This window comes from Mycobacterium tilburgii, assembly GCF_902168065.1.
Taxonomy (GTDB): Bacteria; Actinomycetota; Actinomycetes; order Mycobacteriales; family Mycobacteriaceae; genus Mycobacterium; species Mycobacterium tilburgii.
In genome coordinates, this window is sequence record NZ_LR655703.1 from 1 (window position 1) to 57,671 (window position 57,671).

Here is a 57,671-nt window from a genome sequence, read left to right on the forward strand (position 1 = left end):
CCCCACCAACAACCAGCCCGCCCCCAGCACTGCCGCGACGGCCCATAACGTGCTGAGGGTCAACAGCGCCCTATCCGCCGCCACCCGGGGTGGCGCCCAGGGTGCTCTGCAGGTCCGGCTTCATCGCGTTGAGCTGCGCGCCCCAGTATTCCCAGCTGTGGGTTCCGTAGTCGGGGAAGTTGAAGACGGCGTTGTGTCCGCCCGCGGCGGTGTAGGCCTCTTGGAATTTCTTGTTGACGCCGATCATGAAGTTGCTCTCGAGGAACGTGGCCGGCAGGTTGGCACCGCCTAGTTCGTTCGGGGTTCCGTTACCGCAGTAGACCCACAGCCGGGTGTTGTTGGCGACGAGTTGACCGACGTTGACCAAGGGGTCATTGCGGACCCAGGCGGGGTCGTTGTCGGGCCCCCACATGTCTTCCTTCTTATAGCCACCGGCGTCGCCCATGGCCAGACCGATCCAGCCCTGCCCGGTCGAGGGGCTGAGGTAGCCGGACAGCGAACCGGCGTAGATGAATTGGGTCGGGTGGTAGATAGCCAGGTTCATCGCGGATGCTCCGGCCATCGAGATCCCGACCGCCCCGCTGCCGTTCGCCTTGACACCGCGCTGCGACGAGAGGTATCCGGGCAGCTCGCTGGTAAGGAAGGTCTCCCACTTGTAGGTGGAACAGCCGGTCTTCCCGCACGCCGGGCGGTACCAGTCGGTGTAAAAGCTGGACTGGCCGCCGACCGGCATGACTACCGACAAGCCCGACTTGTAGTACCACTCGAACGCGGGGGTGTTGATGTCCCAGCCGTTGTAGTCGTCTTGGGCTCGCAACCCGTCAAGCAGGTAGACCGCGGGTGAGCGCTCGCCGCCACTCTGGAATTGGACCTTGATGTCGCGGCCCATACCTGCAGATGGCACCTGCAGGTATTCGACGGGGAGCCCAGGTCGCGAGAATGCACTCGCGGTGGCTGTCTCGCCGGCAAGACTGATCAGACCCGGCAGGGCCGCTGCCGCTGCCGTGCCGACCAAAAGCCGGCGCCCCCAGGCCCGGATCTTCTCGCTCACGTCTATCATACCTGCGCCCCTTGTCGGTTGTATGTCGTGCCGTGGTGCCCTCGACAGAATTTACCGTGTGAATAGCTCAAATGTCGATTAGGACGCGTTGTCATCTCGGTTTTGTATCGCTCGGTGTCGAATTTAAACGTTGCGCGATAACCGATACAGAAAGCCCGCGCATGCGTCATCGCCCGCCGGAAGAGCAAAATCGCTGGTAGAAGCGGTGGGTCAGCCGGATTCCCGGGCGCTAACAGACGACAACATGAGTCGTTCAGCGCGTTCGGCAACGATCGTTTGTCGTCCGATTTCGACACGCCCTGCGGCACCATCAAGCGGCCGCACGGTTAGCCGCACCGACAACCGATGTGGCGACGGAACACCGGAGTGAGCCGAAATCGCCCCGATTGACGTTCTTGATAATTATGTCGGGTTGGTGGCCGCCGTGCCCCTGCTCGGCCACGGTCCCCCCGGATCCGACATCGGTGCAGCCGAACCCGCCACGACCGCGTAGGCTCTCACGGAGCAAGCCGATGGAGACCGAACAAAAACCCGGTCCGTTCCGCCCCTAGAGAATCACCGCACCAGCGGGTTATCGCTGCGCGATGGTGCCGTGGGGCCGCCGCAGGTCGGGACGATTGAAACGATTGAGGTGTGAGAACTTTGGAGACGATTCTAGGGCTATACAGTGACGCCGACCACCTTCGGGTGGGTCCTCGCTGAAGGACGCGACGCGCATGACACCATCCTGAACCATCAGGAAACGGCGTTGCGCGCCGAACGCGGCTTATCCACCGTACAGTACCGCAGACCAGGTAGCTCAAGAGGTATTGCGGGTGGATGCGCGTGCCAGTGCGAGCGAGCACCGCTTGCGTGTCATCCGTGTGACGTGGAATGACGCGGCCGCCGCCCAAGCGGTACTGCTGCTGGAGGCGCTGACCGACGCCGGTTTCGACAACGTCGTGCCGGTCCGGTTGCTCGATGCGGTCGAAACGCTGGCCCTGGCCATCGCTCCCGTCGTCGGCTATGACCAGACGGCGGTCTGCCTTCTCGAACATGAGCACGCAACCGTCGTGATGGTCGACAAAAATGACGACGAAACCCGCACCGTCGTCAAGCACGTCAGCGGCGGCTTCGACGGGCTGCGATCGTGGCTGACCAAAATGTTCGACCGCAGCGGTTGGCGCCCGCAGGCCGTAGTGGTGGTGGGCGCGGACAGCGATATCGACGGCTTTTCGTGGCAGATTGAAAAGGCTTTACCGGTACCGGTTTTCGCGCAGAAGATGGCACAAGTGACCGTCGCCCGCGGCGCGGCACTAGCGGCGGCCCGCAGCGCCGAGTTCACCGACGAGCAGCTGATTGCGCGGCACGGCTGACCCGCACCCGCGGCACCTCCTCCGACCGGGTCGCCGGTCCTATGCCGGCGCCGCGGCCGCCTTGGCCGCTGGCGCGGTCACCTTCGTCTCGTCGCTCGCCATGGCGGTCGGCATCCAGTTCTCGCCGACCGCGGAGCAGGCACCGGGCAAGCACCAGGCGCACCGGTCGACGCCCCGAGTGGTCGAAAGCCGGGCGGCCCGCCGTCGCGCCCCGCTGGCGGTCGAGCCGCCGCGCCGACCCGCCGCCAGGGAACCGGTGTCGAGGCAGGATGCACCGGAGGGGAAGCAAGGTACCCTCGCCGAATAGCAACCGGAGGCTAATGAGGCCGCAACCGTATCTGACGAGGGTTCTCGAGCACATTCCCGGCGACAACGGCGAGCCCCACGCCGGAGCCGCAGCAGCCTTAAAGCGGCTGACCCCGGCCCGGGGTCCTACCGTCGGGCCGAATTAGGCAGGCCGGATCGCGGTGCAGTAGTAGGTCTCGGCATTGAAGAATTCTCCGGGTATTTCGGGAATGCCGCTCGCCACGAACAGCTCGTTGAGCGTCTTGCGCTCGGTCCGCCAGCCATGCTGGTTCAGATATGTTGCAACGTCGTTGCGCTCGACGTCGTAGCGAAGATCGGCGAGTTCGACCTCGAACCCATGCGCTCGCCAGCGGTCGGCGGCGAGCGCAATCGCGTCCGGCGCTTGAACACCGTCTTCGACCGGCCGGTTGCCGAAGATCTCGGCAGCCACTCGGCTGCCCGGCGTGCTGAGCTCGGTGATATTGTCCAGCAAGCGATCCTGCGCATCCGCGGGCAGGAATGCGAGCAGGCCTTCGGCGATCCAGGCGCTGGGCGCGGACGCGTCGAAACCGGCCGCCCGCAACGCTGCCGGCCAATCCTGTCGCAGGTCGATCGCCACCTCGCACAGATCGGCCGTCGGCCGGGCACCCAGATCGGCGAGCGTGGCGCTCTTGAACTGAATGACTTCGGGTTGGTCGATCTCGTACACCGTGGTGCCGGCCTGCCACTGCAACCGGTAGGCCCGCGCATCCAGACCGGACGCCAGGATGACGGCCTGCCGGATTCCCGCATCCATCGCGTCCCGGAAGAACGCATCGAAGTAACGCGTCCGGGCACCCATCAGATCGGCCATTCGCTGCAGACCCCAGACATCGTCGGGTCCGTCGATGTCGGCGGCGTTGATGTCTCCGTTAGCCCAGCTAGCGAGGAATTCGATTCCCACCGCTCGCACCAGGGGCTCCGCGAAGGGGTCGTCGATCAGCGGCGGGTCAGCCTTCGTGGCGACCGCCCGCCCGGCAGCCACCATCGTGGCGGTCGCTCCGACACTGGTCGCCAGATCCCACGAATCATTGTCTGTACGAGGCATTTCGACTTCTCCCGACGAGTCAATCTAGTTGATACTTAGCTGGGGTAATGAATCCTTTACGAGGATACACTCGTCGGCGGGTACCGTCGGGCGGCTATTTGTCCTTGCAATGGACCGCTTCGAAACTCAACGTCACCCCGTCGGAGACCCGGACCGAACCCATCAGCAGTGAGTACGGCTTGATGCCGTAGTCGGACTGCAGAATGACGGATTCCGCGGATATTTGCCAGGACTCGCCGAGATCCTGTGTGTGCAAATCGATTACGTGCTCACGCTGCTTCCCGCGAATGTGCAAGTCCCCGATCAGGCGGTACCCGCACTTGGTCTTTTCGATACGGTTGGTGGCATATCGGATCCGGGGGAAGCGGCCCGCGTCAAGCGAACTCAACGCGTTCGACCGGACCAGCGCTTTCTCTGGTCCCGAAAGCCCCTTGACGCCGCCTTGGCTGCCGATCACCTTGAGTGAGTCCGTCTCGACCACGAGTTCGGCGGCGACGGGGTCGGCGCCGAACCACTTGACGGTTGCCTGCCAGCGCAGCATTGCGATCGTGAGGCAATGACTCATCCGGGCGGCCCGGCCCGTGACGCCGGTGCGCAGCAGGAGTTCACCGTCGGCAGCGTCGAGAGTCCACAACCGCGTCACAGACGAACTGTATTCGCCGGCCCGCCGCGCCGAACACGGATGTCAGTGCGCGACGGGGTATTTGCCGGCCCCGTTGGTGTGGTAGTCGACCTGCCAGTGCTTGATGCCGTTGAGCCAGCCGGACCGTAGCCGCTCGGGTTTGCCCGCCAATTCCAGATCTGGCATGGCGTCGGCGATGACGTTGAACATCAGGTCGATCGTCATGCGCGCTAGGTTCGCGTCGATCCAGTAGTGCGCACCCGTACCGCCAAAGCCCACGTGGGGGTTGGGGTTGCGCAGAATGTTGAAGGTGAACGGATCGTCGAAGACGGCCTCATCAAAATTGGCCGAGCGGTAGACCATCACCACCCGTTGCGCCTTACTTGATCTGCATCCCGGACAGCTCGTAGTCCTCGAGCGCGGTGCGCTGGAACGACGTCACCCGGATGGCCCACCGGTCGATCTCGTCGTCCCCGGTGGTGGCCGGACGCTCACGTTTGTAGAGCTCCCACTGATCCGTGAAATCGGTGAAGGCCATCATGCCCTGAGTGATCGAGTTGCGGGTCGTCTCGTTACCGGCCACGGCCAGCAAAATCACGAAGAAACCGAATTCGCCGTCGGAGAGCTTGTGGCCGTCGACGTCTGCCTGGATCAGCTTGGTGACGATGTCGTCGCCGGGGTTTTTCGTTGGGTCGGCGGCCATTTGCATCGCATAGGTGATCAGCTCGACCGAGGCGCCCATCGCATCGTTGCGGGCGAACTCAGGATCCCGGTCTCGCACCATCTGGTTGGACTAGTGGAACAGCTTCATCTGCTCCTCTTGTGGCACACCCAACAGTCCGGCGATGGCTTGCAGCGGCAATTCGCAGGACACCTGCTCGACGAAATCGCCGAACCTTTCGGCCGCCACGGCAGCAACGATCTGCCGGGCGCGCTCGTTGAGGTCCTCGCGCAACCGTTCCGCGGCGCGGGGGTGAAGCCACGGGAGATGATCTTGCGGAGGTGGGTGTGTTGCGGAGCGTCCATGTTGAGCAGCACGAATTTGCCCGTCTCCCGCTGTTCGCGTACGGTGCCCTCGCGGTAACGGGGCAGGGCGGTGTTCACCAGGCTTGGAGAATACGTCGCTGCGCAGCGAGACCTCTTTGACGTCCTTGTGCTTGGAGATCACCCAGTAGCCGTCGTCGTCGAATCCTCCGCAGCCGCGGAGTTGTTCGTTTCACCAGATCGGCGCGGTGCGGCGCAACGCGGCCCGTTCTTCCACCGATAATCGCGCGGCGTGGATGTCGGGGTCGGCGAAATCGAAGCCGGGGGCAAATTTGGGACCAGCTTGGTGGTGGTCTGATCGGTTGACACGGCCCACTTCTCGATACGAAGTATTCTAGCCGTATGTCTTGTGCCAATTAAACCATCGCGACACCACGGTTAAGAAGGATTGAACACAACTTCGATCGGCCGAATTGCAACACGTTCAGCAGCGCTGGCCACCGCACCACACGGCCCGTCGCCGACGGGGCTTTGTGGCCTGGACCACAATAGTTATGCTGTTGATCTAGGTCACCGGCACATCGACGGACCAGGTGACATTTACGCGAAAGGACGCATGATTCGCGAACTACTTGCCGTCACCGCCGTGACGGTCGGGGCCGTGGCAGTGGCACCGAGCGCGGTGGCCGGCTAGGCGACGTGCCCGGGATGAACTACCAGGAGTCGTTGGGCGCACCCTGCGACAACTACGAGCGGCTTCATTTTCGGGCGCGGACTCAGTGGGCAGGCGGAGGCCTGCCATTTTCCGCCGCCCAACCAGTTCCCGCCGGCGACCACCGGGTACTGGGTGATCTCCTATCCGCTGTATGGAGTGCAGAAGGCCGGCGCCAAGTGCCCCGGCCCGCAGCAGAGCGCGGCGCAGTCGGAGGCCGGGGGCTACCCATGCTGTGCCTGGGAGCTCAAGGGTGGCAAGTAGGGATGGTTCATCGTCGCAGGGTTCTTCCCGCCCCGTAACGGTCCGTAATGGTCATCGCCGAACGTCCGCCGGCGCACAGCCCGATTCCTCGGTGGCTGCGCTTCGTGCTGGCCTCCGATCGGGCCGGCTCGGCCTGGTACGTCGGCCTCGGTTTCTTCATTTGCTCCCGCGCTGGCGTTGCTGTCGCCATGGCAAACGTGATCACCGCCATGCTCTGGGCGGTGATCACGTTTGCCGGATTGTGGCTGGGGCTGCTGGGCATCGCGATGGCCGTCGGTCTGGCTCGCGTTGCGCTCGGGCACCGAGATCCCCGAAGACTATTGGCGGAGCCTGGAACCTACTGACGGTCTAGAGTCGGAGCAAAGTCAGGCAACGATTAGGAGACTCCGATGGCGGTCAACCCCAAAGACGCGATCGACGCGGCGAAGGACATCGCGACCAACGCCGTCGAGAAAGCGGCGGACATTGTCGAAAACGTCGGGGACATCATTCGCGGCGATGTTGCGGGCGGCGCCAGCAGCATCATCCAACACTCCATCGACATCGCAACCCACGCGGTGGACAAGACCAAAGAAGTCTTCACCGGGGGCGGCAAGTACGAAGTCGACGACGAGTAGCCGCCGTTAGACGATGGCGGCCTCGTTGAGTTCGTCGAGTCGGTTGGTCGCTTCCAGGTAATCCTGCACCCAGCGCTCGATCACGGTCGAGGTCTTCTCGACTTTCTGGAACTGACCGACCACCTGCCCGACGGGGTTGAAGGCGACGTCGACGGACTCGTTCGGGTACCTGTTGGTGGCCCGCACCGCCATGCCGGACACCATGTACTGCAACGGCATTCCGAGCGGCTTCGGATTGCCCGGCTGCTCCCAGGCCTCGGTCTAGTCATTGCGCAGCATCCGGGCCGGCTTGCCCGTGAACGAACGGCTGCGGACGGTACCGCGGCTGCCCGCCATCACCGCACCGGTATCGGGTTGCTGATCTACCGTCGCCGGACCCACCCGTTGGTGCGGCGGGCCACCACCCGAAACGACAAGCTGATGTACGCGGTGCTGGCCTGCGCCCTGGTGGCGGGCATGTGCTGCACCCTGGCCGGTTCCACACACTTCGGCGAGTTGTACGATTCCGGCGGAAGGTGTCGGTCTGGTTCCGTTCGATCTGGATCCTCGACCCGCGCGGCGACCTAATGGCACACGCGGCGTTCTATTACCCGAATCCACGTCTTCATTGCTCTGGCATTGTTCGCGCTGTGGCCGTTCACCCGGCTGGTACCACGCGTTCAGCGCGCCGATCGTGTACCTGTTGCGGCCCTACATCGTGTATCGCAGCCGCGATGCCGCCGACCCCCACCAGTTTGGTCGGTTCGCGGCACCGCGGCTGGTAGTTCGGCGATCCGTCAGGGTCGGTGCCAGGTCAACTGGGCTTAGCGGTGCTGCCCGTCAACGAGCACGTGGCGCGAGACCATGAATGATGGCAACGGCCTTCCTTGCGCGCTCGCAAAATTTCGGTAGCGTAGCCCATGCGTCAAATCACTTGACTAGTACGCTGACTGGTCATCAGCCACGGTCCGGATGGATTTCATAGTGCCCAGCCGCGGCCTGATCGGCTTCCGCACCGACTTCCTCACCCTGACCCGGGGCACCAGCATCGCCAACGCCGTGTTCGACGGCTACCGGCCGTGGGCGGGGGAGATCCGGGCCCGCCACACCGGCTCGCTGGTGTCGGACCGCAGCGGCACCATCGCGCCGTTCGACATGATCCAGTGCGCCGACCGCGGCCAGTTCTTCGTCCAACCGGGCCAGGACACCTACGAAGGCACGGTCGTGGGGATCAACCCGCGCCCGGACGATCTGGACATCAACGTCACCCGCGACCAACATGCGGTCCTCGACCGCCGACGTGATCGAGAGACCCTGGCCAAGCCGCTCCAACTCGACCTGCAAGGGGCCATGGAGTTCTGTGCGGCCGACGAATGCGTCGAGGTGAACCCGGAGATCGTGCGGGTCCGCAAGGTCGAGCTGGACGCCACGTCGCGGGCCCGCAGCAAGGCGAGAGCCAAGGCCCGGGGCTAGCTCCTTGTTACCCATCGCCCGCAGGATCTACCGAGCCGCCGGGCAGGCGGTCGATACCCTGATGGTCGTGCTGCACCGGGTGCGCCACATCTTTCTGGTGGCCAGCGTGCTGCTCACCGTGGCCGGGCTGACCTTGGCGGCCTGCACCGTCAGTCCGCCGCCGGCGCCGCAGAGCACCGACACCCCGCACAACACGCCGCCCCCGCCGCAGCGGGTCACCCAGATCATCATGGGCATCGACTCGATCGGAGCCGGGTTCAACCCGCATCTGCTGTCCGACCTGTCCCCGGTGAACGCCGCGATCAGCGCGCTGGTGCTGCCCAGTGCCTTCCGGCCGGTGCCCGACCCCACCTCACCGACCGGTTCGCGGTGGGAGATGGACCCGACGCTCCTGGTCTCCGCCGAGGTGACCAACCAGAATCCGTTCACGGTGACCTACCAGATCCGGCCCGAGGCGCAGTGGACCGACAACGCGCCGATCGGCGCCGACGACTTCTGGTACCTGTGGCATCAGATGGTCACCCAGCCCGGGGTGGTGGACCCGGCCGGCTACGACCTGATCACCGGCGTGCAATCACTCGAGGGTGGCAAGCAGGCCGTCGTCACCTTCGCACAGCACTATCCGGCGTGGAAGGAACTGTTCAATAACCTGCTGCCGGCGCACATCGTCAAGGATGTGCCGGGCGGGTTCGCCGCCGGTCTGGTCCGGTCGCTGACGGTCACCGGCGGGCAATTCCGGGTGGAGAACATCGACCCGCAGCGCGACGAGATCCTGATCGCGCGCAACGACCGCTACTGGGGGCCGCCTGCCAAACCCTCCCTGATCCTGTTCCGCCGGGCCGGCGCGCCGGCCGCGCTGGCCGACTCGGTGCGCAACGGCGACACCCAGGTGGCGCAGGTGCACGGCGGGTCGGCGGCCTTCGCGCAGCTGTCGGCGATCCCGGAGGTCCGCACCGCCCGGATCATGACCCCGCGGGTCATGCAGCTCACCCTGCGCGCCAACCAGCCCAAGCTGAGCGATGCCGGGGTGCGTAAGGGGATCTTGGGGCTCCTCGACGTCGACCTGCTCGCGGCCGTGGGTGCGGGCGGTGACAACACGATCTCGCTGGATCAGGCCCAGATCCGGTCGCCCAGCGACCCCGGCTACGAACCGACCGCGCCGCCGGCGATGAGCAAACAGGCCGCGCTGGCGTTGTTCTCGGCGGCCGGCTACCAGATCGAGACCAGCGCGTCGGCGTCACCGACCCCCGAGCCCACCACCCCCAACGGCGAACCGCCGGAAGTGACCCGCGGCCGAATCAGCAAGGACGGCAAGCAGTTGACACTGACCATCGGGGTGGCGTCGAACGACCCCACCTCGGTCGCGGTCGCCAACACCGCCGCCGACCAGTTGCGCAACGTGGGCATCGCCGCGTCGGTGTCCGCGCTGGACCCGGTCACGCTGTACCGCGACGCGCTGATCAACAACCAGGTCGACGCGATCGTCGGCTGGCATCAGGCCGGCGGCAACCTGGCGACGTCGCTGGCGTCCCGATACGGCTGTCCTGCCCTGGAGGCGACCACCGTCCCGACCACCTCGTCGACTACAGCGTCGACCACCTCGTCGACTACAGCGTCGACCACCTCGTCGACTACAGCGTCGACCGCCTCGTCGACAGCGCCGAGCAGCACACCCGCCGGCTCGACCGTGCCGTCCCCGCCCGCCGGCACATCGGGCACGCCCACCTCCACGCCGACGGCGCCCAGTCGGCCGCCCGACCCCGGCGCGCTGGTGCAGGCGCCGTCGAACCTCACTGGGATCTGCGACCGCAGCCTGCAGTCCAACATCGATGCCGCTCTCAACGGCACCAAGAGCATCGGCGAGGTGATCACCGCGGTGGAGCCGCGGTTGTGGAACATGGCGACTGTGCTGCCGATTCTGCAGGACGCCACCATCGTCGGCGCGGGTCCCAGCGTGCAGAACGTCAGCCTCTCCGGTGCGGTGCCGGTCGGCATCGTCGGTGATGCCGGGCAGTGGGTGGAGACCGGGCCGTAGCGCCTGCCGTCAGGAGCCGGCGGGCGATTGCTGGGGCCGGCGGGGCGGAATGATGGTGTCTACGATCATCGCCAGCTCGCGCCGGTTCGGCGGTTCGCCGGTCAGCAGGAAGTGCTGGTTGATCAGCGCCGGCCCGATGCGCGGGGTTAGCGGAGTCAGGGTGGCTGGATCGATGTCACCGGCCTTGACGGCGGCCTGCAGGATCGAATCGATGAGCTTGAGCCGCGGCCCCACCACCGCGTCGGCGAAGATTGCGCGCATCTCGGGTTCGTGCAGCAACTGGTGAATGATGCCCAGCCCGGGAAACGCCGTCTTGCCGGCCAGCACGTCGCGGTGCGCGGTGAACACCGTGAGCAGGGCCTCGTGCGGCGACCGGCCGGACCGCGGTTCGGGTACCGACGGCAACGCGAAAACCAGCGCGGCGTGCACCAGGTCGTGTTTGCTGCACCAGCGCCGGTACAATGCCGCCTTGCCGGTCTGGGCGCGCGCCGCAATTCCCTCCATCGTCAGCCCGCCGTAGCCGACCTCGGTCAACTCGGCCAGCGTGGCCTCGTAGAGCGCGCGTTCGAGGACCTCGCCCCGGCGACGGCTCCGAACGGCGCTCGACGCTGTCTGAGTGGCTTTCGACATTTTTCGATAGTAGCCGTCGGCGTTCCTACTTGGTGCGGCATTCGGCCCACCCGGCGACCGAGAGCTGCCGGGTGGGGTGCCGATAGAGTGCGTCCGTGCCCGAGACTCGGCGGCTGTTGTTCGTGCACGCGCACCCCGACGACGAAACACTCAGCAACGGCGCCACCATCGCCTATTACACCGCGCGCGGGGCGCAGGTCAGTGTCGTAACCTGCACGCTCGGCGAAGAGGGGGAGGTGATCGGCGACCGCTGGGCCGGGCTCGCGGTCGACCAGGCCGATCAACTCGGCGGCTACCGGATCGGCGAACTGACCGCGGCCCTCCAGGCACTCGGCGTCGACGCACCGCTGTATCTGGGCGGGGCGGGGCGCTGGCGCGACTCGGGCATGGCCGGCACCGAGGCGCGGCGGCCGTCAGGCGGTCGCGGGCGGTTCGTCGACGCCGACGAACACGAGGCCGTCGGCGCGCTGGTCGCGATCATCCGCGAGCAGCGCCCGCACGTCGTCGTCACCTATGACCCCAACGGCGGATACGGCCACCCCGATCACATCCACGCCCACACCATCACCACCGCGGCGGTGGCCGCCGCGGCGGAGTCCACCGACTACCCCGGACGGTCGTGGACTGTGCCGAAGTTCTATTGGACGGTGCTGGCCGCCGATGCCTTCGTGGCCGGCTGGCATGCGCTGGGGTCCGACGACCTGTTGCCGGGGTGGACGATGCCGCGGGCGGAGGAATTCGACTTCGGCTATCCCGACGAGAAGATCGATGCCGTCGTGCAAGGTCCACCCGAGGCATTGGCCGCCAAGGTGGCGGCGCTCGCCGCGCACGCCACCCAGGTCGTGGTCGGGCCGACGGGACGCGCGTGCGCCCTGTCCAACAACCTGGCGTTGCCGATTCTGGGCGACGAACATTACGTGCTGGTCGCCGGTTCCGCCGGGCCGCGCGACGGCCGCGGCTGGGAGACCGACCTGCTCGCGGGACTCGATCTTAACGGGTGGGTCGCGGAGTAGGCTGCCAAAGAAGCAGCCACGAAAGGAATTCACATGGACCCCGACCTGGACCCGAACCTTCAGCACTGGCAGGACCGGCTCGACAGCCTGCAGTGGGTTATCGGCTCCATTCTGTCCAACGTCGACAGCGTCCCGACCTGACCGAAACCAAGCCACGCACCGCACCCGTCGGGGATTTCGGTACGACAGACCCCGCAATTCGCGTCGTGGTGTTGGTACTCTTGGTGGTGGACGGGGTCTTATCCGCACTAGCCGGGGCGTTCCTGCTACCTTCCTATATCGGCGCCGTTCCCTTTCCGATCAGCGGGCTGCTCAGCGGTCTGGTCAACGCCGCCCTGGTCTGGGCGGCAGGGCGCTGGACCAGCACGGCGCGCGGGGCGGCGTCGCCGCTGTGGACGTGGTTGCTCACCGTGGCTGTGCTCAGCATGGGAGGCCCCGCCGACGACATCATCTTGGGAGGTAGTGGCCTGATGGCTTACGGCGCGTTGTTGCTGATCGCGCTCGGCGCGACGCCGCTCGCGCTGGTCCTGCTGCGGCGCGGTGTCCGCTAGCGATGAAAGCCACGACCGGCGCTACTGTTTGCGTACAGCATCGCTATGGTTGCCGAAACTGCAGATGTCGGGACATCCGGATGAAATTCGATCGCGGGGAAGTTACACCAAGGTGCCAGTGACACCGAGGCCTTCAGGCCAAGATCCCATCGCTCTGCCGAATCCCGTCGTTGTGCCCAAGGCCAGCGGGTCCGCGCTGCGGCGTGTGTTGCGCCGGGCCCGCGACGGGGTCGCCCTCAACGTCGACGAGGCGGCGGTGGCGATGTCCGCGCGCGGCGACGACCTTGCCGATTTGTGCGCGAGCGCGGCACGGGTGCGCGATGCCGGCCTGGAATCGGCGGGACGGTGCGGGCCGAACGGGCGGCTGCCGATCACCTACTCGCGCAAGGTGTTCATCCCCGTGACCCACTTGTGCCGGGACAACTGCCATTACTGCACCTTCGTCACCGTCCCGGGCAAGCTGCGCGCCCGGGGTGCGGGCATGTACCTGGAGCCCTACGAGATCCTCGACATCGCCCGTCGCGGTGGTGAGCTCGGTTGCAAGGAAGCGTTGTTCACCCTGGGTGACCGACCGGAGGACCGCTGGCCCGAGGCGCGTGAATGGCTCAGCGAGCGCGGCTACGACTCGACGCTGGCCTATGTGCGCGCGATGGCGATCCGGGTGCTCGAGGAAACCGGCTTACTGCCGCACCTGAATCCGGGCGTGATGAGCTGGTCGGAGATGTCGCTGCTCAAGCCGGTGGCGCCGTCGATGGGGATGATGCTCGAAACGACTTCGCGCCGGCTCTTCGAGACGAAAGGGCTTGCACATTACGGCAGTCCGGACAAAGACCCGGCGGTGCGACTGCGAGCGCTGACCGACGCGGGCCGGTTGTCGATTCCGTTTACCACCGGTCTGCTGGTCGGTATCGGCGAGACGTTGGCTGAACGTGCCGATACCTTGCATGCGATTCGTAAGTCGCACAAGGAGTTCGGGCACGTCCAAGAGGTCATTGTGCAGAACTTCCGGGCCAAGCAACACACCGCGATGGCCGCGGTGCCCGATGCCGGCATCGAGGACTACCTGGCGACCATCGCCGTCGCGCGGCTGGTGCTCGGTCCGGGTATGCGGATCCAGGCGCCGCCGAACCTGGTGTCTGCCGAGGAATGCCTGGCGCTGGTGGCGACGGGAGTCGATGACTGGGGCGGTGTTTCACCGCTGACACTCGACCACGTCAATCCCGAACGGCCCTGGCCCGCCTTGGATGGGCTCGAGACGGTCACCGCCGAAGCTGGATTCGATCTGGTGCAGCGGCTGGCCGCGCAACCCAAATACATTCAGGCGGGCGCCGCATGGATCGATCCGCGGGTGCGCAACCACGTTGCGGCACTGGCTGATCCAGATACTGGCCTGGCGCGCGACGTCAATCCCACGGGCCTGCCCTGGCAGGAGCCCGACGACGCGGAATCGTCGGGGCGGGTGGGCCTGAACGCCGCGATCGACACCGAGGGCCGCAACACCGAAGCGCGCAGCGACCTCGACAGCGCCTTCGGTGACTGGGAATCCATCCGCGCGCAAGTGCACGAGCTGGCCGCCCGGGACAGCAGCGCGCCCGAACGCATCGACACCGACGTACTTGCCGCGCTGCGCTCGGCCGAGCGCGATCCGGCCGGCTGCAGTGACGACGAATACCTGGCGCTGGCCACCGCGGACGGACCAGCGCTGGAAGCCGTCGCCGCGCTGGCGGATTCGCTGCGCCGGGATGCGGTAGGCGACGACGTGACGTTCGTGGTGAATCGCAACATCAATTTCACCAACATCTGCTACACGGGATGCCGGTTCTGTGCGTTCGCGCAGCGCAAGGGTGACGCCGACGCGTACTCGTTATCTGCGCAGGAGGTCGCCGACCGTGCCTGGGAGGCGCACGTGCAGGGCGCGACCGAGGTGTGCATGCAAGGCGGGATCGATCCCGAGTTGCCGGTCACTGGGTATGCGGATCTGGTGCGCACCGTCAAGGACCGGGTGCCCTCGATGCACGTGCACGCGTTCTCCCCAATGGAGATCGCCAACGGCGTGACCAAAAGCGGGCTTTCCGTTCGGGAGTGGCTGATCAGCCTGCGCGAGGCTGGATTGGGGACCATTCCGGGCACCGCCGCCGAGATCCTCGACGACGAGGTGCGCTGGGTGCTGACCAAGGGCAAACTGCCTACCTCGATGTGGATCGAGATCGTCACCACCGCGCACGAGGTGGGCCTGCGATCGTCGTCGACGATGATGTACGGACACGTCGACAGTCCACGGCATTGGGTCGGCCACCTCAACGTGCTGCGCGAGATCCAGGACCGCACGGGCGGTTTCACCGAGTTCGTGCCGCTGCCCTTCGTGCATCAGAGTTCGCCGCTGTATCTGGCCGACGCCGCCCGTCCGGGGCCGACGCACCGCGACAACCGGGCGGTGCACGCGCTGGCGCGAATCATGTTGCACGGCCGCATTTCCCAGATCCAGACCAGCTGGGTCAAGCTCGGTGTCGAGCGCACCCAGGTGATGCTCAATGGCGGCGCCAACGATCTGGGCGGGACGTTGATGGAGGAGACCATCTCGCGGATGGCCGGCTCCGAACACGGCTCGGCCAAAACGGTGGCCGAGCTGGTCGCCATCGTCGCCGGCATCGGACGCCCGGCACGGCAGCGCAGCACCGACTACAGCCCGCTCGCGGCGTAGCGGCCCGCGAATACAGCACCGCACGGCCCGAAAACCGTGGGCCGGCGGCGCCTTGGTAAACTTCAGTAGTTATTACAGACGACCGCGACTTGCTGAATCGTGTTGAAGTACTTCGCTGCGGCCGGCATGCCCTGGATCTGGGCAGCCATCCGCTGGCGCTTGGGCGGCGGCGCGGCCAGGAACTTAAGAATGTAGTTCTGCGCGAACGGCGACTCGTTCAACTGCTGGGCAGTCGCCGGGTCATTCGCGTTGAGTGCCGCGATCACCTGCCCGTAGTTGCAGGTCGTGTTGATGATCGGATCCAGGGGGTCTGCCGAGGCAACCCTCGCCGCGGCGCTCAACGCGACCGCCGCACCGCCGACCGCGGCCGTCAATTTGCTCAACGACAGCGTCATCATGCTTAGACACCTTCCCCGGAAGTTATTGCAACGCCAACGACGGCTACGTGATCTGCACTACCGGCTGCCGTCTCGGACGAGATTACCAGCCGCCGCGGGCGTTCTTTGCTTTCACTGTTATTCGGAGAACGGGCCGAAAATGTGTCCCGCCGCGGTCAACCAGTCCGGTGATATTCGTCACAGCGATCGACACGTCCGGGTAATCGCGCCAAGTGGTCGCATGGCGGGTTCGGATAGCGGGTACGACATTGAACACGGCTGCGAGACTGCTCGTACCGAAAGTCCGCCGAGTCGTGGCATGCCCGGTAGTTGACGTGTATGTGCAACGTCTAGTATCAGTAACCGAAAGCTTTGCTTATGGCTGCCCGAGGCGCCGCGGCGAGGCAGCAGCCCAGATGAGCAGTACATCGACAAAACGGTGAGGAGACGTCCGTGACTTACACGATCGCCGAACCCTGCGTCGACATCAAGGACAAGGCGTGTATCGAAGAATGCCCGGTCGACTGCATCTATGAGGGCGCGCGGATGCTGTACATCCACCCCGACGAATGCGTGGACTGCGGCGCCTGCGAGCCCGTGTGCCCTGTCGAGGCGATCTACTACGAAGACGACGTGCCCGACCAGTGGAGCCAGTACACCCAGATCAACGCCGACTTTTTCGCCGACCTCGGCTCGCCGGGAGGTGCGGCTAAGGTCGGTATGACCGAAAATGACCCGCAAGCGGTCAAGGATCTGCCGCCGCAGGGCGAAGGAGACTGAGGGGGACCAGTGCAGCAGGAGTCCACGGGGGGCCGACCTGCCGTGTCGGCTTTTCTGCCGGAGTTTCCCTGGGACACGCTGGCAGACGCTAAAGCCGCGGCCGGGAGGCATCCCGATGGCGTCGTCGATCTGTCTATCGGCACGCCGGTAGATCCTGTTGCGCCGGTGATTCAAGAGGCGCTGGCGGCCGCCGCCTTCTCTCCCGGGTATCCCGCCACCGCTGGCACGCCCGAGTTGCGCGAATCGGCGGTTGTGGCCCTGCGCCGCCGCTTCGGCATCACCGGGGTTCCCGAATCCGCCGTGCTGCCGGTGATCGGCACCAAGGGACTGATCGCCTGGCTTCCCACGCTACTCGGTCTGGGCCCCACAGACCTGGTTGCCGTTCCCGAGCTGGCATATCCCACCTACGACGTCGGTGCCCGGCTGGCGCGCGCACAAGTGGTGCGTGCCGACTCGCTGACCCAGCTGGGGCCGCAGTCGCCGGCGCTGGTCTTCCTGAACTCGCCGAGTAACCCGACCGGACGGGTGCTGGGCGTCGATCATCTGCGCAAGGTGGTCGGATGGGCACGTGAACGCCGCGTGGTGGTGGCTTCCGACGAGTGCTACCTGGGGTTGGGGTGGGACACCGAACCGCTGTCGGTGTTGCATCCCGACGTCTGCGACGGCGACCACACTGGACTGCTCGCCATCCATTCGCTGTCGAAAAGCTCGTCGCTGGCAGGATACCGGGCCGGTTTGGTCTGCGGTGATCCCGGCTTGGTGGCCGAGCTGCTGGCCGTGCGCAAACACACCGGAATGATTGTGCCGACACCGGTGCAGGCCGCCATGGTCGCCGCGCTGGACGACGACGATCACGAAAAGCTGCAGCGCGAATGCTATGCGCGACGGCGCGCGATGCTGGCGCCCGCGCTGCGCAAAGCCGGCTTCACGATCGACGATTCCGAGGCCGGGCTGTACCTGTGGGCCACCCGCGGCGAGCCGTCCGGCGACACCGTCGGGTGGTTGGCCAGTCGGGGTATCCTGGTGGCGCCGGGTGAGTTCTACGGCCCGCGCGGCGGGCAACATGTGCGTGTAGCGTTGACCGCCACCGACGAACGGATCGACACCGCGGTGCAGCGGCTCACCGCCTCGGCTACCTGCTGATTGCCTCCCGATCGAGAAATCGGATATCGATCCGCCGCAACCCCGGTGATGCGGCAGAATGCTTTGGAGCATCACCCAACCCCTCGAGGTAAGGAACGCTGTCGTGACAACTTCGGCCAGCAAGCTGCGCCTTCCGATTCTCCGTCGCGGACGTCGCCAAGCGCATCTTCCTGAGCGAGCCGCTGATCACCGAGAATCTGCGGGCCGAAAGACTGTCGAATCCGGTTGCGCTGAGCGCGCTTTCACCTGACGAGATCTCATCGACCGCATACGTTCCCGAGCAGATCCTGATCGAACTGCTGCCCGCGGCGGGCCTGGCGGCGTTTACGTTGTTGCTGCCGATCACCGGTGTCATCCTGCTGATCCTGGTGCTGGTAGCCGCGTCGTATCGGCAGGTGGTGATGACCTACACTCGTGCCGGCGGGTCCTACATTGTGGCGCGGGAGAATTTCGGGCCACTCGTCGCCCAGGTCGCGGCCGCCTCGCTGTTGATCGACTACGTGGTCACCGTCGCCGTGCAGCCGGCACGGTGGCGGTGGTGTCGGCGGTCCCGTCCCAGGGGCCACACAGCCTGGAGATCACCGTCGGCGTGGTGCTGGTGATCTGCTTCCTGAATCTGCGCGGGCTGAAGGAAGCCGGCCTGCCGTTCGCGCTGGCCACCTAATTCTTCATCGTCATGGTCAGTCTGACTATCATCGTCGGCCTGGTGCGCGTGCTCTGGGGCGATCTGCCCGTCTACGACCCCGCTTGGATGCCCGGAACGGTGCCCGTGCACCAGGCCGACGGGTTGGTGATGGGCGCGACGATCCTGAAATTGCTGCGCTCCTTCGCCAGCGGGGGATCATCGCTGACCGGGGTCGAAGCGATCTCCAACACCGTCGACGTATTTCGAAAACCGCAGGGCCGCAACGCCCGTCGGGTGCTGACCGCGATGGCGACCATACTCGGGCTGCCGGCCGAGGTGGCCTACCTGGCGTATGAAACCCACGCCACGCCGTACGAGAGCGGATATCTCTCGGTGCTGCCGCAGATCACCCGCGCGGTCTGCGGTGGCGGGACCGTCGGCAACATCTTCTACATCCTGGTGCAGACGGCTACGGCCGCCATCTTGTTCACCGGGGCGAACACCAGCTTCAACGGATTCCCGGCGCTGGCGAGCTTCGTCGCCGAAGATCGGTTTCTGCCCCGGCAGTTGATGAAACGCGGTCACCGGCTGGTGTTTTCGAACGGGATCATCACGCTCACCGCGCTGTCGGTGATCCTGCTGCTGACCACCGGCGGCTCGGTCAAGGGTGCTTGGCTGGTCGTCGTGTTTCCCGTCCTGGTGTTCCTGCTGATCCGGTTGAACCGCGAATATTGGGCCGAGGCGGCGATTCTCGAGATGTTTCGCACCGACCGGCCCGATTGGTGAAGTACGCGCGGCACGACCGCACCGCGGACAAGACCGCCCGGGCGGTCAGCATGGTTCCCGACGCGGCGGCGACGATCGTCCCGTACGACGTCCAGAACCGCATCGAAGAGGCATACCCGGAACGCACCGAACAGCGCATCATCCGCGAATTCGAACGATTCGGCGAATGGGTTACCCGCGACGAGGCCCAGGATGTCGATGCCTACGAGCATCCCGACCCGTCGCGGTCGGTACTCAACCGTCGCTAGCCTGATGCCGGGGCGCCGTGCCACGTTCGAAGGACGCGTCAACGAAGTGGAGGACACCACCAAGGGCCGGCGCACTCTGCGCACCGTCCTGGTCAGCGACCACAGCGGCGAGATCAACGTGATCTTCCGGTCCGGGGGCGGGGTGGGGTCGACATCCAGCCCGGTCAGCTGCTGCGGATCACCGGCAAACCCAAGCAGAGCGGCAACCGGCCGATGTCGATGACCGACCCGACTTACCACATCGTCAAAGACCCGGCCAAGGCCGGCAGACCCGGGCGACAGGAGACAGCAAAAGCTGACCGTTAACGTAGAGGCCAGTTTTACGGAACGTCCATGGGGAGGACAGCAGTGAAGCGGCTGGGAGCGGTGTTGGCGGCCATGGTGGGGTTCGCCTTCACCGCCAGCGGGTATCGGCCGCTGGGCAAAGGTGGATACGGCTCGGCGTTCTCCGTCGCCTACGGCGTGGTCGCGTCCGAGTTGCCGATGCAGGCGCTCGGCGTCCAATTCGCGACGTAGGCCGCGCTGTCGCGCCGGTTGCCCGCGCGGACCGGATGTTCACCTGGCTGCTGTCGGCGGTGTCCTGGCTGGGCCTGCTCGGCCTGCGGCATCTCGGGGCACCAAGCCAACGAGCCGCTGACGGCGGCGCTGGACGCCGGATTGGGTCCCGACCGGCGGCGGGAGTCGGGTGATTTGTGGAAGCGCCCGGCGCCGGGCGGTGCGACGGCGAAGAAACCCGGCGCGGCGCGCATGCTGCGCATCTATTGTGACTACGCGCAAGACGGCGACATCAGCTACGGGGAGTGCGGTTCGCGCAACTACCTCGACATCTGGCGAAGGCCCGACCTCGACCGAAACGGCCGGGCGCCGGTGCTGCTGCAGGTTTCCGGCGGTGCCTGGTGGGAAACAAACGCGGACAGGCGCATCCACTGATGAGCCATCTGGCCGAACTGGGCTGGATCTGTGTCGCGATCAATTACCGGCTCAGCCCATGCTCCACCTGGCCCGACCAGATCGTCGACGTCAAACGCGCGATCGCATGGACGAAGGAACACATCGCCGAGTACGGCGGCGATCCGGATTGGCTTGCCATTACCGGGGGTTCGGCTGGCGGGCACCTAACCGCACTGGCCGCACTGACCCCTAACGATCCGCGATTTCAGCCCGGCTTCGAAGACGCCGACACCAGCGTGGACGTTGCGGTGCCGGCAGGCCGGTGAACCAGATGGTGGCGCACGGCTACCCGGTGGCCTGCCAGCGGTGCACGCTGTCCAATGCCGAAGGATGCCAGAGAATGTCGGTGCGGGCATGGCTGCCTGGTTTGACCCCACGGGCCTCAATGATGGTTCCGGCGCCGAGGGTGTCATTGGTCGTCTAGTCGATCAGGATGAATGCGCCGCTGTCGCGATTGTCGGTGTAGCTGTCGGCGATGACGACGCTGCTGGTGCGCAGGGTTAGGGTGCCGATGTCGTTGAGTGCCAGCTCAACCGGCTGATCCAATTCCTCGAGGGTTTCGGTGTCCAGCCGGGTGTGCAGCTCCTGCACGGTCGCCCGCACGGTGTTGGTGGTCTGTTTGAGCGCCAGCCGGTCGCCGGCCCGCAGCGGGGCGTCGACGAACCAGCACACGGTCGCATCGAGTCGTGCCGGCACCGGCAGGGCGGCGTCGTCGGCGCCGCTGACCAGCACATCGCCGCGGCCGACGTCGATGTCGTCGGCCAGTTCGATCGAAACCGACAGGGGCGCAACGGCTGTGCTGCGTTCCTCGTCGAGGGCGTCCAGTGCCGTAACCGTCGAGCGGGTCACCGACGGAAGTGAGATCACCGGATCACCAACCAATAGCGTACCCGCGGCAAGCCGCTCGGTGTAGCGGCGGCGCACCTCGACGGTGGGCCGAAAAACCCATTGCACCGGCAGCCGCAGCCGCGACAGCTGTGCGTGCGGGGCGGTCAGCTCTACCCCTTCCAGGTAGTCCAGCAACGTGGGCCCGCCGTACCACGGCGTGCGCTCGGAACGATGCACGACGTTGTCGCCCAGCTTGGCCGCCAACGGAATCACGGTGATGTCGATCTCGCCCAGGTGTGCCGCTAGTGTCTGCAGCTGCTACACCTCGGTGAATTTCGCCTCATCGAAGGCCAGGTCGATCTTGTTGATTGCCGCGACAAAGTGCTTGATGCCCAATAGCTTTGCGATGCGGGCATGCCGGCGGGTCTGCCGTAACACGTCGGCGCGGGCGTCCACCAGCAGTATGGCTACGTGCGCGTTTGAGGCTCCGGTGAACATGTTGCGGGTATAGCGCTCGTGTCCCGGCGTTTCGGCCAGGATGTAGCTACGGGTTTGCGTGGCGAAGAAGCAGTAGGCGACGTCGATCGTGATGCCCTTTTCGCGTTCGGGCGCGCAGCCCGTAGGACAGCGCCGCCAGGTCGGCGAAGCCATCCTCGTCGGTGATCGCCTCGAGGTGATCCAACGGCAGGCTGTCGGTGTTGTGCAGCAACCGCCCGACCAGGGTGCTCTTCCTGTCGTCGACGGAGCTGGCGGTGGCGATGCGCAACAGCTGGCGGGTTTGCCGCACAGGTGAAACTCGGGACCGTAGCATTTTTCGCGGCGGTAACCCTAGACGTTCTCGAGAGCCCGCAAGCCCAGCGAGAACAGCAGTCGCGTTTCGGGATCGCCCAGCGAGGTCGACAGCAACTTCTCGATCCGGCGCACCCGGTACCGAACCGTGTTGGGATGCACCCGCAACCACGCGGCGGCGAGGCCGACGTCGCCGAAGCTGTCCAGGTACGCCCGCAGCGTCTCGGCCAACACCGGGTCCCGTGCTCGCGGGTCGCGGATGCGCGGATCGACCAACCGCTCGTCGGAGCTGATCAGGGTGACGATCTCGTCGAGCAGGACGGTGGTCCGCGCCTCGGCCAGCGAAGTCACCCGGCCGATCGAAACCGGGTGTCGCTCAGCGCTGTCCAGCACCCGATCGACCTCGGCGCGCGCCACCGCTACGCCCGTCAGTCCGCCGGCCGGTGCGGCGATCGCCGCGCGCAGCTCGACACCGAGTTCGGTGCGCAGCGCGCTGATGGTGCCCCGCACCCACGACGTCACCGATCGGAACAGCGAGGTCTGCGGCAGCAGAACATAGATGCGAAAGGCGTGCGATGCCACTTGGCGTCGCGACGAAAAGCGCTGGCACTCAACGCCATCGCGTCAGCCAGCCGGGCGGACCGGGACTCGGCATCGGTGGTGTCGTAGCCGATCAGCGTGGCGCTGCCGTCGGCGGACAATCCAGCTCGCGGGCGATCGCGGCCACGTCGGCGGGTTCGCCGTCGGTCAACCCGAAAAGCTGTTGCACCGCCGCGCATGCGTCGACGGCCGGGCCGCGAGCCGGGACATGATGCGGGCGGGCCAGCACCGCCGCGCCGCGCAGGATCCCGTCGGCGTCGTTGGCCAACTGCTGCGAGCCCTGCTGCACCCAGATGGTGCCGGCGAACTGCGGCGCGCGACGCGCGCCGGCCGATGGGTGGTGAATGCCGATCGCCAGCCGGGGTCGCAGCCCCAGTTCCGGGCGCTCCTCGACGCGCACCACCTCGCCGCCGGCGCGCAGCGCGTCGAAGATGCCCCATTGATTGATCCATTTCGGATGCTCCGGCGGCCTGGCCCGGCCGAGGATGGACAGCCGGCGCAGCTCGTCGGCTTCGTCGTTGGAGGCCGAGTAGTCCAGCACGTGCGACTGGGCGTTCTCGATGCTGACCATGCCGTGAATGCGGTCGGCCAGCGACTGCGCCAAGACGAACAGGTCGGTGCCGGGGTCCTCCGTCGGGTCGGTGCGGTCGCCATGGTGCTCCAGCACGTGATTGACCAACCGGTAGAGCCGCGCTCCCACCGGGCCTGCGGTTCCACCGCCACCATCGCCGTCCCGACCGCCGCGGCCCTGGCCACCAACGTGTCGCCCGGCTCTTTGACGAAGGTCGCGACCGGCGCCCGTTCCCGTGCCTGCTTGTCGATCCACCGCAGCGCCTCGTCGTCGCTGACGCCCAGCAGAAAGAACACGTCGGCCGAGCTCGCCGTGGCCGACGTGCCGAGCCAGATGTCGTCGGAGTCAATCAGCGGCCGAGCGCACCGTCAGATCCAGTCCCCGCGGTGCGCGACCATCCAGAATCAGGCTGACCAGCGTGGCGTCCAGCACCAGCAACAGTTGACCCTGCCCGACCCCAGGCGCTCTCCCACTATCAAATTCTATTATAAGATACCACATAGTTTGTCCGATCAGCCAACAGTCGGAGCGGTCGGCGCGAGGATCTGACACCATGGACACGATCAGCCAGGGACCCATCCCGGCCAACGAGCCGGTCCACGACTACGCCCCCCACTCGCCGGAACGTGCCCGGCTGCGCGCTGAGCTCGCCGCGCTGGCCGACCACCCGATCGACCTGCCGCACGTGATCGGCGGTAAACACCGCATGGGTGACGGCGAGCGCATCGACGTTGTCCAACCGCACCGGCACTCCGCGACGCTGGGCACCCTGACCAACGCCGGGCACACCGACGCGACCGCGGCGATCGAGGCGGCGACGGCCGCCAAGCACGACTGGGCAGCGCTGCCGTTCGACGAGCGTGCCGCGGTGTTCCTGCGCGCCGCCGACCTGCTGGCCGGGCCGTGGCGGGAGAAGATTGCCGCCGCGACAATGCTCGGCCAGTCCAAGTCTGCCTACCAGGCCGAGATCGACTCGCCCTGCGAACAAGTCGACTTCTGGCGCTTCAACGTCGCCTTCGCCCGCCAGATCCTGGCCCAGCAGCCGATCAGCGGACCGGGGGAGTGGAACCGCAGCGAGTACCGCCCGCTGGACGGGTTCGTCTATGCGATTACGCCATTCAACTTCACCTCGATCGCGGGCAATCTGCCGACCGCGCCAGCGCTGATGGGCAACACCGTGGTGTGGAAGCCGTCGATCACCCAGACGCTGTCGGCGTATCTGACCATGCAGCTACTCGAGGCCGCGGGACTGCCGCCGGGCGTGATCAACCTGGTCACCGGCGACGGTCTCGCGGTGTCCGCGGTGGCGCTGGCCGATCCGCGGCTGGCAGGCATCCACTTCACCGGATCGACCGTGACCTTCCAGCAGCTGTGGCAGCAGGTGGGTGCCAATATCGCCCGCTACCAGAGCTATCCGCGCCTGGTCGGCGAGACCGGCGGTAAGGACTTTGTGGTCGCCCACGCCTCGGCTCGCCAGGATGTGTTGTGTACCGCGCTGATTCGCGGTGCATTCGACTACCAGGGCCAGAAATGCTCGGCCGCATCCCGTGCGTTCATCCCGCACTCGGTGTGGCAGCACATGGGCGACGATTTCCTGGGTGCGGCGGCTGCGCTGCGTTACGGCGACGTCACCGACCTGACCAACTACGGTGGCGCACTGATCGATCGTCGGGCCTTCACCAAGAACGTCAACGCCATCGAGCGGGCCAAGCGCACGGCCGGGGTCACCATCGCGGTGGGCTGTGAATACGACGACAGCGTCGGCTATTTCGTCCGACCGACGGTACTGCTGTCCGATGATCCGACCGACGAAGCGTTCCGCACCGAATACTTCGGCCCGCTGCTGTCGGTGCACATCTATCCCGATGACGACTACGAACGCATCCTCGACGTGATCGACACCGGATCGCCCTACGCGCTGACCGGCGCAGTGATCGCCGATGACCGGCAGGCCGTGCTGATTGCTCAGGAGCGATTACGGTTCGCGGCCGGGAACTTCTACATCAACGACAAGCCGACCGGGGCCGTCGTCGGGCGGCAGCCGTTCGGGGGGTCGCGCGGCTCCGGGACTAACGACAAGGCCGGGTCGGTGCTGAATCTGTTGCGCTGGACGTCGGCCCGGACCATCAAGGAGACATTCGTCCCCGCCACCAACCACACCTACCCGCACATGGGAGCCGATTGATGGCCGGCGTCTTCGCCCACACCCTGCGGCCGGCGATCATCGCCGCGAGCCGGCGCGACGGGTTGCGCCGCGCCGCCGAAGGGCTGTCGGTCACCCGAAACGTGGTGCACCGGTTCGTTCCCGGTGAGACGATCGACTCTGCGCTGGAAAGTGTTGCCGCGCTGCGTGCCTCGGACCGCTACGTCAGCATCGATTATCTGGGCGAGGACGTGGTCAACGCCGACGACGCCGCCGCGGCTGTGCGAACGTATCTGGATTTGATCGACCGATTGGCCGGGGCGGAGCAGCCGGCGGGGGTGGCGGTCCGCCCGCCGGAGGTGTCGGTGAAGCTGTCGGCGATCGGGCAGTCGCTGGCCCGTGACGGCGAGAAGATCGCGCGGGAGAACGCCCGGACGATCTGCGAGGCCGCCGGGCGTGCCGGGATGTGGGTTACGGTGGACGCGGAGAACCACACCACCACCGATTCGACCTTGTCGATCGTGCGTAACCTGCGGGCAGACTTCCCTTGGCTGGGCACGGTTTTGCAGGCTTACCTCCGTCGCACCCTGGGCGACTGCCGAGAATTCGCCGAGTCGGGGGCCCGGATCCGGCTGTGCAAGGGCGCATACGACGAGCCGGTGTCGGTGGCCTACCGCGGGGCGCACCAGGTCACCGCCTCCTATCTGGCCTGCCTACGCGAGCTGATGGCCGGGTCGGGCTACCCGATGGTGGCCTCGCATGACCCGGTGATCATCGGCGCCGTGCCCGACATCGCCCGCGAATCAGGGCGTGGGACAGCAGATTTCGAATATCAGATGCTGTACGGCATTCGCGACGACGAGCAGCGCCGGCTGGCCGGCCTGGGCAACCAGGTGCGGGTCTACGTACCGTTCGGCACGCAGTGGTACGGGTACTTCATGCGCCGGCTCGCCGAACGGCCGGCCAACCTGACGTTCTTTTTGCGGGCGCTCGCCCAACGCGGGCACTGAGTGTGATTTCACGGCGTCGGATGTGCGGCCAGGGCGGCGGAACGCCGATGCAGCCCGCCGGGGAGTCACACTCGACGCCGGGGATTCACCGGCAACGCGGCGAAGCCCGCGCACCGCATGCGCGCGGACAAACTCGGCGACGACATCCGGGTCGTCCAAATCCAGGGTCGACGACGATGTGCTGAACAGCGAGAACAGGATCCGGGCGAACCACTCGCCGGCGGCCTTGACATCGAGATCCTTGCGGAGCTCACCGGTCAGTTTGGCCGCCGACAAGTACGGCGACAGAAAGTCCACACATTCGCGCAGCAACACGGCGGCGTCCTTGGTCAGCAGCAGGCTGATCGCGTTTTCGTCTAAGTACTTCTCCGAGGAGATGACCCGGCGTAGCCTGCGTCACGAACACCGCCGCCGAACACGACTTCTCCTCGAGGCTGCCACCCCGGTCCATCGCCTTGCTCATCTCGCGATAAAACCGCTGCGACGCGTGCTCGGCGCAGGCCTCGACGATCGCGGCCGCTGACGAAGTCGCGGAGCTGCGCACCGAACGGGTGATCGGCGACCGGGTGCGCAACGCCTGACATCGAGGTGTGTGCGCATTTCGTAATCGGGGCCGCGCGGTGTTCTGGCTGTACGGCACTCCTCGGGGCCCGTCGACAGATTCCCACCGAGGCCCGCGTCTACTCCGAGCAACACGGCATTCGGCTGATCGGTCTGGACAGGCCCGGTATCGGCTCGTCGACACCGCACCGCTACGAGAACATCCGGGCGTTCGCCGAGGACCTGCAAAGATCGCCGACACGCTCAACATCGACCGAACGGCCGTCATCGGCCTGTCCGGCAGCGGTCCGTACGCGCTCGCCGCGGCGGCGGTGCTCGCGTCGTGGCGGCCGGTGTGCTCGGAGTCGTCGCACTCTTCACCGGTGACGACGGGATCACCAGCGGCCTGATGAGCCAGGGCAAGCGGGTGGCGCCGCTGCTACAGCTCGGCGGCGACCCGCTGCGCATCGGCGCGAGTCTGGTCGTTCGGGCCATCCGGCCGGGTCGTTAGCACGGCGCTGTACCTCTATGCCGCCATCTCGCCGGAAGCCGATCGGCGTCTGCTGACCCGCCCCGAGTTCGGCGCCATGTTCCTCGACGACCTATTGAACGGCAGCCGCAAGCAACTGGCGGCCGAATTATTCGTTCTACCTGGGGAAAATCATCTGGCGGGGTTGGGCCGCGGGGAGGAAATCCTGGCCGCGCTGATGAAGATCTGGGATGAGCGGGGCTGACAAACCGTGTTGAACAGCAGTCGGTAACGTGCTCTCCGTGCTGCTGGAATCCCTCAACTCCACCGCTGTCAACGCCACGGACATCCCCGACGCGATGAAGATCGACGGCACCACCCTGAGCCGCAGTGACCTGCTCGGCGGTGCGACCTCCGTAGCAGAACGGGTCGCGGGCTCCGAACGCGTCGCGATCCTGGCTACGCCGTCGGTGGAGACCGTGCTCGCGGTCGCCGGATGCCTGATCGCCGGTGTCCCCTTCGTTCCGGTGCCCTCCGACTTGGGTGCCGCCGAACGCCGGCACATGCTGACCGATTCCGGCGCGCGGGTCTGGCTCGGACCCGAACCCTCGGAAGACTCGGCGTCGGAAGGCCTGCCGCACATCCCGGTGCGCCTGCACGCCCGCTCCGGGCACACCTACCCTGAGCCGGCGCCCGAGTCCACCGCGATGATCATCTACACGTCGGGCACCACCAGTCTGCCCAAGGGCGTCGTGGTGAGCCGGCGCGCGATCGCCGCTGACCTGGATGCGCTAGCCGAGGCCTGGCAGTGGACGTCCGACGACGTGTTGGTGCACGGGTTGCCGCTGTTCCACATTCACGGTTTGGTGCTCGGTCTGCTCGGCTCGCTGCGGGTCGGAAACCGGTTCATCCACACCGGACGACCGACGCCCGCCGGCTACGCGCAGGCCCGGGAGGAATCCGGCGGTACGCTGTACTTCGCGGTGCCGACGGTGTGGTCGCGGGTGGTGGCCGACCAGGCCGCCGCCGAGGCGTTGCGACCGGCCCGGCTGCTGGTGTCGGGGAGTGCGGCGCTGCCGGTGCCGGTCTTCGACAAGCTCGAAGCGCTAACCGGTCACCGGCCCATCGAACGCTACGGCGCTTCGGAGTCGTTGATCACGGTGTCCACCCGGACCGACGGCGAACGCCGGCCGGGGTGGGTCGGCTTTCCGCTGTCCGGGTTGCAGACCCGGTTGCTCGACGACGCCGGCGACCCCGTTCCGCACGACGGCGAAACCGTTGGGAAGCTTCAGGTTCGGGGTGCCACCCTGTTCGACGGGTACCTGAACCGGCCGGACGCCACCGCCGAGGTCCTGGATGCCGATGGCTGGTACCGCACCGGCGACGTCGCGGTCATCGACAGCGGGGGTATGCATCGCATCGTCGGCCGCGAATCGGTCGACCTGATCAAGTCCGGCGGATACCGCATCGGCGCCGGGGAAATCGAGACGTCGTTGCTCGGGCACCCGGGTGTGCAGGAAGCGGCGGTCATCGGAGTTCCCGACGACGACCTGGGTCAGCGCATCGTCGCCTACATCGTCGGCGCGTCCGACCTCAGCGCCGACGAGCTGATTAACTATGTTGCCCAAGACCTTTCGATACACAAGCGGCCGCGCGAGGTGCGGATGGTGGAAGCGTTGCCGCGCAACGCGATGGGCAAGGTCGTCAAGAAGCAGTTGCTGAGCGAAGGCTGAGACACACCGCTAGCCGTTGGTGATGTGCCATTAGTGAGTCGAGCCGCACCGCGACCGCCGCGGCGACCCTCGTCGGACAGCCGCGCAGCGCGCCGATGGCGCGGGTGGCGGTCTCGTGTCTGGTCGGCTCGGCGATCGAGTTCTACGACTTGCTGATCTATGGCACCGCTGCGGCGCTGGTGTTTCCCGCGGTGTTCTTCCCCAGCCTGACGCCGGGCGTGGCGATGATCGCTTCACTGGGAACGTTTGTCACCGCTTTTCTCTCCCGCCCGGTGGGGCGGCCGTCTTCGGGTATTTCGGCGACCGGCTGGGCCGCAAGAAGACGCTGATCTCGACGCTGCTGCTGATGGCCGTGGCGACCGTGGGTGTGGGCCTGGTTCCCAGCAACGCGTACATCGGGATGGCCGCGCCGTTGATCTTGATGGGGCTGCGGCTTCTGCAGGGGTTCGCGGTCGGCGGCGAATGGGCCGGGACGGCGCTGTTGAGCGCGGAGTACGCACCGGGCGGCCGGCGCGGCCGGTACGACATGTTCACCCTGCTCGGTGGTGAGGTGGCCGGCGTCCGGCGTATGATGCTGATCGGGTGGTCGGCCTGCGTGCCGTGGACGTTCGTGGTGATCCCGTTGCTCGACACCGGCAAGCCGGTGATGTATGCGGTCGCTGTCGTCGGCATGTTCGCCGTCGCCGGCATCGGCAGCGGGCCTACCGGGGCGTTCATTCCCGAACTCTTCGCGACCCGCTACCGCTTCAGCGGCTCGGCGCTGGCCATCAACCTGTCCGGGGTGGTCGGCGGGGCGTTGCCGCCGCTGCTTGCCGGGACGCTGCTGGCCACCTACGGCAGCTGGTCGATCGGTGTCATGCTCGCGGCCCTGACGCTGACCGGGGTCATCTGCACCTACCTACTGCCGGAAACGCACGGCACCACGCTGTAGGTCAGTTGGCGTGCAGGTCCTCGTTAAGGGCGATGCTCTGACCACCGCGCGCAACCACTTCCACCGCGCCGCTGACCGAATTGCGGCGGAACAGCAGGTTGTTGCCTCCGGAGAACTCGACCGCCTTCATCGTGTTGCCTTCGGGAGTGAGAACTTTCGTGCCCGCCGTCACGTAGAGGCCGGCTTCGACGACACAGTCGTCGCCCAGCGAAATACCCAGGCCGGCGTTGGCACCCAGCAGGCATCGCTTACCGATCGAAATCACCTCGGTACCACCGCCGGACAGCGTGCCCATGATCGAGGCGCCGCCGCCGATGTCCGAGCCGTCGCCGACCACCACGCCGGCCGAGATGCGGCCCTCCACCATCGACGCGCCCAGGGTGCCGGCGTTGTAGTTGACGAAGCCTTCGTGCATTACGGTGGTACCTGCAGCCAGGTGGGCGCCCAACCGCACCCGGTCGGCGTCGGCGATGCGGACCCCGACGGGCATCACGTAGTCGACCATACGCGGGAACTTGTCGACGCCGTGGACCGTCACCGCGCCCTTGCGCCGCAGCCGGGCGCGAACCGCCTCGAAACCCTCGATTGCGCACGGGCCGTGATTGGTCCATACCACATTGGTCAACACCCCGAACAAGCCGCCGGCGTTCAGCCCGTGCGGCGCCACCAGGCGGTGCGACAGCAGGTGCAGCCGCAGGTACGCCTCGTATGCGTCGGCGGCGACATCGTCCAGGGAACCGATGACCGTGCGGACAGCCACGGTCTCGGTATTGCGGTCGTCGTCGCGCCCGACCAGCGCGGCCAGGTCCGGCGGAACATCGGACAACGCGAGTCGCGAGGTGCCGCTGGTGTCCGACTCGGTGAGTTCCGGTGCGGGGAACCAGGTGTCGAGGATCGATCCGTCGGAGGCGAGCGTTGCCAATCCGATGCCTGCAGCTCCAGTCACGGCGGTCAGGTTACGGCATCTGCGTTGACGGCGATTAGGCTGGCTGCGTGCTGGACTTGCATGGGGATCCGATCGCGTTGACCGCGGCGCTGGTCGACATTCCCAGCGAGTCGAGGCACGAAAGACGCATCGCCGACGAGGTCGAGGCCGCGCTGCGGGAGCAGACGTCCGGTTTCGAGATCATCCGCACCGGCGACGCCGTGCTGGCCCGCACCCGACGCAATCTGCCGACCCGGGTGCTGCTGGCCGGGCATCTGGACACCGTCCCGGCGGCCGATAACCTGCCGAGCCGCCGCTCGACCGGCGCGGACGGCGACGTGTTGCACGGCTGCGGCACCGCGGACATGAAGTCCGGTGACGCGGTGTTCCTGCATTTGGCCGCCACCGTGACCGAGCCGGCACACGACCTGACGCTGGTGCTCTACGACTGCGAGGAAGTCGAATCGGCCGCAAACGGTCTGGGCCGCATCCAGCGCGAGCTGCCGGACTGGTTGGCCGCCGACGTCGCCATTCTGGGTGAGCCCACCGCCGGCTACATCGAGGCCGGTTGTCAGGGCACGCTGCGAGTCGTGGTTAGCGCCACCGGGACTCGAGTACACTCGGCGCGATCCTGGTTGGGGGACAACGCTATTCACAAACTGGGCGAGGTGCTCAACCGGCTGTCCGAATACCGGGCGCGCACCGTCGACATCGACGGTTGCGAGTACCGCGACGGCTTGTCGGCCGTGCGCGTCGACGGCGGGGTGGCCGGCAACGTGATTCCCGACGCCGCCTCGGTCACCGTCAACTACCGGTTCGCACCGGACCGCTCACCCGCTGAGGCGCTGCAGCACGTGCGCGATGTGTTCGACGGTATCGACGTGCTAATCGAGAAGACCGACTGCGCCGCAGGCGCATTGCCCGGCTTGTCGCAGCCGGCCGCCAAGGCCCTGGTCGACGCAGCGGGCGGCAACGTCCGGGCGAAGTACAGCTGGACGGACGTGGCCCGGTTCGCGGTGTTGGGCATCCCTGCGGTCAACTTCGGCCCCGGTGACCCCAACCTGGCGCACCGGCGTGATGAACGGGTGCCGGTGGCGGCGATCAACGACGCGGTGGCGATGCTGCGGCCCTACTTGGGCGGCTGAGCGCACCGCTGCGCCTGGGCGGCGGCATCGGCGGCCGCGGCGTGCAGACCGGCCGCAGTCAGTTCCTCGGCCACCTTGCGCAATGGCGCCCCGTCGCCGGCGGCCAGCTCGTGCGTGCGCCAGCGCGAGTCGACCTGTCGCGCAGTCAATCTCGTTGCACAGCCGGGCCAGCGGATCGGCCACCCGGATATCCCCGAGCCGGACCGCCTCGTGCCACGCGCGCAACGCCACGGCCGACTGACCGCGCTGTTCGGGCATCCGCGCGGCGTCGCGGGCGGCGGTCACCGCGCCGTGGGCGTCCCGTGCCGCCACCACGCCCGGGCCACACCCAACTCCGGGCTGAACAGCGCCGACTTAGTTCCGTGCCGAGACTCGGCTCTGCTCAACGCTTTTGCTGAACCGGCGATATCGCCGTGCTGGGCCAGCGCGGTGGCCAGCAGCATCAGCGACAGTGGACCCCACGAATAGCCGGTGCGCTCCAGCGTGGCGGCAGCCGGACCGAGCAGCACGGCGGCATCGGCGAATTGGCCCGCGGCAATCAGTATTTTCGCCAGCAGCACTTCGCCGATCGCACGGCCCGACTGCTGCGACTCGGCGAAATCGGTTAACTGCTGCGCGAGTTCGGTCGCGGTGTCCAGATGGCCGGTCATCGACAGGGTCGTGATGTCGCCCAGGCCGACGGTGAACCGCAACAACCCGGAGGTGCTCGGCGCCCTGCGCCCGCAGCGCCATCGGCGAACCGGCCCTGCCGTGCCGCGCACAGCGTGGCCGCACTGGCCTCCCAGGCCACCTCCTGATCGTCGGCGCCCAGCGCGGCGCGGGCACGCTCGGAGAACAACGGATGGGCGGTGTAGACCACCGGTTTGTCGGAATGTTCGTCACGCAGTCGGGTTTCGGCCGCACCCCACTGTTGCGCCTCGGCGACAGCGCTGTCGTCGGCCAGGGCGGTGAGATCGGCCAGCGACAGCGGTTCCTCGACGGCCAGATAGTCGAGCACCGCCCGCGCCGGGGCCGGCAACTCGGCGATGAACGTGTCGACCTCGGCGGTGGTGGTGGCCGCGCCGGGCGTGTCGACGTCGATGCGGTCCAACAGACCGTCGGTCCACAGCGCCGCGATCGCGTTGGGTGAGCGTCCGCCCGGGCGGTGACGATCATCCGCGGCGGTGCCGGCCAACGCCAACTGGTACGCCAGCGTGGCCGATAGGATGTCCAAATCGTGGGTGTCGTCGACGATCAGCAGCAGATCGCTCTGCCGGTCGCGGCCCAGCGACGCCCGCGCCGCGCGCAGCAACGCGGCCGGCTTGCCGATGTCGGCGATATCTACCAGATGGCTGAAGGCGACGAACGGAACCACCCGCTCGGTCGGCGTGACGGTGACCCAGCGGACGAACGTCGCCGGGTGTGCGGCCGAAAAATGCTCGGCAGCCAGGCGCGTCAGTGTCGACTTGCCGACCCCGTCCGGCCCCCAGCACCACCGCGCCCCGGTGTGTCCCGTCCGCCAGTGCGACCTCGAGTTGTTGCAATGTGGACGCGTGCTGCGGGACGTTCCATCGGATCGGCATCGCCGAATTTTATTGCGGGACGTTGTCAAGCCGATGACGAGCCACTGTGTCGGCCCGGTTGGTGCACAGTCCGGCCGGCTTTGGTCTACGTTGGCGGTTATGCGCCCCGAAGGCGAATGGTCGGTATGCGTGTACTGCGCGTCCGGGCCGACGCATCGCAAATTACTCGATGTGTCGGGCGAACTCGGCGAGGCGATAGCCGAGCGGGGCTGGACGCTGGTTTGGGGCGGCGGCCACGTTTCGGCGATGGGGGTGGTGGCGAGCGCGGCGCGGGCCCGAGGCGGCCGGACCGTCGGCGTCATCCCCGAGCAACTGGTGCGGCGCGAGCTCGCCGACACGCTGGCGGACGAGTTGATCGTCACCGACACCATGCGCGACCGGAAACACATCATGGAAGACCGCTCCGATGCGTTCATCGTGCTGCCCGGCGGCATCGGCACTCTCGACGAACTCTTCGACGCGTGGACAACCGGCTATCTGGGTATGCACGACAAACCCGTCGTGCTGCTCGATCCGTGGGGACACTACGAGGGACTGTGGCTGTGGCTGAACGGACTGCTCGACAGGGGCTACATCTCGCAGGTAGCAATGAACCGGCTGGTGCTGGTCGATAAGGTCGGTGCCGCAATCGAGGCGTGTGCCCCCCTCTGAGGTCGGCTTGCATCAAGGGGAATTGAGGGAGCCGTGTCCGATCACACTGGGGCAGCACGCAAACCCGTCGGCCTGCCCGATATCGCGTCTGGGCTGCCCGGCGTGCTGGCCGACCTGCCCGTCATCGTGCGGGGAGCGGTGACCGGGTTGCTGGCCCAGCCCAATTCGAAGAAGTCGATCGGCAGCGTGTTCCAGGACCGCGCCGCCCGCTTCGGCGACCGCGTTTTCTGCGGTTCGGCGACCAGCAGCTGACCTACCGGGACACCAACGCCGCGGCCAACCGGTACGCGGCCGTCTTGGCGTCGCGGGGCGTCGGCCGCGGCGACATCATAGCGATCATGCTGCGCATCGCCCAACGCCGTGCTGGCGATGCTGGCCGCGGTCAAATGCGGCGGTCGCCGGCATGCTCAACTACCACCAGCGCGGCGAGGTGCTGGCGCACAGCCTGGGTCTGCTCGACGCCAAGGTGCTGGTCGCGGAGACCGACCTGGTCAGCGCCGTCACCGAGTCGGGCTCCACGGCCAGCGCCGCGACGCTGACCATCGGGATCTGGAGCGGTTCGCCACCGGCGCGCCCGCCACCAACCCGGATTCGGTGGCCGCTGTACCACAACAACGCGCTGACGGTGGCGCTGGCGTCGGTGATCACCTCCGGGGCGACAGCTGGCACTGGGTAAGGCGTTTTCGGCGTCCCGGTTCTGGGACGAGGTGATCGGGAGCCGGGCTACGGCAACGGACTGCGCCCGGAAATCTGGCAGGACTTTACCGAGCGGTTCGGCATCGCGCGGGTGTGTGAGTTCTAAGCCTCCAGCGAGGGCAACACGGCGTTCATCAACATCTTCAACGTGCCCGGGTCGACCGGGATCGCGCCGATGCAGCTGGTATACGTCGAATACGACCCCGACACTGGAGACCCGGTGCGCGACGACAACGGCCGCGTGCGACGGGTGCCGGGGGGCCCGGAAAGCCGGGTTTGCTGCTCAGCCCGGTCAATCGGCTGCAGCCGTTCGACGGCTACAAACAAATCGGCAAGCGAAAAAGTTGGTGCGCAACGCTTTTCGTAACGGCGACTGCTACTTCAACTCCGGCGACGTGATGAGTCCGCAGGGCATGCGGCCCGCCGCGTTCGTCGACCGGCTCGGCGACACCTTCCGCTGGAAGGGGAGAACGTCGCCACCACCCAGGTCGAGGCGGTGGTCGCGTCGGACAAATCTGTCGAGGAATGCACCATGTTCGGTGTGGAAGTCCCCAACACCGGTGGTCGGGCCGGATGGCTGCGGTCCAATTGTGCGACGGCGCGCAGTTCGATGACAAGTCGCTGGCCCGCGCGGTCTACGACCAGTTGCCCTGCTACGCGCTGCCGTTGTTCGTGCGGGTGGTCAAGACGCTGGAACACACCACCACGTTCAAGAGACGTAAGGTGGAGTTGCGCGAGCAGGCCTACGGTGCTGACGTGCCGGACCCGTTGTACGTGCTGGCCGGCCGTGACGAGGGCTATGTGCCGTATTACGACGACTACCCAGCGGAGGTAGCCGGCCGGTAAGCGCCCACAAGGTTGAGCGTGCGCTGACGGCGTCGAGTGTGCGTCCGGGGCGTTTGAGCATGCATCCACAGCGGGTGGCCCCGGCAACACGCCCTGGCGTCACACTTGACGACCCGTCCCCGGGGCCGCACCGGCCGTGGTGACCCGGCACTATGGACGAGTGCAGCCAACTCTGTGCGGCCGGCCGGTCGCCGTGGATCGCGCGCTGATCATGGCGATCATCAACCGCACGCCCGACTCGTTTTACGACAAGGGCGCGACGTTCAGCGATGACGCGGCCAAGGCCGCCGCGCACCGCGCCGTGCAGGACGGTGCCGACATCATCGACGTCGGGGGGGTCAAGGCCGGCCCCGGCGAGAACGTCGACGCCGCGATGGAGATCGCCCGCCTGGTGCCGTTCATCGAATGGCTGCGCAACACCTACCCTGACCAGCTGATAAGCGTCGACACCTGGCGCTCCGAAGTCGCCCGGCTGGCCTGCGCGGCGGGTGCGGACCTGATCAACGACACCTGGGCCGGCATCGACCCGGCCCTGCCGGAGGTCGCGGCCGAGCTGGGCGTGGGCCTGGTGTGTTCGCACACCGGCGGCGCCCAGCCGCGCACCCGTCCATTCCGGGTGAGCTACGGTACGACCACCCGGGGTGTGGTCGACGACGCGATCCGTCAGCTCACCACCACCGCCGAACGCGCCGTGGCGGCCGGGGTGGCCCCCGATCGGGTGCTGATCGACCCGGCGCACGACTTCGGCAAGAACACGTTCCACGGGCTGATGTTGTTGCGGCACGTGGACGATCTCGTTAATACCGGGTGGCCCGTGCTCATGGCTTTGAGCAACAAGGACTTCATCGGGGAGACTCTGGGTGTGGAACTGACCGAACGGCTCGAGGGCACGCTGGCGGCCACTGCGCTGGCGGCCGCCGCCGGGGTGCGCGTATTCCGGGTGCACGAGGTCGTAGCGACCCTGCGCGTGCTGGAAATGGTCGCCTCGATCCAGGGGGCCCGTCCGCCGGCCCGGACGGTGAGGGGGCTGGCATGACCGCATCGGACCTTCTCGCTGGCGAACTGACCGGCAATGACGTCGCTGCCGCGCGGCAATGGCTGACCAGCCGCAGCTGGACCCGTCCCACCTGGACCGTGCCCGAGCTGGAAGCCGCGAAGGGCGGCCGGACGATCTCGGTGGTGCTGCCCGCCCTCAACGAGGAAGAAACCATCGCCTCGGTCGTCGGCAGCATCTCCCCGCTGCTGGACGGGCTCGTCGACGAGCTGATCGTGCTGGACTCCGGGTCGACCGATGAGACCGAGATCCGGGCCGTCGCAGCCGGTGCCCGCGTCGTCAGCCGCGAACAGGCGCTGCCCGAGATCCCACCGCGCCCCGGCAAGGGTGAGGCGCTGTGGCGGTCGCTGGCCGCCAGCAGCGGCGACATCGTCGTGTTTGTCGATTCCGACCTGATCAACCCGCATCCGATGTTCGTGCCATGGCTGCTCGGCCCGCTGCTCACCGGCGACGGCATTCACCTGGTCAAAAGCTTCTACCGGCGGCCCCTGTCCGCCGGCGCGACGGGAGCCGGCGACGAGGCGGCCAGCGGCGGCGGCCGGGTCACCGAGCTGGTGGCGCGGCCGTTGCTGGCCGCGCTGCGCCCGGAGTTGGGCTGCGTGCTGCAGCCGCTCGGCGGGGAATACGCGGCCAGCCGGGAGCTGCTGACTTCGCTGCCGTTCGCCCCCGGCTACGGCGTCGAGATCGGCCTGCTGATCGACACCATCGACCGGCTGGGGCTGGATGCGATCGCGCAGGTCAACCTGGGGGTGCGGGCGCACCGCAACCGGCCGCTGGCCGAGCTGGGCGGGATGAGCCGCCAGGTGATCGCGACGCTGCTCTCGCGCTGCGGCATTCCCGACTCCGGGGTGGGGTTGACCCAGTTCGTCGCCGCCGGGCCGGACGGTCCCGACGGCCCGAGCTACACTCAGCGGACCGCGCCGATGTCGCTGGCCGACCGGCCGCCGATGAAGGTGCTCAGACCACGCTGAGGGCCACTGTGTCGGTGGTATAGGGCACTATCGATGCCGTGGCGTTAGTCTTGCTCTACCTCGTGGTGTTGGTGCTGGTCGCAATCGTGCTGTTCGGTGCGGCAAGCCTGCTGTTCGGGCGCGGCGAACAGTTGCCGCCGCTGCCCTGGGGTACGACGGCGACCGTGCTGCCGGCCTACGGCGTCACGGGCAGCGACGTCGACGCGGTCAAGTTCACCCAGGTGTTGCGCGGCTACAAGACCAGCGAGGTGGACTGGGTGCTGGACCGCCTGGCCCGCGAGCTCGAGGCGCTGCGGGGTCAGCTTGCCGCCGTCAGCACCGCACCGGCCGCCGGGAACGACGCCGCCGAGCCGGCGCAGGATGAGGACGCCGGAAGCGAGGATCCGGCGTGAGCGACGACGGGCTGATTCGCTGCAGCTGGGTGGTGGGACGGCCCGGGCCCGATTTCGAAGTGTACCGCGACTATCACGACACGGAATGGGGCCGCCCGCTGCGCGGCGAGGCTGCGCTGTTCGAGCGGATGAGCCTGGAGGCCTTCCAAAGCGGCCTGTCGTGGTTGACAATCCTGCGTAAACGAGAGAACTTCCGGCGCGCCTTCTGTGAGTTCGACATCGACAAGGTGGCCCGCTTCGGCGACGCGGATGTGCAGCGGCTGCTGGCCGATGCCGGCATCGTGCGCAACCGGGCCAAGATCGACGCGACGATCGCCAACGCGCGGGCGGCCGCGGAGCTGGGTTCGCTCGTCGATCTGTCCGAACTGTTGTGGTCGTTTGCACCCGCGTCGCGGCCTCGTCCCGTCGACGGTTCGGAAATCCCGTCCGCCACTGCCGAATCCACGGCCATGGCCAAGGAACTCAAGCGGCGCGGATTCCGCTTCGTAGGCCCCACCACCGCTTACGCTCTGATGCAGGCGACCGGGATGGTGGACGACCACGTCCGCGATTGCTGGGTCCCCGCGTCCCGGTAGGCACCCCCGCAATCCGGCTTCGCCGGCCGCACCACGCGAACCCGGACAGGCCCTACAGACGGGTCTTGTGTATTTAGTGACACTAATAGGGAACAATGGAAGGGTGATTTGGCAGTTCGATGTCGGGTATGGCTGGAAATCCGCTGGCGGGGCTAGCTCGCAGCCGACCAGGCTCGCGAGGACGGGTCATCTCGAATCTGGAGGGAGCACTTGATGGCGGCGATGAAGCCCCGGACCGGAGACGGTCCGCTGGAAGCGACCAAGGAGGGGCGCGGCATCGTAATGCGGGTACCACTTGAAGGTGGAGGCCGCCTCGTCGTCGAGCTGACACCCGACGAAGCCGCTGCCCTGGGCGACGAACTCAAGGGCGTCACCAGCTGAGCCTGAGCTAACCCTGCCGAAACTACGCAGACACCTTCCGGTACGTCTCCAACGTCGGCGACGTGTGCCCAAGAGAATTTCTCGATGCACCGCTGGCGTCCGGCGCGCCCGTAGCGGTCGGCCTTCGCGGGGTCCGCGGCGAGTTCATTGACCGCCCTGGCCAGTTCGCCTGGTACCGGGCCGGGTCGTCGGGGTCGTAGTGCACCAGCGAGCCGGTTGGTTTTCTCGACCACGACCTCCGGTATCCCACCGACGTCGGAAGCCACCACCGCGGTTCTGCATGCCATCGCCTCCAAACTCACGATTCCTAGCGGCGCGTAGACCGATGAGCATACGAAAACCGTCGCGGCCGAGAGTATTTCGCGCAGCTCCGCGATCGGGAGCATCTCCCGGATCCAGAACACGTCGGTGCGGGCGCGGGCCAGCTCGTTCACCGCGGTGCGGACCTCGTCGGCGATCTGCGGGGTTGCGGGGCGCCGGTACAACACCAGCTGCACCTCCGGGCTGAATTGGTGCGCGGCGGCCTCACCCCCTTCTGCCGGGTGATCCGCCCGACGAACACCACCACCGGCCGATTGGGGTCGATGCCTAGCTCGGCCAGAACCAACCCGGTGTCGGCCGGTCCGGCCGGATACCAGACGTCGGTGTCCACCCCGTTGTGGATGACGTGCACCTGGCTGGGATCCAGGGTGGGGTAGACGCGCAGCACTTCCTCGCGCATCCCGGTGCTGACCGCGATGACGGCATCGGCGGCCAGCACCGCGGTGCGCTCCACCCACGACTACACCCTGTAGCCACAGCCGAGTTGCTCGGCCTTCCACGGACGCAATGGCTCCAGCGAGTGCGCGGTCAGCACGTGCGGGATGGGGTAGAGCAGCGCGGTCAGATGTCCGGCCATGCCGGTGTACCAGGTATGTGAATGCACCACTGTCGCTGGGATGCGGCCTCGGCCATCACCAGATCCGCCGACAGCGTGGCCAACGCGGCTCGCGCTCTGCAGGCGCGGGTCGGGCTGATGCACGAATGCGCCCGGGCGGGGCTCGCCCATGCAGTGCACGTCGACCGTGTGCATAGCCGGCGCAGTTGGGCGACCAGCTCGGTCACGTGTACGCCGGCCCCGCGGTAGACGTCCGGAGGGTACTCCCGCGTCATCCCGCCACCCGCATACTCCGCACCGTAGTTCGCAGACGGCGCCCCCACGAATCGGACGGGCAAATGCGGCTGGAGACAAAACGCGGTGCAGTTGGCCGCGCGTCTGACCCCATCACCGATTACGGTGAGAGACGGCGCGCCCAGTTTGCCGAATACGTTGACGGATAGCCCGTCAGAATGGTCGCCGGGAAATTGCCCCTAGCAGCGGTTCGCGACGGCCGATAGGTTTGGAGCCATGAGGGAAGCACCCCACGTGCTGGGTATCGTCCTGGCTGGCGGTGAGGGTAAGCGGCTGTATCCGCTGACCGCGGACCGGGCCAAACCCGCAGTTCCCTTCGGCGGTGCCTACCGGCTGATCGACTTTGTGTTGTCCAATCTCGTCAACGCCCGCTATCTGAGAATTTGCGTTCTCACGCAATACAAGTCACATTCGCTGGACCGCCACATCTCGCAGAACTGGCGGCTGTCCGGTCTGGCCGGCGACTACATCACCCCGGTCCCGGCGCAGCAGCGGCTTGGCCCGCGCTGGTACACCGGGTCCGCCGACGCGATCTACCAGTCTCTGAACCTGATCTACGACGAAGACCCCGACTACATAGTGGTTTTCGGTGCCGACCACGTGTACCGGCTGGATCCCGAGCAGATGGTCCAGTTCCACATCGACAGCGGCGCCGGGGCGACCGTGGCCGGCATCCGGGTGTCACGCACCGACGCCACCTCGTTCGGCTGCATCGACGCCGACGAGTCCGGCCGGATCCGCAACTTCGTCGAGAAGCCGCTGGAGCCGCCGGGCACTCCGGATGACCCGGAGGCGACGTTCGTCTCGATGGGCAACTACATCTTCACCACCAAGGTACTCATCGACGCCATTCGCGCCGACGCCGACGACGATCACTCCGACCACGACATGGGCGGCGACATCATCCCGCGGTTGGTCGCCGACGGCATGGCCGCGGTCTACGATTTCAGCGACAACGAGGTGCCCGGCGCCACCGACCGGGATCGCGGTTACTGGCGTGACGTCGGGACGCTGGACGCGTTCTACGACGCGCACATGGATCTGGTGTCGGTGCACCCGGTGTTCAATCTGTACAACCGGCGCTGGCCGATCCGCGGTGCGACCGAGAACCTCGCGCCGGCGAAGTTCGTCAACGGCGGCTCGGCCCAGGAGTCCGTCGTCGGCGCCGGCAGCATCATCTCGGCGGCCTCGGTGCGCAACTCGGTGCTCTCGTCGAATGTGGTGGTCGACGACGGCGCCATCGTCGAGGGCAGCGTGATCATGCCGGGCGCCCGGGTCGGCCGCGGCGCGGTTGTGCGCCACGCGATCCTGGACAAGAACGTCGTCATCGGCCCTGGCGAGATGGTCGGGGTGGACTTGGAAAAGGACCGAGAGCGTTTCGCGATCAGCGCCGGCGGTGTGGTCGCGGTGGGCAAGGGCGTCTGGGTATAGCCGCCGGCTACCAGACGTACGGCAGTAACCGGTAGCGCACCTGCTGGGTGTACTCGCGATGTCCGGCCAATTCCTCGGCGAACAGCCGCTCCTCGTCGCGGATGCGGACGACGAGCACCCGCAACCCCCGGGACGAGGAACAACAGTCCCCAGTACGAGCCGAGGGCCAGTGGAACGCTGGTCATCAGTACGACGATGCCGACGTACATCGGGTGCCGGACGACCTTGTATGAGGCCGCCGGAGACGACGTGCTGGCCGGTTTCGACCGTCACTGTGGCTGCGGCATAACCGTTTCTGGATAATCACCAGCATGGCGATGCCCAGCCCGGGCGCGACCAGCACGTCGCCGAGCAGGCACACCCAGGAGGGAAGGATGCGACCAGCCCACCCGGCGGTCGAATGCGCTGAACGTCAACATTAGCAGGATCGACAGGATCGCGCCGACGATGACGACCTTCTGGATGGCTCTGGTCTCCACCTTCGGGCCGGCATGCATCCGGCGCTGCAGCGCTGCCGGGTCGGTCCGAGCGATGCAGAGGGTTGGCACGATCGTCGCCGCCATCGTGGTGGCGATGAAAACCCATGCCTGCCAATAGTTGAGCGTGCCGGCCGGGAGAAACAGCAGCAGTCCCAGCACGATCAGCCCGAACACGACGACGACGCGGCCCTGACAGCAGTGTACATGATTGCAGGTCCTGCTGCCGGAATGCGCTGGCGCCCAACGCGATCAGCACGGAGTCGATAGCTGTCAGCCACAGCAGTGGGGCGGCGGTGAAGCCGGTGCCGACCCGCGGAACGTGCGCGAAGGGCTCGAGGTCGAGCACCCACTGGTCGAAACCCGCCGACGAACCGATCAGGTACAAGGCGATGAATCCGGTCAACACGCCCCACAACGCAACGGTGACCGCCGAGCCCAGCCAGACGGCCGGTAGTTAGACCGCCGCGGTGCCTATCACCACACCCACCTTGGAGCCGACGTCACCGGCCGCCATGCCGTACAGTAGGCCGCCCACCGCCCGGTGATTAGCATGGCCGCGGCGGAACCGAGCAGGGCGGCGCCAGATGGCTTGCCAGCCAACGGCTTCGTGACACAGCCCCGGCTAGTGTCGTCTCGGCGCGCAAGCTGGATTCCTCTTAGTGTAGTCGCAACGTGAGTGAGATGGCGAACGCGGCGGTCACCATGCCCATCATCGCGAATGCCACCGCCAGAAAGGCTTCCTCCAGCGCGGTGGTGCCGCCCATCCGCGCCACGATGTCACGGGCCACGCCGCTGCCGATCTCGTCGCCGATGCCATGCACCACGCGCTGCCCATCACCACGCCGTACATGTACAGCACCACCGCACCCCGATCCAGGCGCCACGCCAGCCCGAACACATTGCGCAGGCCGGGGACGGCGGTGGCCGGGCCGGCGCGCTCGGCGATAAGTGCGGCGCCGACGTCACGGCCGGTCAGCAGCCGGTACGCCACGGCGGTCAGGGCCGCGGCGGTGCTCAGGTGCAGCGACAGCACCCAGAAGTGATCCCCAGCGTAGGGCCCCTGCACTTGCAGCGACCAGCCCAGCGGCGAGAGTCACGACAGGGCGCCGGAGCCGGCGTCGCCCATTGCGCGCAGCGTGAACGCGGCGGCCAGCACGGGCGAAGGCCGGTCCCGCGGGCGAACCGCGCGCTGACCGACAGCTGTGCGGTCACCGCGGCTACGGCGGCGACGAACACCAGACCCGAACAGGCCAGCGCGGCACCGAAGGCCAGCGACCCGCCCGACCGGAGACGTCGGTGCTCAGCAGGCCGGCCGCGCCGAGTGTCCCGGTGGCCAGCGAGGCGCCGAAGGCCAGGATCAGCGCCGCGGGCAGGTCGTATACCGTCCGACGCCGGTAGAGTTCACCAGTTCGGTGCGACCGCTCTCCTCGTCGGCGCGGGAGTGCCGGATCACGGTGAGAATGACGGCCAGCGCGATCAGCACGTGGAACATCCCGATCTTCCACACGTCCACCGCGCCCAAGCGGTCGTTGTAGATCTGCCCGTACAGTGCGCGCTGGGCGGGGCTGGCCATGATCGACGCCGCGAATCCGGCGCGGGCAGCCTGGGTGGGGTACACCTTCTCGATGCTTCCGACGTAGACCGTCGCCAGCGGGAGGGAAAGTAGCAGGATCCACAACGGCAGCGAGACCCGGTCGCGTCGCAGATACAGCCGCAGCATCCCCAAGGTTCCGCTGAAAGTCGAAACCCCTTGGGGTGTTGTATATTTGGTCCGATCAAGGGTGGTGGTAGTCATGCGGAGACCTTCCTTGTGCTGCGACCGGTGTCGTAGTGGCGCAGGAAGAGCCCTTCGAGATTCGTGGGCTGGCTGATCAGGCTGCGCACGCCGGCATCGCCCAGCACACGGATCAGTTCGCCGAGGCTTTCGCTGTCGACCTGCGCGCGTAACGTGTTGTCGGCGACGCTGACGTCCTCAACTACCTTGATACGAGTTAGATCGCCAGAGTAGACGGTCATTTCGGCTTTGATGGAGGTGCGGCTGAGGTGCCGCATCGAGTCCAGTGTCCCGGATTCAATGGTCTTGCCGGCGTGGATGATGGTCACTCGCTGGTACAGTGCTTCCGTTTCGGCCAGGATGTGGCTGGACAGCAGCACCGTCACGCCGCGGTCGCGTGCTTCGATCACTCATTGTTGAAAAACGTTTTCCATCAACGGGTCCAGTCCGCTGCTGGGCTTGTCGAGCAGCAGCAGGCTGGCGTGCGAGGAGAAAGCCGAATCAGCGAGGCCTTCTGGCGGTTGCCCTTGAAGTAGGTCCGTGACTTCTTGGTCGGATCCGCGTCGAAGCGTTCGATGAGCTCGCGGCGGCGAGCGTCGTCGATGCCGCCGCGTATGCGGGCCAACAAGTTGATGGTCTCGCCGCCGGTCAGCGACGGCCACAGCGTGACATCGCCCGGTACATAAGCGATCTGGCGGTGCAGTGCAACTGCGTCGGTCTACGGATCGCCGCCCAGCAGGCGCACGCTGCCGCTGTCGGCACGCACCAACCCCAGCAGGATGCGGATGGTGGTGGACTTACAGACCCCGTTGGGGCCGAGGAACCCGTGCACTTCACCTTGGCGCACGGTCAGATCGAGGCCATCCAGCGCGCGCATCTGCCCGAAGGTCTTGGTGAGGCCGCGGATTTCGGTCGGCGCGGCGTTGTCAACTCTCATGGGGCTATCCTTGAACATCGGCGGTCAGGAATGCGTCGTACATGGTGCGGTCCGCCATCAGGCCCTCGGTGTAGATCTCGAGAGCGGGCAGCACCATTTCTTGGGCATAGTCGCGCAAGACGGCACGCAGATCTGTTGGCGTTGGATGCATTTGGATGTAGAGTAGCAAGCTTCCACCGCCGGTGATGCCCAAGTATTTTGCCCGGGCGTGCGGATCGCGGCTGGGTTTGATCGTCCCGGCGCGCACGCCCTCTTCCAGATATTCGTAGGCGTTGTCGATCAACCTGCGCCACAACGTGTTCGCCAGCTCGCCACCGGTCTGCATGCTGCGCACCAGGTACGCCATCATCGGCGCGTATTCCTCGATCTCGGTCATCTGCGCGAACCAGGTGGCCGGGCCATTGGACCGCATCTCCTCGGCCTTGGTGCTGTAGAGCTCTTCGGCGATGTAGTCCTCGCACGCCTTGCGCAAGCCCTCTTTGGAGCTGAAGTGATGAATGACCAATGCCGCGCTGACACCGGCCGCCTCGGCGATGGTCCGCAGCCCGACGCCGAAGCCGTGCTGGCCGAACTGTTCGATGGCCGCGTCGCGAATCCGGGCGGCGGTCGTCAGGTCGATTAAACGCACGTTCAGTACATTAAATGATCGTTCAGTCTACGGTCAAGGGGGCGCGCAAAGGATTCGTAAAGAAATCATTCTGAGACTTCTGCGGGCGGATCGGGCCGGCCGGCTAATCGCGGACGGCGGCCAAGACGCCCTCACCGAGTGGCACCAGCGCCGGCGTCAACCGCTCGTCCTCGGCGATCAGGCGCGCCGCCTCGCGCACCGCAATGACGTCGGCATCGCGCGCCGCGGGATCACCGGCACGTCCTCCCAGCGCCGACCCGTGCACGACGATGACCCCACCGGACCGCAGCAACCGCACGCCCTCGACGACGTATTCGGGCTGGTCGACCGGGTCGGCGTCGATGAAGACCAGGTCGTAGGACTCGTCGGCGAGACGGGTGAGCACCTCTTGCGCGCGGCCGCTGATCAACCGGGTGCGGGACGGCCCGATGCCGGCTTCGGAGAAGGCCTGCTTGGCCAGCCGCAAATACTCCGGCTCGATGTCGATCGTGGTCAGCACGCCGTCGTCGCTCATGCCGGACAGCAACCAGAGGCCACTGACCCCCGCACCCGTCCCCACCTCGGCGACCGCCTTGCCGCCGGACAGCTTGGTCAGCATGCTCAGCAGCGCGCCGACCGCCGGCGTCACCGCCCGGGCGCCGATGTCGACCGCACGTTCGCGGGCACCGGTCAGGATTGCGTCCTCGGAGATCGAGCCCTCGGCATGCGCGGAGAGCGAATCGGATCGACTGGGGGCCGGCCGGCCGGGGGGATCTTCGTCGCTGCCGTCCATGCCCGCAGCGTATGCCATAGGGTTGGCTCACCCGACCCAGATGGTTTTCGACACGCCCGGCGCTCCGGCCGTGGCATAACTCACGTGGCGGTGAGTATCTCCTGCTTACGGCAGGTAACGAAAAGGTTTCTCAGCCAAACCTCAGATTGTTCCTATGCCGCGCATACGCCTGTACGCGACGGTGTCGGTATGGAACGCGGAGGACGTTGGGTGGGGAATACAGATGGGCGGCCACGTGTTGCCGCAAACAACGAAATGTCAGTGGTTGACAGCGCGACTTGTTCGGAGGATTCGATCAACACCACTCTGCTGAGCCCCAGCACCATGTCCCACGCCCAGGAGTTCGCTGACGACGAATGGGTGGAGCCCGCCGACGGTCTGCACGGCACCGCCGTGTTCGACGCGACCGGCGACAAGACGACGATGCCCTCCTGGGACGAGTTGGTGCGACAGCACGCCGACCGGGTGTACCGGCTGGCCTACCGGCTCTCGGGGAGCCAGCAGGACGCCGAGGATCTGACGCAGGAGACGTTCATCAGGGTCTTCCGCTCGGTCCAGAATTACCAGCCGGGGACCTTCGAAGGCTGGCTGCACCGCATCACCACGAACCTGTTCCTGGACATGGTGCGGCGCCGGGCCCGGATCCGGATGGAAGCGTTGCCGGAGGACTACGACCGGGTGCCGGCCGACGAGCCGAACCCCGAGCAGATCTACCACGACGCCCGGCTCGGGCCGGATCTGCAGGCCGCCCTGGACTCGCTGCCGCCGGAGTTTCGCGCCGCGGTGGTGCTCTGCGACATCGAAGGGCTGTCCTACGAGGAAATCGGCGCCACGCTGGGCGTCAAGCTGGGCACCGTGCGCAGCCGGATCCACCGGGGACGCCAGACACTGCGCGATTATCTGGCCGCGCATTCGGCGCCGGAGCACGCCAAGTCGCCGTGAGCCGGCTTCCGCCACCGCTCACGGCCCGATGATCGTTCGATTTCCCCGCATGCATGGAGGTGCGCAGCACCTTATCGCGCTACATTCGAGGGGTACGTGGCAGAAAGGAGCTGGTGATGGCCGACCGGGGACATGTTTTTCGCCGCGCGTTCTCCTGGCTCCCGGTTCAGTTCGCCTCGCAGAGCGACGCCCCGGTCGGTGCCCCGCGGCAATTCGGTTCGACCGAACACCTGTCCATCGAGGCGATTGCGGCGTTTGTCGACGGCGAACTGCGGATGAGCGCCCACCTGCGGGCCGCCCACCACCTCTCGCTGTGCCCGCAGTGCACCGCCGAGGTCGACGACCAGAGCCGGGCCCGGGCCGCGCTGCGCGGCGACTCCCACCCGATCCGCATCCCCACCTCCCTGCTGGGCATGCTGTCGCAGATCCCGCACTATCCGCGTGACGACACGCCATCACCTGCTGCCAAGCGTTTCTTCGACGGCGACGTGCGCGACCAGCGTAAGCGCCGGTAGCAGTCTCCGACCACCCCGGCTCGTGGTCGTAAACCGACCGATCAGCGATGTGGATACTAGGGTGGACACGAACAATGCCGTGCCTGTTGCTGGACCCAAAAACGCACCGTGCGCGCGGCCTGTTTCGAGCAGTCAAGCAGCGGATCCAAAAGGGGTAACGTGACCTCCGATCAAGATTCCGACCTGGGGCAAGACAGCGGCTGCAACGGAGGCCAACGGCTCGCGCCGCGCCCCGTCTCCCGGCCACCGGTCGACCCTGCCGCGCGTCAAGCGTTCGGTCGTCCCGCCGGGGTCCAGGGGTCTTTCGTGGCCGAGCGGGTGCGGCCGCAGAAATACCGAGAGCAAGCCGAGTTCATTCCCCACGACGAACGCCGCGACCCGGTGCTGGAAGAGGCGTTTAGCCGACCCGACGGCGGCACCGAGTCGCTGCAGCGCCATCCCGTGGACGCCGGGGCGCTGGCCGCCGAGCAGAACGGATTCGATCAGGACGAGTTTGACGACCCCTGGCGGGATCCCGGTGCCGCGGCGGCGCTGGGGACCCCGGCGGTGGAACCGGAAAAGTTGCAAACCGCCGGCGGATTCACCGGCAAGCTCGGCGTGCGCGACGTCCTCTTCGGCAGGAAAGTGTCCTACCTCGCGCTCGCGGTGTTGCTCGCCATCGCGCTGGCCATCGGCGCCGTCGGCGGGCTTATCGGTCGCAAGACGGCCGAAGTCGTCGAGGCGTTCACCACCTCGAAGGTCACGCTGTCGACACCGGGCAATTCCGAGCTGCCGGCGGGGCGGTTCGCCAAGGTGGCGGCCGCGACCGCCAACTCGGTGGTGACCATCGAGTCCAAGAGTGACCAGGAAGGCATGCAGGGGTCCGGCGTCGTCGTCGACGGCCGCGGCTACATCGTCACCAACAACCACGTGATCTCCGAGGCCGCCAACAACCCGAGCCAGTTCAAGACGACCGTGGTCTTCAACGACGGCAAGAAAGTGCCCGCCAACCTGGTCGGACGTGACCCCAAGACGGACCTGGCGGTGCTGAAGGTCGACAACGTCGACAACCTGAGCGTGGCGCAGCTCGGTGACTCCGACAAGGTTCGCGTCGGCGACGAGGTGATCGCTGCGGGTGCGCCGCTGGGGCTGCGCAGCACGGTGACGCACGGCATCATCAGCGCGCTGCACCGGCCGGTGCCGCTGTCCGGGGAGGGGTCGGACACCGACACCGTGATCGACGCTCTGCAGACCGACGCGTCGATCAACCACGGCAACTCCGGTGGACCGTTGATCGACATGAATTCTCAGGTGATCGGGATCGACACCGCTGGAAAGTCGTTGTCGGACAGCGCAAGTGGGCTCGGTTTCGCGATCCCCATCAACGAGGTCAAGACCGTGGCGCAGGCCCTGATCAAGGACGGCAAGATTGTGCACCCGACGCTGGGCGTGAGCACCCGGTCGGTGAGCAACTCGATCGCCGCCGGCGCCCAGGTGGCCAACGTCAAGGCGGGCAGTCCCGCGCAAAAGGGCGGCATTCTGGAAAACGACGTCATCGTCAAGGTTGGTAACCGTAAGGTCGCCGACGCCGACGAGTTCGTCGTCGGCGTCCGCCAACTGACCATCGGGCAGGACGCTCCGATCGAGGTGGTCCGCGATGGCCGCAACGTCACGCTGACCGTCAGACCCGACCCCGATAACGGCTAAATGTTCGGAAATCTGAGCTGGGAGCACATCCTCGTCCTCGTGGTGGTCGGGCTGGTGATCCTGGGGCCGGAGCGGCTTCCGGGTGCGATCCAGTGGACGTCGACATCGTTGCGGCAGGCCCGCGATTACCTCAGTGGGGTGACCAGCCAGCTGCGCGAGGACCTCGGCCCCGAGTTCGACGACCTGCGTGGCCCGTTTAGCGACCTGCAGACGCTGCGGGGGATGTCGCCGCGCGCCGCGCTGACCAAGCATCTGCTCGACGGCGACGACTCGTTCCTCACCGGCAATTTCGAACGCCCGGTCAACGGAACTGCGGCGCACCATCCGCAACAGCCGCAGCCGCCGGTGCAGCAACATGGGCCGGCGCCATTCGACACCGACGCGACGTAACGGTCGGTTCGGCCTGCCCCGCCGGTACGTCAGCGCCGGCTCGGGTCGAGCCCCAGCGAAACGCCCGCTAAACCGCGCTTGCGCGACGACAACTTGTCGGCCACGCTGCGTAATTCCTTGCCTACCGGCGAATCCGGCGCGCTGAGCACGATCGGGACACCCGAATCGCTGGCGGCCACCAGGGCGGGGTCCAGCGGGATCTGACCGAGTAGCGGCACGTCGGCGCCCACAGCGCGGGACAGTCGCTCGGCGACCTGCTCGCCCCCACCCTCGCCGAACACGTGCAGGGTCGACCCGTCCGGCAGGGTCAGGCCGGACATGTTCTCAACGACGCCGACGACGCGCTGCCGGGTTTGCAGCGCTATGCTGCCGGCCCGCTCGGCGACCTCGGCGGCGGCCAACTGCGGCGTGGTGACGACCAGGATCTCCGCGTTGGGGAGTAGCTGTGCCAGCGAGATGGCGATATCGCCGGTGCCCGGCGGCAGGTCGAGCAGCAGCACGTCCAGGTCGCCCCAATAGACGTCGGCCAGGAACTGCTGCAGCGCCCGGTGCAGCATCGGGCCGCGCCACACCACGGGCGTGTTGCCCTGGGTGAACTGCGCGATCGAGATCACCTTCACGTCGTGCGCGATCGGCGGCAGGATCATCGATTCGACCTGGGCGGGCCGATCGGTGGTGCCCATCATGCGAGGGACGGAGTGGCCGTGGATGTCGGCGTCGAGCGCGCCGACGGACAGACCGCGGGCGGCCATCGCGGCGGCCAGGTTGACCGTGACGCTGGACTTTCCGACCCCGCCTTTGCCGGACGCGACCGCGTAGACCCGGGTCAGCGAGTTGGGTCGAGCGAACGGGATGACCGGCTCAGTGGCATCCCCGCGCAGCTTTTTGCGCAGCTCGGTGCGCTGCTCGTCGTTCATCACGTCCAGACTGACCTTGACCGAGTCGGTGCCCGGTACGTCGGCGACCGCTTGGCTGACGCGGTCGCTGATCTCGTTCTTCTTCGGGCAGCTCGCGGTGGTCAGGTAGATCCCGACGTGCACGCCGCCATCGGCGTCGGTGTCGATGCTCTTGACCATCCCGAGTTCGGTGATCGGACGCCGCAATTCGGGATCGATCACTTTGCCCAGCGCGGCGCGGATAGTGGCGTTCAGGTCGGGTTGCGAAGCGGGGGAGTCATGTCGAGACATCACCGCCGAGTGTAGGCGGCGCGGCTGTTGACCGGCTGGCAGGCGTCAGGCGAACGGAGCGAATGGCTGCGGTCCTGCCCCGGCGGGGTGTTCTGCGAGGTTATGCAGATCACCGTGCATCCCGGCATGTGGTCGTGCGGCGGTCCGGTCAGATCGATCAGGGGCATCCGCGCCATCGGGTCGTCCTGCGGCAGCCCGATCATGTTGATCGGCAGGCCGGGGCCGAGTCCCTCAGGGTGTTCGTCGTGCGCGTTGCCCAGCGGCGGCGGTCCGGTGATCGGCGGCAGGTCGATCGGGACGACGCCGGTGGCGTAAGCCGCGGCCCAGCCCAGTACGTTCTGCGCGTGGGGCATGGAGTTGTTGTAGCGCAGGATCGCGGTCATGACCTGGGCCGGGTCGGGCAGGTTCAGTCCCCCGCTGCACAGGTAGCGGGCGGCCGTCAGAGTAGAGTCGAACAGGTTCTGCGGGTCGGTCAGGCCGTTGTCGTCACCGTCGGAGGCATACCGCGCCCAGGTGCCCGGGAGGAACTGCATCGGGCCCATGGCGCGGGCGTAGGTGACGGTTGCCGACGCTGCTCGAGATGATGACCTCGTTGCCGGGCAGCGTGCCGTCCAGGGCAGGGTCGAAGATCGGGGTCACCGCGGTGCCGCGGGCGTCGACGTTGCCGCCGCAGGCATGCCCGGATTCGATCCTGCCGATAGCGGCCAGCAGGTTCCAGCTGACCCCGCACGCCGGGTCCGACACGGACATCTTCTGCTCCGCGTTGCGGTATGCGGTCAGCGCCATCATCGGAATGCCCCAATGCGCCGGGCGCATTCACCGCCCTCGGGGGAGGTGGTGCGGACACGGCGCCGGCCGCGACGTGAAACGCCGTCGTCATCGCGGTCGACCGCGATGACGACTGGGTCGGATAGGTCCGGGATGTTCGGAGAGACCGCGGCGACCGGTGTGACGACCGCCTGCACCGACGGGATCGGGCTTTTTCCGTGCAAGGGCTCGGGGGTCGCGCTGACGGCTCCGGCAAAGACCAGCGGACTGATCACCGCCAGGCTGAACGCCTGCACCCAAGTTGTGCGAAGCACCCGCTTCCGTACCGCCGCGACGGCCGGGTGAGTACCCAACGTCCCCCTATGCGCACGCCACCGTCCTAAGTATTTAGACTGTCGGAAGCCCCATGTTGAGCCGCCGGAACCGCTGCTTAGCCTCGTGAACGAGATCACCATACATAACTCTTTTGACCAGGGTGGCGCAACGGTGGATTCGGTATTTAGGAGGATTCCCTAGTAGCCGACAGCGGTCCGAAAGGGCGGCCCAACGGCTGCCAGAAGGCGGCCCGAAAGTAGCCCGAGCAGGGATCCCGGACCGGGCCGTTACCGATGCGCTGGAGGCTCGTCGGCCGGAGTCGGCAGACCCCGTTCAGTCAGCAGTGCGCGCAGTTCGTCCAGCTCGTCGCGCAGGTATTCGCGCGTTACGACCTCACCGATGGCCAGCCGCAGGGCGGCGAGCTCGCGGGACAGGTACTCGGTGTCGGCCTTGGTCTGGGCGGCGCGACGGCGATCCTCTTCCAGCGCCACGCGGTCCCGGTTTTCCTGACGGTTCTGCGCCAGCAAAATCAGCGGCGCGGCGTAAGCGGCCTGGGTGGAGAAGGCCAGGTTCAGCAGGATGAACGGGTACGGGTCGAAGCGCCACCGGATCGCGATCAGGTTGACCGCGATCCACACGACCACGACGACGGTCTGCAGCAGCAGGTAGCGCCCGGTGCCGAAGAAACGGGCGATGGCCTCGGTGCTCTGGCCGAGGGTTTCGGGGTCCACGTGCAGCGAAATTCTGCGCGACGTCCGTGGGGTGTACAGCCGCCGGGGTGCCGATGGTCTGGTCACGAGGCCCCCTTGGCGCCGTTGACGCGTCCGACCGTGGTGTTGAGCTCGTGGGCGTCCGCGCGCCAGTCGTGCGGCAACAGGTGATCGAGCAGGTCGTCGACGGTCACCGCACCCAGCAGGTGCCTGGCCGCGTCGACGACGGGTCCACACACCAGGTTGTAGGCGGCGAAGTACCGGGTCACCGCGGCCAGGCTGGTCTCCGGGGTCAGGGTGAGCAGGTCGCTGTCGACGATGCCGCCGACCAGCTCGCTCGGCGGTTCGTGCAGCAGCCGCTGCAACGGTACGCAGCCCAGATACTGCCCGGTGGGGGTGGCGGTCGGTGCACGCGTCACGAACACCATCGACGACAGCGCCGGGGTGAGGTCGGGAATGCGAACCAGGGCCAGCGCCTCGGCCACCGTGGTATCCGGGGTCAGCACCACCGGATCGGAGGTCATCAACCCGCCCGCGGTGTCCGGAGAGTGCTTCAAAAGCCTTCGCACCGGGGCGGATTCGTCGGGATCCATTCGTTCCAGCAGCAGTTCGGCGTCCGTTGGGTTCAGCTCACCCAGCAGGTCGGCCGCGTCGTCGGGATCCATTTCCTCGAGCACGTCGGCGGCGCGTTCGGTGCCCAGCTGCGACAGTGCGTCGGCCTGCTCGGACTCGGGCAGCTCCTGCAGGATGTCGGCTAACCGCTCGTTGGTGAAGGCCTGGAACACCTCGGTACGCCGCTTGGCCGGCAGCACGCGGATGGCGTCGGCCACGTCGACCGCCCGGCGTCCCTCGAACTGGTTGAGCAGGTGGGCCACCGCCTGGCCCGGCATGGCCAGGGCCGACGGCGTCAATCCCTGCACGCTTTGCCAGTCGACGACATGCACCGGACCGCGCCGGCCCAGCCGGCGGTGGGTGCGCACCGCGATCCTGGTCACCAGCCAATCGCGGGTCCGGGACTGTTCGATGCCCAGATCGGTGATCACCACCTCGCGCCCGGCCAGCTCCGGGAATTCCGGGTCGTTGACCGTGACCTGGGTGTCGAGAATTTGGCCGATCGCCAACACCTCACCCGGGCGCTGCTCGAAGTGGCGCAACGACACGCTGCCCGTGTTAAGCGTCACCGCGTCGGGCTCGATCGCGGCCACCCGCAGAATCGGGATGAAGGTGCTGCGGCGGGTCGCCAAATCCACCACCAGTCCCAACACTCGCGGTTGCTGGCGGACGATGCTGATGCTGATCACGATATCGCGGATGCGGCCGAAGTTTTCGCCCATGGGCCCCAACACCAACATGCGCGTCAGGCGCGCGATGTACACCCTGTTGACCGATGCCATGTCTTATTGAGCCTAAGCAGCCGGGAGTCCGACGGCAGTGCACCGCCGTTGGCGAGCCGCACTAATGGGAGTGCACCGCGAAGATCATCACGATCAGTCCCACGATCAGGGTCGCGACGCCGATAACGATGCCCGCGACGGCCATGCCGTAGCCATCCTGGCGAGTTCGTTTGATCTGGTCGAGCGCGATCGTGCCTAGCACGATGCCGACGATTCCGCCGATGCCGCACAGCAGGCCGGTGAAGGACGCGATCAGCGACGCGATGGCCAGCCCGTTCGTTCCGGCCGCGACGCCCTCCGACGACCAGTAGTCGCCCGGATAGCCCGGGGCCGGGTAATACCCGCCGGGATATGACGAGGGACTGTAGCCCGGTGGCGGGCCACCGAATTGCGGTGGCGGTCCCGGCGTGCCGGGCGGCTGCTGGTAGCCGAGCGGCGGGGTGAACTGCGGATAGTTGGCCAGATAGCCGGGCGGCTCGCCGTCGGGGTGATCGGGCGGCGGACAGCCGGCCGCTGGCGGCGGGTCCCAGGGCGCCGTCCAGCCCGGCTGCTCGGGGTGTTGCCCGCCGGCCGCACGTGGGTCCGTGGCGTCGTCGCCGCTGCTACTGCCTGGACCCGTCATGGTGTTCAACCTAGCTTGCGGCGCGCCTCGATAGGGTGGGAGGGTCGGCGTGAAACTACGGCCATGTCGGAGGAGAATGATCGCTGATGACTAATTCCTTTCCAGCCGGGCCAGGTTCCCGGCGGGACGCCCAGCGGCGCCGCCGCGGGCAGGTGCGCCGTGCCGCAGTTGCCGACCCCCGCCCAAGGGCTGGCCGGTGGGCTCCAATCAGACCTACGCCGAGGCGCAGCGCGCGGTCGACTATCTTGTCCGACCAACAGTTTCTGGTGCAGCAGGTGACCATCGTCGGCGTCGATCTGATGCAGGTTGAACGGGTCACCGGCCGGTTGACGTGGCCCAAGGCGCTCGGCGGTGATGTGCTGAGAGGTGCGTGGCTGGGGTTGTTCATCGGGCTGGTGCTGGGCTTTTTCAGTCCCAGCCCGTAGGGTGCGCTGGCCACCGGTCTGGTCGCCGGGGTGTTCTTCGGCCTGATCACCTCGGCGGTTCCGTACGCAATGGCCCGTGGCACGAGGGATTTCAGTTCGACAATGTAGTTGGTGGCCGGCCGTTACGATTTGTTTGCGATCCGCAGAACGCGGAGAAGGCCCGGGATCTGCTTGCGCGCCTGGTGATCTGAAGGTCGATGATTTGGTGCTGAGTCGTCGCGGCGGCCCGCGGGCGGTAGGCGCGGTCTTGGTGATGATTCTCGCCACGGCATCGATACTGACCGCCTGTGGGTCCGGCGGCAGCGGTCTGGTGATCAGCTTTTACACCCCGGCCGCCGACAGCGCGACGTTCGCCGAAGTGGCCCGGCGCTGCAGCCAGGAAGCCGGCGGCCGGTTCACCATCGCACACGTCAGCCTGCCCAGAGCCCCAGGGGAGCAGCGGTTGCAGTACGCCCGGCGCCTCGCCGGTCACGATCACACCCTGGATGTGATGTCTTGACGTCATCTGGACTGCTGAGTTCGCTGAAGCGGGCTGGGTGCTGCCGCTGTCGGGCGACCCGGCCGGACGCGCCGAGGCGGACGCAATCGTCGGCACCCTGCCGGGACCGCTCGCCACGGCAGGCTGGAAGCACAAACTGTACGGCGCGCCGATCACCACCAACACCCAATTGCTTTGGTACCGAACGGATTTTATACCGGAACCGCCCCGTGACTGGGACGGCGTGCTCGTGACGGCCACTCGGCTGCACTCCGCCAGCGAGCCCAGCTGGATCGCGGTGCAGGCCAACCAGGGCGAGGGTCTGGTGGTGTGGTTCAAACGACGAGCAGTTTCGCTTCGCCTACCAGGCCAGCCAGCGGGTCTTCGGGTTCGCCCCTACCCGGGCGTGGCGCCGGGGCGTCCGGCGAAGGTGACGATCGGCGGACTGAACCTGGCGGTCGCGAGCACGACCCGCCACAAGGCGGAGGTATTCGAAGCCATCCGATGCCTGCGCAGCCTGCAGAATCAGAAGTACATCTCAATCCAGGGCGGCCTGCCCGCGGTGCGGGCCTCGCTTTACTCCGACCCCCAGTTCCGGGTCAAGTACCCGATGCACACCGTCATCCGTCGGCAGCTGACCGATGCCGCGGTGCGTCCCGCGACGCCGGCCTATCAAGCGGTCGCGATCCTGCTGGCCACCGCGTTGAGCCCGATCACCGCCATCGATCCCGAGCGCACCGCCGACGAACTCACCAGACAGGTGCAGCGGGCCATCGACGGCAAGGGGCTGCTGCCGTGACCGGGGTGCGTCGGATCACCATGTTCCCGGCCATCTCGCTGGTCACTCCGCTCTTCGAAATCGAGTGCTGGCTAGGGCTTTTCGACACCTGGCCCGGCTTGATCCTGCCGTACATCACCTTCGCGCTGCCGCTGGCGATGTACACCCTGTCGTCGTTCTTCCGAGAGATCCCCTGGGTTCTGGAGAAGGCGGCGAAAATGGACGGCGCGAAACCGGGGCAAGCGTTCCGCAAGGTGATCGTTCCGCTGGCGGTGCCCGGACTGGTGACCGCGGCGATCCTCGTCTTCATCTTCGCCTGGAACGATCTGCTGCTGGCGTTGTCGCTGACCGCCACCAGGGCGACGATCACCGCGCCGGTGGCGATCGCGAATTTCCCGGGCAGTTCGCAGTTCGAGGGGCCGACGGGGTCGATCGCGGCCGGCGCCATCGTGATCACGGTCCCGATCATCGTGTTTGTTCTAATCTTCCTACGAAGGATTGTCGCCGGGTTGACCTCAGGCGCCGTGAAGGGATAGCGCGATGGCTGAGATTGTGCTGGATCACGTCACCAAGAGTTACTCCGATGGGCACACCGCGGTGCGGGACCTGAGCCTCACCATCGCCGACGGCGAATTCCTGATCCTCGTCGGGCCATCCGGCTGCGGTAAGACCACCACGCTGAACATGATTGCCGGCCTTGAAGATATCTCGTCGGGCGAATTGCGGATCGGCGGCGAGCGGGTCAACGAGAAGGCTCCCAAGGACCGCGACATCGCGATGGTGTTCCAGTCCTACGCGCTGTACCCGCACATGACGGTCCGGCAGAACATCGCGTTCCCGTTGACGCTGGCGAAGATGAAGAAGAGCGACATCGCGCAGAAGGTTTCCGAGACGGCCAAAATCCTTGACCTGACCGCACTTCTGGACCGCAAACCCTCCCAGCTGTCCGGCGGACAACGGCAGCGCGCCGCGATGGGGCGCGCAATCGTGCGCCATCCCAAGGCGTTTCTGATGGACGAGCCGCTTTCCAACCTGGATGCCAAGCTGCGAGTGCAGATGCGCGGTGAGATCGCCCGGCTGCAGCGGCGGCTGGGCACCACCACCGTCTATGTCACCCACGAACAGACCGAGGCGATGACGCTGGGTGACCGGGTGGTGGTGATGCACGGCGGGGTGGCC

General features: G+C 66.9%; 42 protein-coding genes and 24 pseudogenes (1 of these 66 running past the window's edge). 40 read left to right on the plus strand and 26 right to left on the minus strand.

The window, feature by feature from the left end:
* Positions 1 to 70: 70 nt before the first annotated feature.
* A complete protein-coding gene (locus FQ389_RS07990; protein WP_144206676.1) occupies positions 71 to 1,060 on the minus strand; it encodes an esterase family protein in 990 nt (329 codons plus the stop codon).
* Positions 1,061 to 1,908: 848 nt separating this feature from the next.
* Here FQ389_RS07990 and FQ389_RS17855 point away from each other — a divergent pair.
* Entirely contained in the window at positions 1,909 to 2,415 is a 507-nt protein-coding gene (locus tag FQ389_RS17855; RefSeq protein ID WP_186296322.1) for a DUF7159 family protein, read from the plus strand.
* Positions 2,399 to 2,722, plus strand: coding sequence for a hypothetical protein (locus FQ389_RS17860; RefSeq protein ID WP_260860591.1), 324 nt, complete (start codon positions 2,399 to 2,401; stop codon positions 2,720 to 2,722). Before FQ389_RS17855 ends, FQ389_RS17860 begins: the two co-directional genes overlap by 17 nt.
* Positions 2,723 to 2,863: 141 nt before the next feature.
* Here the strand turns inward: FQ389_RS17860 and FQ389_RS08000 are convergent, their stop codons facing one another.
* The 3 genes and pseudogenes from FQ389_RS08000 to FQ389_RS08010 form a co-directional block, all read right to left on the minus strand.
* Complete coding sequence (locus FQ389_RS08000; protein WP_144206678.1) at positions 2,864 to 3,787, minus strand: SAM-dependent methyltransferase; 924 nt, start codon at positions 3,785 to 3,787, stop codon at positions 2,864 to 2,866.
* A gap of 94 nt (positions 3,788 to 3,881) precedes the next feature.
* Positions 3,882 to 4,421, minus strand: coding sequence for a YceI family protein (locus tag FQ389_RS08005; RefSeq protein ID WP_144206738.1), 540 nt, complete (start codon positions 4,419 to 4,421; stop codon positions 3,882 to 3,884).
* A gap of 51 nt (positions 4,422 to 4,472) precedes the next feature.
* Positions 4,473 to 5,769 (minus strand): annotated as a pseudogene (locus FQ389_RS08010) (steroid C27-monooxygenase).
* 240 nt (positions 5,770 to 6,009) lie between these two features.
* On the opposite strand from FQ389_RS08010, the pseudogene FQ389_RS08015 reads away from it, so the two are divergent.
* From FQ389_RS08015 to FQ389_RS08025, 3 genes and pseudogenes are all read left to right on the plus strand, one after another.
* Positions 6,010 to 6,417, plus strand: a pseudogene (locus FQ389_RS08015) (hypothetical protein).
* A pseudogene (locus FQ389_RS08020) lies at positions 6,417 to 6,702 on the plus strand (hypothetical protein); the annotation flags it as partial. The pseudogenes FQ389_RS08015 and FQ389_RS08020, both read left to right, overlap by 1 nt.
* Before the next feature lie 56 nt (positions 6,703 to 6,758).
* A complete protein-coding gene (locus tag FQ389_RS08025; RefSeq protein ID WP_144206680.1) occupies positions 6,759 to 6,986 on the plus strand; it encodes an Rv1893 family protein in 228 nt (75 codons plus the stop codon).
* Positions 6,987 to 6,992: 6 nt separating this feature from the next.
* Here the strand turns inward: FQ389_RS08025 and FQ389_RS08030 are convergent.
* A pseudogene (locus FQ389_RS08030) lies at positions 6,993 to 7,325 on the minus strand (nitronate monooxygenase); the annotation flags it as partial.
* A 15-nt stretch (positions 7,326 to 7,340) separates the two neighbouring features.
* Here FQ389_RS08030 and FQ389_RS08035 point away from each other — a divergent pair.
* From FQ389_RS08035 to FQ389_RS08045, 4 genes and pseudogenes are all read left to right on the plus strand, one after another.
* Positions 7,341 to 7,793, plus strand: a pseudogene (locus FQ389_RS08035) (respiratory nitrate reductase subunit gamma).
* A gap of 141 nt (positions 7,794 to 7,934) precedes the next feature.
* Positions 7,935 to 8,051 (plus strand): annotated as a pseudogene (locus tag FQ389_RS21570) (hypothetical protein); the annotation flags it as partial.
* Complete coding sequence (locus tag FQ389_RS08040; protein ID WP_407662811.1) at positions 8,025 to 8,438, plus strand: hypothetical protein; 414 nt, start codon at positions 8,025 to 8,027, stop codon at positions 8,436 to 8,438. The pseudogene FQ389_RS21570 and the gene FQ389_RS08040, both read left to right, overlap by 27 nt.
* Positions 8,439 to 8,499: 61 nt before the next feature.
* A complete protein-coding gene (locus FQ389_RS08045) occupies positions 8,500 to 10,473 on the plus strand; it encodes an ABC transporter family substrate-binding protein (protein ID WP_144206682.1) in 1,974 nt (657 codons plus the stop codon).
* Positions 10,474 to 10,482: 9 nt separating this feature from the next.
* On the opposite strand, the gene FQ389_RS08050 is transcribed toward FQ389_RS08045, so the two are convergent.
* Complete coding sequence (locus tag FQ389_RS08050) at positions 10,483 to 11,103, minus strand: TetR/AcrR family transcriptional regulator (protein ID WP_144206684.1); 621 nt, start codon at positions 11,101 to 11,103, stop codon at positions 10,483 to 10,485.
* 95 nt (positions 11,104 to 11,198) lie between these two features.
* Between FQ389_RS08050 and mshB the strand changes: the two genes are divergently transcribed.
* The 3 genes from mshB (at position 11,199) to FQ389_RS08065 (ending at position 15,368) form a co-directional block, all read left to right on the plus strand.
* Positions 11,199 to 12,116: an N-acetyl-1-D-myo-inositol-2-amino-2-deoxy-alpha-D-glucopyranoside deacetylase gene (gene mshB, locus FQ389_RS08055; RefSeq protein ID WP_144206686.1), complete on the plus strand. Its 918-nt coding sequence runs from the start codon at positions 11,199 to 11,201 to the stop codon at positions 12,114 to 12,116.
* Positions 12,117 to 12,208: 92 nt separating this feature from the next.
* The gene (locus FQ389_RS08060; protein WP_144206688.1) at positions 12,209 to 12,667 is read left to right on the plus strand and encodes a hypothetical protein; all 459 of its coding nucleotides are present in this window, start codon (positions 12,209 to 12,211) and stop codon (positions 12,665 to 12,667) included.
* Between the two features lie 64 nt (positions 12,668 to 12,731).
* The gene (locus FQ389_RS08065) at positions 12,732 to 15,368 is read left to right on the plus strand and encodes a bifunctional FO biosynthesis protein CofGH (RefSeq protein ID WP_144206740.1); all 2,637 of its coding nucleotides are present in this window, start codon (positions 12,732 to 12,734) and stop codon (positions 15,366 to 15,368) included.
* Between the two features lie 62 nt (positions 15,369 to 15,430).
* Here the strand turns inward: FQ389_RS08065 and FQ389_RS08070 are convergent, their stop codons facing one another.
* The gene (locus FQ389_RS08070) at positions 15,431 to 15,763 is read right to left on the minus strand and encodes a hemophore-related protein (RefSeq protein ID WP_144206742.1); all 333 of its coding nucleotides are present in this window, start codon (positions 15,761 to 15,763) and stop codon (positions 15,431 to 15,433) included.
* A 435-nt stretch (positions 15,764 to 16,198) separates the two neighbouring features.
* On the opposite strand from FQ389_RS08070, the gene fdxA reads away from it, so the two are divergent.
* The 6 genes and pseudogenes from fdxA to FQ389_RS23095 all read left to right on the plus strand — a co-directional run.
* Entirely contained in the window at positions 16,199 to 16,525 is a 327-nt protein-coding gene (gene fdxA, locus FQ389_RS08075) for a ferredoxin (protein WP_144206690.1), read from the plus strand.
* 42 nt (positions 16,526 to 16,567) lie between these two features.
* A complete protein-coding gene (dapC, locus tag FQ389_RS08080; protein ID WP_144206692.1) occupies positions 16,568 to 17,668 on the plus strand; it encodes a succinyldiaminopimelate transaminase in 1,101 nt (366 codons plus the stop codon).
* A 103-nt stretch (positions 17,669 to 17,771) separates the two neighbouring features.
* A pseudogene (locus FQ389_RS08085) lies at positions 17,772 to 19,454 on the plus strand (APC family permease); the annotation flags it as partial.
* A 221-nt stretch (positions 19,455 to 19,675) separates the two neighbouring features.
* The gene (locus tag FQ389_RS22295; RefSeq protein ID WP_186296324.1) at positions 19,676 to 19,843 is read left to right on the plus strand and encodes a hypothetical protein; all 168 of its coding nucleotides are present in this window, start codon (positions 19,676 to 19,678) and stop codon (positions 19,841 to 19,843) included.
* An 18-nt stretch (positions 19,844 to 19,861) separates the two neighbouring features.
* Positions 19,862 to 20,257: a hypothetical protein gene (locus tag FQ389_RS23090; RefSeq protein WP_456085319.1), complete on the plus strand. Its 396-nt coding sequence runs from the start codon at positions 19,862 to 19,864 to the stop codon at positions 20,255 to 20,257.
* A 32-nt stretch (positions 20,258 to 20,289) separates the two neighbouring features.
* Positions 20,290 to 20,532: pseudogene (locus tag FQ389_RS23095) on the plus strand (alpha/beta hydrolase fold domain-containing protein); the annotation flags it as partial.
* 34 nt (positions 20,533 to 20,566) lie between these two features.
* Here the strand turns inward: FQ389_RS23095 and FQ389_RS08095 are convergent.
* Together FQ389_RS08095 and FQ389_RS08100 are read right to left on the minus strand one after the other, a co-directional pair.
* Positions 20,567 to 21,917: pseudogene (locus tag FQ389_RS08095) on the minus strand (sulfate adenylyltransferase subunit 1); the annotation flags it as partial.
* Between the two features lie 17 nt (positions 21,918 to 21,934).
* A pseudogene (locus tag FQ389_RS08100) lies at positions 21,935 to 23,567 on the minus strand (PucR family transcriptional regulator).
* Positions 23,568 to 23,619: 52 nt separating this feature from the next.
* On the opposite strand from FQ389_RS08100, the gene pruA reads away from it, so the two are divergent.
* A complete protein-coding gene (pruA, locus tag FQ389_RS08105; RefSeq protein WP_144206693.1) occupies positions 23,620 to 25,251 on the plus strand; it encodes an L-glutamate gamma-semialdehyde dehydrogenase in 1,632 nt (543 codons plus the stop codon).
* The gene (locus FQ389_RS08110) at positions 25,251 to 26,219 is read left to right on the plus strand and encodes a proline dehydrogenase family protein (protein WP_144206695.1); all 969 of its coding nucleotides are present in this window, start codon (positions 25,251 to 25,253) and stop codon (positions 26,217 to 26,219) included. The genes pruA and FQ389_RS08110 overlap by 1 nt, the downstream gene beginning before the upstream one ends.
* 78 nt (positions 26,220 to 26,297) lie before the next feature.
* Here FQ389_RS08110 and FQ389_RS08115 read toward each other — a convergent pair.
* Positions 26,298 to 26,745 (minus strand): annotated as a pseudogene (locus tag FQ389_RS08115) (TetR/AcrR family transcriptional regulator); the annotation flags it as partial.
* Between the two features lie 82 nt (positions 26,746 to 26,827).
* Here FQ389_RS08115 and FQ389_RS08120 point away from each other — a divergent pair.
* The 3 genes and pseudogenes from FQ389_RS08120 to FQ389_RS08130 all read left to right on the plus strand — a co-directional run.
* Positions 26,828 to 27,493: pseudogene (locus FQ389_RS08120) on the plus strand (alpha/beta fold hydrolase); the annotation flags it as partial.
* Positions 27,494 to 27,530: 37 nt separating this feature from the next.
* Positions 27,531 to 28,961: an acyl-CoA synthetase gene (locus tag FQ389_RS08125; protein ID WP_144206697.1), complete on the plus strand. Its 1,431-nt coding sequence runs from the start codon at positions 27,531 to 27,533 to the stop codon at positions 28,959 to 28,961.
* A 95-nt stretch (positions 28,962 to 29,056) separates the two neighbouring features.
* Positions 29,057 to 29,892 (plus strand): annotated as a pseudogene (locus tag FQ389_RS08130) (MFS transporter).
* A 1-nt stretch (position 29,893) separates the two neighbouring features.
* On the opposite strand, the gene dapD reads toward FQ389_RS08130, so the two are convergent.
* Positions 29,894 to 30,847, minus strand: coding sequence for a 2,3,4,5-tetrahydropyridine-2,6-dicarboxylate N-succinyltransferase (gene dapD / locus FQ389_RS08135; protein WP_144206699.1), 954 nt, complete (start codon positions 30,845 to 30,847; stop codon positions 29,894 to 29,896).
* Positions 30,848 to 30,885: 38 nt separating this feature from the next.
* Here dapD and dapE point away from each other — a divergent pair, with 38 nt between their 5' ends.
* Positions 30,886 to 31,962 (plus strand): succinyl-diaminopimelate desuccinylase, encoded by a 1,077-nt coding sequence (gene dapE / locus FQ389_RS08140; protein ID WP_144206701.1) that lies wholly within the window; start codon positions 30,886 to 30,888, stop codon positions 31,960 to 31,962.
* Here the strand turns inward: dapE and FQ389_RS19480 are convergent.
* Together FQ389_RS19480 and FQ389_RS22300 are read right to left on the minus strand one after the other, a co-directional pair.
* On the minus strand, positions 31,947 to 32,111 hold the full coding sequence (locus FQ389_RS19480; protein WP_260860592.1) for a hypothetical protein: 165 nt from the start codon (positions 32,109 to 32,111) through the stop codon (positions 31,947 to 31,949). The genes dapE and FQ389_RS19480 overlap by 16 nt on opposite strands.
* 183 nt (positions 32,112 to 32,294) lie before the next feature.
* Positions 32,295 to 33,524, minus strand: a pseudogene (locus FQ389_RS22300) (GTPase domain-containing protein); the annotation flags it as partial.
* A gap of 99 nt (positions 33,525 to 33,623) precedes the next feature.
* Here FQ389_RS22300 and FQ389_RS08155 point away from each other — a divergent pair.
* The 7 genes and pseudogenes from FQ389_RS08155 (at position 33,624) to FQ389_RS08185 (ending at position 39,090) form a co-directional block, all read left to right on the plus strand.
* On the plus strand, positions 33,624 to 34,175 hold the full coding sequence (locus FQ389_RS08155) for a TIGR00730 family Rossman fold protein (protein ID WP_144206703.1): 552 nt from the start codon (positions 33,624 to 33,626) through the stop codon (positions 34,173 to 34,175).
* A gap of 33 nt (positions 34,176 to 34,208) precedes the next feature.
* Positions 34,209 to 35,733, plus strand: a pseudogene (locus FQ389_RS08160) (AMP-binding protein).
* A gap of 195 nt (positions 35,734 to 35,928) precedes the next feature.
* A complete protein-coding gene (folP, locus tag FQ389_RS08165) occupies positions 35,929 to 36,753 on the plus strand; it encodes a dihydropteroate synthase (RefSeq protein WP_144206745.1) in 825 nt (274 codons plus the stop codon).
* Positions 36,750 to 37,742: a glucosyl-3-phosphoglycerate synthase gene (locus FQ389_RS08170; RefSeq protein WP_144206705.1), complete on the plus strand. Its 993-nt coding sequence runs from the start codon at positions 36,750 to 36,752 to the stop codon at positions 37,740 to 37,742. The genes folP and FQ389_RS08170 overlap by 4 nt, the downstream gene beginning before the upstream one ends.
* A 38-nt stretch (positions 37,743 to 37,780) precedes the next feature.
* Positions 37,781 to 38,134: a DivIVA domain-containing protein gene (locus FQ389_RS08175; protein ID WP_144206707.1), complete on the plus strand. Its 354-nt coding sequence runs from the start codon at positions 37,781 to 37,783 to the stop codon at positions 38,132 to 38,134.
* On the plus strand, positions 38,131 to 38,709 hold the full coding sequence (locus FQ389_RS08180; protein ID WP_144206709.1) for a DNA-3-methyladenine glycosylase I: 579 nt from the start codon (positions 38,131 to 38,133) through the stop codon (positions 38,707 to 38,709). Before FQ389_RS08175 ends, FQ389_RS08180 begins: the two co-directional genes overlap by 4 nt.
* Before the next feature lie 213 nt (positions 38,710 to 38,922).
* Positions 38,923 to 39,090 (plus strand): DUF3117 domain-containing protein, encoded by a 168-nt coding sequence (locus tag FQ389_RS08185; RefSeq protein WP_003406247.1) that lies wholly within the window; start codon positions 38,923 to 38,925, stop codon positions 39,088 to 39,090.
* A gap of 113 nt (positions 39,091 to 39,203) precedes the next feature.
* Here the strand turns inward: FQ389_RS08185 and FQ389_RS19495 are convergent.
* From FQ389_RS19495 to FQ389_RS21580, 3 genes and pseudogenes are all read right to left on the minus strand, one after another.
* Positions 39,204 to 39,476, minus strand: a pseudogene (locus tag FQ389_RS19495) (glycosyltransferase); the annotation flags it as partial.
* Positions 39,477 to 39,520: 44 nt separating this feature from the next.
* Positions 39,521 to 39,865 carry a glycosyltransferase gene (locus FQ389_RS21575; protein ID WP_327021920.1) on the minus strand — a complete coding sequence of 115 codons (345 nt, stop codon included), beginning with the start codon at positions 39,863 to 39,865 and terminating at the stop codon, positions 39,521 to 39,523.
* 6 nt (positions 39,866 to 39,871) lie between these two features.
* Entirely contained in the window at positions 39,872 to 40,138 is a 267-nt protein-coding gene (locus FQ389_RS21580; RefSeq protein ID WP_327021921.1) for a glycosyltransferase, read from the minus strand.
* A 339-nt stretch (positions 40,139 to 40,477) separates the two neighbouring features.
* Between FQ389_RS21580 and glgC the strand changes: the two genes are divergently transcribed.
* Positions 40,478 to 41,692, plus strand: a complete 1,215-nt coding sequence (gene glgC, locus FQ389_RS08195) for a glucose-1-phosphate adenylyltransferase (RefSeq protein ID WP_144206711.1) — start codon at positions 40,478 to 40,480, stop codon at positions 41,690 to 41,692.
* Positions 41,693 to 41,699: 7 nt separating this feature from the next.
* Here glgC and FQ389_RS08200 read toward each other — a convergent pair.
* From FQ389_RS08200 to FQ389_RS08220, 5 genes and pseudogenes are all read right to left on the minus strand, one after another.
* A pseudogene (locus FQ389_RS08200) lies at positions 41,700 to 42,345 on the minus strand (methyltransferase family protein).
* A 31-nt stretch (positions 42,346 to 42,376) separates the two neighbouring features.
* Positions 42,377 to 43,966, minus strand: a pseudogene (locus tag FQ389_RS08205) (ABC transporter permease); the annotation flags it as partial.
* Positions 43,963 to 44,882, minus strand: a pseudogene (locus FQ389_RS08210) (ABC transporter ATP-binding protein). The pseudogenes FQ389_RS08205 and FQ389_RS08210, both read right to left, overlap by 4 nt.
* Positions 44,883 to 44,886: 4 nt before the next feature.
* The gene (locus tag FQ389_RS08215; protein WP_144206713.1) at positions 44,887 to 45,510 is read right to left on the minus strand and encodes a TetR/AcrR family transcriptional regulator; all 624 of its coding nucleotides are present in this window, start codon (positions 45,508 to 45,510) and stop codon (positions 44,887 to 44,889) included.
* Between the two features lie 103 nt (positions 45,511 to 45,613).
* Complete coding sequence (locus tag FQ389_RS08220; RefSeq protein ID WP_144206715.1) at positions 45,614 to 46,282, minus strand: O-methyltransferase; 669 nt, start codon at positions 46,280 to 46,282, stop codon at positions 45,614 to 45,616.
* Between the two features lie 255 nt (positions 46,283 to 46,537).
* On the opposite strand from FQ389_RS08220, the gene sigE reads away from it, so the two are divergent.
* From sigE to tatB, 4 genes are all read left to right on the plus strand, one after another.
* Complete coding sequence (gene sigE, locus FQ389_RS08225; protein ID WP_407662810.1) at positions 46,538 to 47,224, plus strand: RNA polymerase sigma factor SigE; 687 nt, start codon at positions 46,538 to 46,540, stop codon at positions 47,222 to 47,224.
* Between the two features lie 116 nt (positions 47,225 to 47,340).
* Positions 47,341 to 47,739, plus strand: coding sequence for an anti-sigma E factor RseA (rseA, locus tag FQ389_RS08230; protein ID WP_144206719.1), 399 nt, complete (start codon positions 47,341 to 47,343; stop codon positions 47,737 to 47,739).
* A gap of 159 nt (positions 47,740 to 47,898) precedes the next feature.
* Positions 47,899 to 49,425, plus strand: coding sequence for a serine protease HtrA (htrA, locus tag FQ389_RS08235; protein WP_144206721.1), 1,527 nt, complete (start codon positions 47,899 to 47,901; stop codon positions 49,423 to 49,425).
* Positions 49,426 to 49,815 carry a Sec-independent protein translocase protein TatB gene (tatB, locus tag FQ389_RS08240; RefSeq protein ID WP_144206723.1) on the plus strand — a complete coding sequence of 130 codons (390 nt, stop codon included), beginning with the start codon at positions 49,426 to 49,428 and terminating at the stop codon, positions 49,813 to 49,815.
* Positions 49,816 to 49,844: 29 nt separating this feature from the next.
* Here the strand turns inward: tatB and FQ389_RS08245 are convergent, their stop codons facing one another.
* From FQ389_RS08245 to FQ389_RS08265, 5 genes and pseudogenes are all read right to left on the minus strand, one after another.
* Entirely contained in the window at positions 49,845 to 51,002 is a 1,158-nt protein-coding gene (locus tag FQ389_RS08245) for an Mrp/NBP35 family ATP-binding protein (protein ID WP_144206725.1), read from the minus strand.
* Positions 51,003 to 51,079: 77 nt separating this feature from the next.
* Positions 51,080 to 52,140, minus strand: a pseudogene (locus FQ389_RS08250) (lytic transglycosylase domain-containing protein); the annotation flags it as partial.
* A gap of 232 nt (positions 52,141 to 52,372) precedes the next feature.
* Positions 52,373 to 52,882, minus strand: a complete 510-nt coding sequence (locus tag FQ389_RS08255) for a DUF1003 domain-containing protein (RefSeq protein ID WP_144206727.1) — start codon at positions 52,880 to 52,882, stop codon at positions 52,373 to 52,375.
* Positions 52,881 to 54,189, minus strand: a pseudogene (locus tag FQ389_RS08260) (magnesium transporter MgtE N-terminal domain-containing protein); the annotation flags it as partial. The pseudogene FQ389_RS08260 and the gene FQ389_RS08255, both read right to left, overlap by 2 nt.
* 61 nt (positions 54,190 to 54,250) lie before the next feature.
* Positions 54,251 to 54,820, minus strand: coding sequence for a DUF4190 domain-containing protein (locus FQ389_RS08265; RefSeq protein WP_260860595.1), 570 nt, complete (start codon positions 54,818 to 54,820; stop codon positions 54,251 to 54,253).
* 84 nt (positions 54,821 to 54,904) lie between these two features.
* Here FQ389_RS08265 and FQ389_RS08270 point away from each other — a divergent pair.
* The 4 genes and pseudogenes from FQ389_RS08270 to FQ389_RS08285 form a co-directional block, all read left to right on the plus strand.
* Positions 54,905 to 55,427 (plus strand): annotated as a pseudogene (locus tag FQ389_RS08270) (general stress protein).
* A gap of 62 nt (positions 55,428 to 55,489) precedes the next feature.
* Positions 55,490 to 56,513, plus strand: a pseudogene (locus FQ389_RS08275) (extracellular solute-binding protein).
* Positions 56,514 to 56,527: 14 nt separating this feature from the next.
* Positions 56,528 to 57,028 (plus strand): annotated as a pseudogene (locus FQ389_RS08280) (carbohydrate ABC transporter permease); the annotation flags it as partial.
* 4 nt (positions 57,029 to 57,032) lie between these two features.
* Positions 57,033 to 57,671, plus strand: the 5' portion of a protein-coding gene (locus FQ389_RS08285) for an ABC transporter ATP-binding protein (RefSeq protein ID WP_144206734.1). It continues 543 nt past the right edge of the window; only the first 639 of its 1,182 coding nucleotides appear in the window; its start codon is at positions 57,033 to 57,035; its stop codon lies beyond the right edge, outside the window.

What these genes read in the sequence shown, in the direction of transcription:
- FQ389_RS07990 (WP_144206676.1), bottom strand. Translation starts at nt 1,060, where the DNA reads ATGATAGACGTGAGCGAGAAGATCCGGGCCTGGGGGCGCCGGCTTTTG.
- FQ389_RS08000 (WP_144206678.1), bottom strand. Translation starts at nt 3,787, where the DNA reads ATGCCTCGTACAGACAATGATTCGTGGGATCTGGCGACCAGTGTCGGA.
- FQ389_RS08025 (WP_144206680.1), top strand. Translation starts at nt 6,759, where the DNA reads ATGGCGGTCAACCCCAAAGACGCGATCGACGCGGCGAAGGACATCGCG.
- FQ389_RS08045 (WP_144206682.1), top strand. Translation starts at nt 8,500, where the DNA reads ATGGTCGTGCTGCACCGGGTGCGCCACATCTTTCTGGTGGCCAGCGTG.
- FQ389_RS08050 (WP_144206684.1), bottom strand. Translation starts at nt 11,103, where the DNA reads ATGTCGAAAGCCACTCAGACAGCGTCGAGCGCCGTTCGGAGCCGTCGC.
- FQ389_RS08065 (WP_144206740.1), top strand. Translation starts at nt 12,732, where the DNA reads ATGTCGGGACATCCGGATGAAATTCGATCGCGGGGAAGTTACACCAAG.
- FQ389_RS08070 (WP_144206742.1), bottom strand. Translation starts at nt 15,763, where the DNA reads ATGACGCTGTCGTTGAGCAAATTGACGGCCGCGGTCGGCGGTGCGGCG.
- pruA (WP_144206693.1), top strand. Translation starts at nt 23,620, where the DNA reads ATGGACACGATCAGCCAGGGACCCATCCCGGCCAACGAGCCGGTCCAC.
- FQ389_RS08110 (WP_144206695.1), top strand. Translation starts at nt 25,251, where the DNA reads ATGGCCGGCGTCTTCGCCCACACCCTGCGGCCGGCGATCATCGCCGCG.
- FQ389_RS08155 (WP_144206703.1), top strand. Translation starts at nt 33,624, where the DNA reads ATGCGCCCCGAAGGCGAATGGTCGGTATGCGTGTACTGCGCGTCCGGG.
- folP (WP_144206745.1), top strand. Translation starts at nt 35,929, where the DNA reads ATGGCGATCATCAACCGCACGCCCGACTCGTTTTACGACAAGGGCGCG.
- FQ389_RS08170 (WP_144206705.1), top strand. Translation starts at nt 36,750, where the DNA reads ATGACCGCATCGGACCTTCTCGCTGGCGAACTGACCGGCAATGACGTC.
- FQ389_RS08185 (WP_003406247.1), top strand. Translation starts at nt 38,923, where the DNA reads ATGGCGGCGATGAAGCCCCGGACCGGAGACGGTCCGCTGGAAGCGACC.
- FQ389_RS21580 (WP_327021921.1), bottom strand. Translation starts at nt 40,138, where the DNA reads ATGGGCGAGCCCCGCCCGGGCGCATTCGTGCATCAGCCCGACCCGCGC.
- glgC (WP_144206711.1), top strand. Translation starts at nt 40,478, where the DNA reads ATGAGGGAAGCACCCCACGTGCTGGGTATCGTCCTGGCTGGCGGTGAG.
- FQ389_RS08220 (WP_144206715.1), bottom strand. Translation starts at nt 46,282, where the DNA reads ATGGACGGCAGCGACGAAGATCCCCCCGGCCGGCCGGCCCCCAGTCGA.
- sigE (WP_407662810.1), top strand. Translation starts at nt 46,538, where the DNA reads ATGTCAGTGGTTGACAGCGCGACTTGTTCGGAGGATTCGATCAACACC.
- rseA (WP_144206719.1), top strand. Translation starts at nt 47,341, where the DNA reads ATGGCCGACCGGGGACATGTTTTTCGCCGCGCGTTCTCCTGGCTCCCG.
- tatB (WP_144206723.1), top strand. Translation starts at nt 49,426, where the DNA reads ATGTTCGGAAATCTGAGCTGGGAGCACATCCTCGTCCTCGTGGTGGTC.
- FQ389_RS08245 (WP_144206725.1), bottom strand. Translation starts at nt 51,002, where the DNA reads ATGTCTCGACATGACTCCCCCGCTTCGCAACCCGACCTGAACGCCACT.